Origin of the sequence: Chelativorans sp. AA-79 (genome assembly GCF_029457495.1) — a bacterium.
GTDB lineage: Bacteria > Pseudomonadota > Alphaproteobacteria > Rhizobiales > Rhizobiaceae > Chelativorans.
Genome location: NZ_CP120361.1, coordinates 1,952,249 through 2,009,356, shown reverse-complemented (window position 1 = coordinate 2,009,356; position 57,108 = coordinate 1,952,249). Strand labels below are relative to the sequence as shown.

The window sequence follows — 57,108 nt, the reverse complement described above, 5'->3', positions numbered from 1 at the left end:
GGAATAGGGCGCGGCACGCTGTTCGGCGAAATGGATGATCGCGTCGGGCCGGTGCTCGGCCAGCCAGCGCTTGAGGATCTCGTAGTCGCTGGCAAGGTCGATCAGATGGAAGCGGATGCGGCGCCCGGTCTCCTGGTGCCAGATGCGCGTGCGTTCCTGGATGGAGTCCATCGGAGTGAGCGACTGGACGCCGAGCTCGGTGTCGATCCAGCGGCGCGAGAGATTGTCGAGGATATGGATCTCGTGCCCCCGCGCGGAGAGATGGAGGGAGGTCGGCCAGCCGACGAAACCGTCACCGCCGAGAACAGCAATCTTCATCGAATCGAACCCTTGTCGCCAATCGTTAAGGACGCTTATCCGCCATTTGTGACAGGAATTCTATGCCCGTATGAAAGCGGATTGAAAAGCAGGCATGGCTGGCTGGTGCACACGGATTGGGACTAGCCGACAAATCTTTTGATGTCGCGGCGCCACATCCCGAGTTCATTTTTTACTTGACGGCGCCTCGGGCCGAATCAAACTTCATCCATCCGCCATAATCGTGCATCATTGTTGAAGGATGCCATTCCCCGTCAGAGGGAAAGCGGCGAAGGCGCTTTGGAAGCCGCCGAGACCCAGGCGGCAAGGCCGTTGCGCCAGACAGGGAAGGAGACGGAGATGCTTCCGTCAACGACATTTCAGTCCGGCGTCTATGACGCCAAGGACATGGCGGAAATCCACAGCGCGGTGGAAGCCGTCTGCGAGGAGCTCGGCATCGAGCGCGCGGATTTTGCGGGCCGCGAGCGCGTGGCGAGCCATGTGATGCGCTCCTGGGCCATGGGCCAGCGCACCCCTCTCGGCCTCGTCCACGCCGGGCTTGATGGCGCGGCATAGCAGCGGATTCCGCTCCGCAGGCCTGATGCGCCTGTCTCGACAGCGGGCGCATATGCCTCGTCTGCAATCGGACTACTCCTCTTCGATCGGAAAACGGAACGCCCTTTTCTCGCCAATTGCTGCGCGATCCTGTCGGGAAACGGCGCGGAAGGCACTGCTGCACGATTTCCTGCAACGCGGTTGTGCCTCGCCACCTCCGTACCGGGTTGAGCGTCGCACGGATCGGCGCTGGGATCGCTGGACTGACTGACCCTCCGGCGAGGGTGTGGACGCCGAGCGCTTTCCATGCGACATTTCGACGATCCTGAACGATCGACTATTCGAGGGCGCCGTACGGCGCTTTTCCGATGAGCGACACCGCCCTTACGCCGAAGACCAGGACCAGGACGAAGACCGAGCGGCCGAAGCTGCACAAGGTCATTCTCGTCAATGACGACTTCACGCCGCGCGAATTCGTGGTGACGGTGCTGAAGGCTGAGTTCCGCGTGAACCAGGACCAGGCCTACCGCATCATGATGACGGCGCATCGCCGCGGAACCTGCGTGGTCGCCGTCTTCCCCAAGGATGTCGCCGAGACGAAGGCCACGCGGGCGACCGACGCAGGCCGGAAACAGGGCTACCCGCTTCTTTTCACCACGGAACCCGAAGAATGAGGAAGGCGCGGCCACGCCCTGGCCGTCGCCGTTCCGCGCGATCGTTTCCGGTGACGACAGATATGGACGACCGGGCGGAAGCAGCAGACTGCACCTTGCTGTTTACAATCGCGGTCTACCCCCCAGAGTGACCAGATTTTTTGAAACGTAGCCTCATTTTTCTGATATAAACACGATGGGGAGCGCACTGCATCAGCGTCTCTCCACGTCTGCACCTGTCCGTTCCGCAAAACGCAGGCGCAGGCGTGCGCCGTGATGCCCCCGCAGGCCAACGGCGCTTGCCGCGTTCTCCGCAATCCGGGCCCCCTCGGATGCAGGGAGCGGGGCATCCGCAACCTCACGCCCAGTCTGGTTGCGGCGGCCGCGCCTTCCTCGATCGAGCCCCCTCGTGAGTGGAAAGCGCGGCCCCTTTCATCCCGATCCGCACCGGCTCCGAGACACGGCTTCGTGCTGCACAAGCCGACCTTGACGCTCAGGCAACCCCGCTATGAAATCGGCACGATCTGGCTGGGATCCATTTGCACCCAGGTTTCCGCACCGATCTGAAAGACGTCTGAGGGAGGTGCCACGACCCGCAGCCGGATACTGTTCTCGCCTGCGAACATATAGTCCCATGTCTCCCCCATGAATGCGCGCTCCACCACCTTTCCCTTGAGCTTCACGTGATCCGAAGCGTCAGGTTCTTTCCCGCAGAGCTTCAAGGATTGCGGCCGGATCGACACGGAAACCTCCTTGTCGGCGCCGGCCGGAACATCGAGCAAGGCGCTTGGAACCGAAAAGCCCTCGAAATCGACGGTGTTGTCTTTCTTGCGGCCGATGAGGAAATTCGTGCGTCCGATGAAGCTGGCCACGAAACGGGTCTTGGGTTTGGTGTAGAGCGCGTATGGCGCGTCCACCTGCTCGATGCGACCCTGATTCATCACGGCGATGCGGTCCGAGGTGACCATCGCCTCGCCCTGGTCGTGGGTGACATAGACGGATGTGATGCGGAACTCGTCATGGATGCGTTTGATCTCGAACCGCATCTCTTCACGAAGGTTCGCATCGAGGTTGGACAGCGGCTCGTCGAGCAGGAGAACGGCGGGGCGGACCACAACCGCCCTTGCAAGCGCCACGCGCTGCTGCTGCCCACCCGACAGTTCCGATGGATAGCGCCCGGACATGGTGTTCAACTGGACCACTTCGAGAATTTCCCCGACGCGCCTCTTGATCTCCTCGGCGGGAAGCTTCCGCAGCTTCAAGCCGAATGCCACGTTTTGCGCAACGGTCATGTTCGGCCAGATGGCATAGCTCTGGAAGATCATGGACATGCCGCGTTTCTCCGGCGGCAGGGACCCACCGGGCGCGGAAAGGACGCTTCCGTTGAGCGAGATGGAGCCGCTGGTTGGATCGATGAAGCCGGCGATCATTCTGAGCGTGGTGGTCTTGCCGCAGCCTGAAGGCCCAAGAAGGGAGACGAATTCGCCCGGCTTTAGTGCGAGATCGACATCGAGCACCGCGTCGACATCGCCGAATCTGCGGCCAAGACCGCTGAGCACGAGGCCTTCCATCACGATCTCCTCAACATGAAGTCGCGCCCGAGGAAGCGGACGCCTATGGCCATGACGGCAACGATGATCACAAGCAGCACGCTCCCAAGCGCCGACAGGCGCTCCAGCAGGCCCTCCTCGCTCATATCGAGGAGCACCACCGAAACGACGCGCGTGTTCGGCCCGACGAGGAAGACGGCGGTCGACAGTTCCTGCGCAGCGGGAACGAAGATGAGCAGCCAGCCGCTGGCGAGCGTGCGTTTCAGGAGAGGGCCGACCACCTTGCGGACAGCGACGAGCCTGCCGCCGCCGAGAATGCGCACGGCTTCCTCCATCTCGGGGTGGATTGCGCGCACGCCGGCCATGCTGGTCGTATAGGCGACCGGCAGGAAGCGCGTGGTGAACGCGAGGATCAGGATCAGATATGTGCCATAAAGCCCGACCGGCGGCAGCGCGTAGACCGCATAGAAGCCGATCGCCAGCACGATGCCGGGAATGACGAAGGGCGACATGCTGAGGAAGGCGAGCACTTCGCTCATGGGCAGCAAGCGCCGCTGCACGATATAGGCAATGGCGAGCGCAAGCAGGATGGCCGCGGTCGCCGCAGCCGCACCGGTGGCCAGGCTAGTCACCAGTGCCTTCTGGGAACTCGAATGCTCGAACAGAACGTAGTGGAAATTCTGCAGCGTCAGATTGTCGAGCGAGAGCCCCCCCACCCATGATTTGCTGAACGCGGCCATGACCAGGACCAGGAGAGGCATGATGACCGAGAGCATGACCACGAAGAGGCTATAGGCGAACGCCGCCCAGCGCCATTTCCCCAAATTCACGATGCGCCGCTCGCCCCCCTTCCCGCTCACCGCAGTATAGCCCTTGCGCGACAGGACCTTCTTCTGCAGTGTCAGCAACCCGGCCGTGATCAGAAGCAGCGGAATGGAATAGGCCGCCGCCACCTCGATGCGTAGCGGAAAGCTGAAGAACTCGGAGAGTTGGATGACCACGACGGGAAACCGGGCGGGAATGGAGATGAGCGCCGGCACGCCGTAAAGGGCAATGGATATGAGGAACGTCAGAAGGGCGCTGCCGAGTATCGATGGAAGCACCAGCGGCAGGGTGACCTTCATGGCCGTGGTGAACGGCCCCGCGCCCAGGATATTGGCGGCATCCTCCATCTCCGAATTGATCATCTCGAAGGCGGCGCTCACGAGAATGAAGATGGTGAAGTAGGTGTTGATCGCCATCACCAGCACCAGCCCGGGAAAGCTGAAAATGTTGACGATGGACTCGGTGCCGCCGGTGAGCCATTGCCAGGCCACGTTCAACCAGCCGGAGTTAGGGCCCGCGAGCAGGATCCAGCCGACGCCGCCGAGATAGGGGGGCATGACGAAGGCGCCGAAGATGCCGAAACGGATCAGATTGCGCCCCGGCATGTTGGTTCGCGTGCACGCCCATGCGAGCGGAACCGCGAAAAGCAACGACAAGACGACGACCGCTGCACCCATGTAGAGCGTGTTGACCAATGCCTGCACGTGCCGCGCCTTGCCATAGGCGTCGATATAGTTCTGGATGGTGAACCCACCCGAGTCGGGGTGGGTGAAGCTCTTCATCACCAGCATGCCGACGGGCGCGACGATCAGCACGGCAAGAATGGCCGCCAGAACGATCCACAACAGACCGCTTGGCTGGAGCCGGCGAAACCATGCGACATGTGCGCCGGCCCCGGCGAAGCTGGTGTCCCTCTGCGAGGACGAGCTTGAGACCAATGTCATGGTACTGGCCGTCTCCGTGGTTCAGCGGAAATGGGGGCCGGCCTGCGCCAGCCTCCCCAGAGAATGCGGATTCGGCTAGATACCGAAGGTGTCGCGGAATTTCTCCTGAACTTCCGCAAGCCCTTCGATCGCCTCCTGAGCCGGCACGATCAGGACCTTGTCGGGATCCAGCGGGTCGATGCCTTCGGCCGTGTCGACATCCGCGTGCAGCGGATAGCGCTGCAGGTCGCGGAGCCAAACCGAGTATTCCTCGGTAAGCATGAATTCCGCGAAGAGCTTGGCCGCGTTGGGATGGGGAGCGGCGGCAAGAATGGCGGTGCCGCTCGGCGGAAGCATAAGGCCCTCCGAAGGAGTGACCGTTGCCACCGGCTGCCCGTCCACGGCTCCCTGGCGCGACAGCGCAATGGCCGTGACCGCCACCTTGCGCTCTCCCGAGACGACCAGATTGTATCCGTCGGCGATGGAGCGGCCTATCTGCGGCTTGCCCACTTCGAGCTTCTCGAAATATTCCCAGCCGTAGAGGTCCCGCATGGCCAGCGTCCACAGACCGGCGCTGCCGGAGAAGCCTGGGTGGGCGATCGCCACCTGGTCCTTCCATTTCGGGTCGAGCAGATCGCTCCAGCTCTTCGGGGCTTCTTCTTCGGAGACCAGATTGGTGTTGTAGGTGATGCCATAGGGCGAGACGCTCGACACGAAAAAATAGCCGTCGCTATCGTTCATGCCCTTCAAAACCGGAGACATTGTCTCGATCCCGTTCGGCACGAACTGCTCGAGCGCATCGAGCTTCTTCAGTTCGATCAAATCCGTCTGGTCGTTCGTGCTGAGGATGTCGCCCTGCACCGCACCGGCCTGCACCTCCTGCATGATGCGCTGGAAAGTCACGCCGCCCGTGGCGCGAACAGGGCTGCACGTGATGCCCTCGTAACGCTTCATGAAGAGTTCGCAGGCCGCTTCAGACATTTCCGTCGTGAATTGGGAGGTATACCAGATCACCTCCCCCTCCTCCTTCGCAGCCTCGTAAAGCGCCTGCTCATGCTCGGAAAAGTTCTCCGACTGGGCGTGTGCGGCCAGTGGAGACAAAGCGGCCATTAAGACCAGGCTTAGGGTCTGCTTCAACATTTCTTCCTCCCAGGAATTCCTCTAACGCACCTATCTCTCGCACACAGCAGCATTGTATGCAATCTTTGACGAGTTGTATAAGAGAATGGCACCCCACTTTGTCAGGCAAGTTTGGCGGGCTGGCGCTCGTCCCAAGAAGTCAGCGAACTCATCGTCGACAAGAAATCGCTGAACATGTCGCCCTGAACGAGAATGTGGCTCTCTATAAGCTCTTCAGCCTTCGCGGAATCCCGTGCGCGCAATGCCGCGATCACGTTCTCATGCTCGGCCGCCGACCTCTCGAGACGGCCGGGGACGCGCAGTTGCAGGCGGCGATAGGGTTTCAGGCGCTTGTGCAGAGCGGTGGCCGTGCTCGCAAGAAAGCTGTTGCCGCTCGCCGCGTAGAGCAGCAGGTGAAACCGCTCGTTGGCGTAGTAGTAGTCGTCCGCCTCGCCCTTGCCGAGCGCTGCCAGGCAATCCGCTTGCGCAGCCACGAGTTCGTCCAGTTGCTGAGGGCTCATGCGGCGCGCCGCCAGACGGGCACACATTCCCTCCAGTTCGGCCATGACCTCGAACATGCCGATCATTTCAGGCAGCGTAATCTCATTTACGAAGGCGCCTCGATGGGGCTGGATCTTCACGACGCCCATCGCGCTCAATTGCGTCAGCGCTTCGCGAATGGGGGTGCGCGAAACCTGGTGCCGCGCAGCAAGAGTGGTTTCATCCAGGCGCTCTCCCGGTTTGTAGACGCCGGTGACGATATCTTCCTCGATCGCATCGCGCAGGAGCGCTGCTCGGCTTTGCTTCATCGACTTTCCGTTCGGCAAGTGGGAATCATCCTGGCCTCTACTCTGCCGCGCGCAACGCGGAAAGCCCGCCAAGATGCCGCAGCGCAGCCATTGCGGCGGTGGCGCCGTCTCCGGCAGCCTCCGCCAGAAGGGCCGCCGATCCATGCCGGATATCGCCAGCGGCGAAAACGCCGGGAACGGAGGTCTGCATGAAACGGTCCGTTACGACCCGCCCGTCATCGCCCAGTTTCAGCTTCCCCTCCAGGAAATCCGTGTTGGGCTCCAGGCCGACATAGACGAAAACCCCGTCCACCGGCTCCTCCCGCGAGGTGCCCGTCGTTTCATCGCGCAGGGAAACTGCCTTCACGACATCTTCGCCGAGGATTTTCTCGACCGTCGCGTTGGGCAGGATCGTGACGTTGTCGAGTTCGGATACCCCTTTCACCTGCGGCTTGGCGGCCCGGAACCTATCGTTTCTGTGAACGATGAGCACCTTTCCCGCGTGGGCGGCAAGCGTGCGCGCCTCGTCGAAGGCTGAATCTCCGCCCCCGATGACAACCACTGTCATGCCTTTGTAGAGGGGTCCGTCGCAGGAGGCGCAGTGGGAGACACCCCTGCCTTTCAATTGCTCCTCGCCGGGAACGCCCAGAGCGCGGCGGCTCGATCCAGCGGCGACGATGATCGCCCGTGCGGCGATCTCTCCTTCCGAGCAACGGATCACCGGGACCGGGCCGCCGAGAACGAACCCTTCCACGGTATCAAGCAGGAATTCGGCGCCGGCCTGCTCTGCCTGTTCCTGCATGACCGGACCCAGTTCGAAGCCGGCCACGGGCTCGGAAGAGCCAGGAAAATTCTCGATGCGCTCGACTGTCATGATCTGGCCGCCGGCACCGAGTTTTTCAACGACCGCTACCGACACCCCATGCCGTGCAGCGGTCGCTGCTGCCGTCAAACCGGCCACTCCAGCGCCGACGACGACGATATCGAACTCCCGCATGTCAGCCTCCTAACGCCACTCGTCGACCGAGACGGTCGTCTGGTGCCGGGCGCCCATGATCTGCCAATAGCCGTTGGTTTCGCCGCCCACCACGATGACGTTGATTTCCGGCAGACGGAAGACATGGACGAGTTCGTCTGGTCCCTTCTTCAGTTCGCCCGCCATCGGCTCCTCGCCGAACGTGGCGCGCGGATAGACGTAGTTCTGGATGAGTTGCAGGTCCCAGTAGCGATCTCCCGGCATCTTCGCCGTCTCGTGGATCCAGGAGATCAGGTCAGCCTTCTCGGTGAACCCTCCTCGCTCCACGAACTGGCGCGCAGTGATCGGATCGAGCAGGAGCACCGGAGCGGTCACCGCGTCGGTGCCCAGCAGCATGTCGCGCACGTGCTCGCGCCAGTGTTTTTCGCGTAGCCCCAAACAGAATGTGGTCGATCGGCAGCCGAAGAAGACGCTGACCGCGCTCGTATCGGCCGCGAAGCCCTTCTGCACATGCAGGGGCTCCCACGGGCTGCGTTCCTCGTTTTCGGCGAAGGTGATGCTGTTGTAGCTGTAATTGTTGCCGAGCGACCCCATGAAGCTTTCACCCGGCACGGACCCGCCCTGCAGATTTTGCGACAGCAGGCCGAAGGCGCGGCCGATGGTGGCGTTTGCGTGGTTGTAGGGACCCAACGCGCCGATGCCCATATTCATGCCGATCTCATGCCGGATGGGGCCGTTGACCACAGCCATGGCCGCGCCTGAGCTGGACGTGCTGCCGCGCGCGCTGACCTGACCGGCGGCAAGCGCCAATATGACCGGGAAATATTCGGGCCGCGCACCGGCCATCACCGCATTGACGGCCACCTTCTCGACCGTATAGCTCCAGGCGCCGCGATTGGCGGTCGGTTGCATCTTTCCGACGATCTCTTCGGGAGAACGGCTCGTGCCCTTCAGCATCTCGGCCACGCGTTTTTCCGTGGGGAGCACGATCGGCAGATTGTCTGTCCAGCGATTGTCAAGGAACAGCGCGTGCAGGTTTTCTTCCGTGTCGGCGGGCAGCAGGCGATCGGCCGGCGCCTTGGAGACGACGAGATCGGCCGAAGAGGTCTGCGCCAGCCCGATGGTCAGGCCCTCCACGATCTCGCGCATGACCGGCGCGCCGCGCACGGGATCCGTGCCAAGAACATAGTCGCGCAGCTCCGCCGCGCTCTTTCCCATCACCGGCTGGGGAACGAACACCAGAGGCAGTTGCGGCAGGCCGCCCATGCGGGCGACCGACTTCACCACCTTCTCGAACTTGTCCGTGTGAACGGCGACTGTGGGCACGCCATATTTGGTCTCGAGCGTTATGGCATGGGTGCATACGGCGGGCGCGCACGTGCTGCAATGGCCGACGCCGAGAATGGCCCCATGGCCGTTTGCCCGGATCTCTTCCCACAGCTTCGGATCGTCCTTGGCGTAGGTGCTCGCCATCTGGACGATCTTGGTCTTCACGCCGGGCATGAACTCCCGGAACCAGATCTCGATCTGCTTTAAGAGTTCGATGGAATCGTCGAAGCGGCTATCTACGAGATAGATCGTCTTGCCATCCAGGGTGCCTAGTCGCGGCGCCGGAGACTTGCCCGTAACGGCCGGGGGATATCCCCGCGGGTCCAGGACCGAGATCTTTGCTTCCGTTGTCGTCCGTTCCTTCTCAACGAGCATTTTCGGTCTCCCTAACGTTCGTTTCCCGCCGCGAGCGGCTCCCGGGTCTCGGCATGATTGCGGCGAAGCACTTCCTTCTGCACCTTGCCCATGGTGTTGCGGGGCAATTCCGACAGGAAGACGATCTCGCTCGGCCTCTTGTAGCGCGCGAGCCGCCCTGCAAGATGATCTTCGATATCGGCCGCCTGAAGGGTGCGGCTGCCGTCCGTGATGACCGCCGCTATCACGCGTTCGCCCATATCGGCGTCCTCGATGCCGAAGACGGCGCTTTCCGCCACGCCCGGAATGGCGTCGATCTCCGTCTCGATCTCCTTGGGATAAACGTTGTATCCGCCGGTGATCACGAGATCCTTCTGGCGCCCTATGATGTGAACATAGCCGTCGCCGTCGACCTTGCCCAAATCTCCAGTGATGAAATATCCGTCGGAGGTGAACTCAGCCGCCGTTTTCTCCGGCATCCGCCAATAGCCCCTGAAGACGTTCGGGCCTTTGACCTGGATCATGCCGACCTCATCCGCGCCCGCCGGTACGTTCGTCTGTGCATCCACGATCCGGAGACTCACGCCGGGAAGAGGGAAGCCCACCGTGCCGGGGCGCCGCTCGCCGTCATAAGGGTTCGACGTGTTCATGTTCGTTTCGGTCATGCCGTAGCGCTCGAGGATCGCGTGGCCCGTCCGCCGCTGCCATTCCTCATGCGTTTCGGCCCTGAGCGGAGCAGAGCCGGAAATGAATACGCGCATGTGGCGGCAGGCTGCCACCGAGAGCTCGGGACGTGCGAGAAGGCGCGTGTAGAAGGTTGGAACCCCCATCAGCACCGTTGCGGAGGGCAAGGCGTTCATGATGGCGTCCGGGTCGAATTTGGGCAGCAGGATCGCCGATGCCTTGGAGAAGAAGGTCAGGTTGAGCGCAACGAAGAGACCGTGCGTGTGGAAGATCGGCAGCGCATGGATCAAAACGTCTTCCGGTGTGTAGCGCCAGCATTCCCGCAGCGCCTGGACGTTGGACAGCAGATTGCCGTGGGTGAGCATCGCCCCCTTGGAGCGGCCCGTCGTTCCTGACGTGTACAGGATCGCCGCCAGATCGCGCTCTGAAACCGCAGCGGTTTCGAATTGGTCCGGCTGTGCGTCCACCAGCGCGCCGAGGTCCCCGCCCAGTGTCGCGACCTTCGTGTCCCCTGCCCGGCAGAGTTCCCGAGCGGTGTTCTCCATCGACGGATCACAGACGAAGACGGCTGGCGCCGCATCCGCCAGAAAATAGGACGTCTCGGCCGCCGTATACGCGGTGTTGAGCGGCAGATACACCGCTCCCATGCGGATAGCCCCGAGGTAGAGCAACACGACATCCAGGGACTTTTCGGCTTGTACGGCCACCCGGTCTCCCCTGCTCACTCCCAGCGCGCACAACGCATGTGCATAACGAGCCGACATGCGGTCGAGATCGCGATAGCTCACCACGCCACCGCCTGGAACGATCAACGCGGTGCGGTCGGGATCCGACCCTTGTGTGATCAGATGGGAGAAGAGACTGTCCGCCATCAGCTATGCTCTTTCGATTTCAATGCTGTCCCCCTGGAATAGCTTTCGCGTTTCCGGCGAAGCGACAACTTGTCGGCTTTCAGCAAAAAGCTCGTGGTTTTCCTCGATTGTCTTCGGGTCATAAAGGTAATTGACCATGATGCCGATGGACTGTCTGACGGCCCGTCCGGAGCGATCCGCAAGAAGATTGATGTGCTGCAGTCGGGCTCCATTGCCCAGGTGAAAGCGCGCCACGGGATCCAGTGGCTGGCCGTCCGCGCGCTTGGCATGGAGGAGGTAAGCGGCGGCGGCACTCAGCAGCGCCTTGCGGACATCGGCGACGTGCTCCCCGGGACTGAGGAGATCCGCCGCGCCGAGCACCGCTCTGTCCGCCTTGCTTATCAGGTGCGACGAAGGTTCAGCCAATTGCTGACGGAGCCATTCGGCAAAACCCGGAACCGGCGAGAGCGTCACGAATTTCCTGAGATTGGGCAGTTCCTGCTGGAGGTCCGCCACAACCTGCTTGATCAGCAGGCTACCGAACGAGACACCCTTCAGTCCGGCCTGACAGTTGGAGATCGAGTAGAACACGGCAGTGTTCGCGGCCTCGGCCGGAATGGGCGTCCGATCCGGATCGAGCAGCACGTCCATAGACGTGACGATCTCGCGGGCGAGGGCCACTTCCACGAAGATAAGCGGCTCGTCGGGCATCTGCGGGTGGAAAAATGCGAAGCAGCGCCGATCGCCCGGCTCGACGCGCCGGCGCAATTCATCCCAGTCGGTGATCTCGTGCACGGCCTCATACCGGATGATCTTCTCCAGGATATTGGCCGGAGTGCGCCAATCCATGGCCTGCAAGGTGAGAAATCCGCGGTTGAACCAGGAGGAAAAGAGATGGATGAAATCGGTGTCGACCGCGCTGAGTTCCGGTTCCGCATGCAGCCGCTGCAGCAGATGTTCCCGCATCCGCACCAGCGCCTGTGTTCCCCCCGGGGCCATGTTGAGCCGGCGGAAAAGCTCCTGGCGTTTCGGTTCGGCAGCATCGTGCAGCTTGCTTGCGCTGACAGGATCTCTTCTTGCGCCATAGGCTTCGATCGCCTTCTCGAGCGCTTCCTGATCCACATCGAAGCCGTTCAACAATATCCTGAGAAAGGCGAGTTGCGCATCGGCGTCGGCCTTGCCATAGGCGTCGAGAATAACGGACGCCAGCGCTACACCGGTGGCCTCACCCCGCCGCGACAGGAGAAGCTCGCACATGGCGCCAAGGTCGATCTGCTTCGTCTTTCCTGGGAGGATGAGTGCCGGCCATCGCCGATCCGTCAGGATCTGGATAAGATCCGAAACGAATGAAGTAATCTCCCGCCGCTTTCCGATTTGGGCTTGCGACCACACAGCCTCGTCCTCCGCCTCCTTAATTGCATACAATACCTCTCGACTAGCATGCAATAGGGGAAGACAGGCATGGCCGTGCACCATATTCCTTTCCGTGACCCTGGTGCAGCCATGCGCGACAGCGCATCCATTTTGATGAAGTCTTTCGGCTAACTATCGATAGCGGCTGCTCTGACTATGCTGTGTCGGATAGCGGCCGGCGCCTATCCCAATCCCCAGCCCCAGCCTGGCCGGCCGCTTTTTTTTGAGTGACACACAATGAAACTGACAGAGCAACAGGTGGAGAAGCTGGCGAAAGCGTTCTACGAATCGGAGCCTCGCCGGGTCTGGGACGATACGGACGAAGCAAGCAGGGAGGCGTCGCGCATCCTGGTCAAGCTGATGCATCGCAAAGTCACGGACCTTCAGCATCCTGCCGTCCGGGTCACACGGTTGCGGTGATCAGTCCAGCAGAGATGAAACGACGCTGTGTTCGGCTAGGCTGTCGCGCGTGCTTCTCGAAACGAAACGAGGCGTTTGGCGCTTTCGTCCCACAGGACGAGTTTGACGCATCTCAGGCTCTCAAGGAAGGTGATGCGGCCTATGTCGCGCAGCTCGGGATGGTCTCGCAGCACCTCGGGCAGACGATAGAACGGCACTTTGGCTGACAGGTGATGCACGTGGTGGATGCCGATATTCCCGGTGATCCAGCGCAGCGGAAGGGGAAGGTCGTAGTGCGAGCTGCCGTGCAATGCGGCATGCTGGAAATTCCAGTCGTCGCCCTCGGACCAATGTGTTTCTTCGAACTGATGCTGAACGTAGAAAAGCCAGACGCCTGCGGTGGCCGCCATCAGGGTGATCGGTACCTGCACCATGAGAAAGGGGCCGATCCCGATGAGCCACATCAGGCCGGCCACCGGAAGGGCAACGCCAAGATTGGTGGCGATCGTCGACGTCCAGGGTTGCACTCCGGCGCGCATAAGACCGAAGGGCAGCCGATATTGACAGATGAACAGCCAGGCGGGACCCAGGCCGAACATCACCAGCGGATGGCGATAGAGCCGGTAGTGCAGGCGGCCATACCAGGGCAACGCGCGATATTCGCCGACCGTCAGGGTTTTGACGTCGCCGATCCCCCGCTTGTCGAGATTGCCTGCGGTTGCATGATGGACGGCATGGGTGCGGCGCCAGTAATCGTAGGGCGTGAGCGTGAAGACGCCGATGACGCGGCCTATCCAGTCGTTGATCCCGCGCCGCGCGAACAAAGTGCCGTGACCGCAATCGTGCTGCAGAATGAAAAGACGAACCAGAAAACCGGCCGCGGGGATCGTCAGCAGGAGGCCCCACCAGTAGCCGTGCACAACGGCTAGCGCGGTCAATGCCCACAATGCGACAAAGGGCAGTGCCGTAACGGCTATTTCGACCGTGCTGCGGGCCGGACTGGGTTGTTTGTATCGTGCGAGAGCCGCGGTCCAGGAGCGCCCCTTCCTCTCGATGGTGGCGCTGGCGGCAACATTACCTTTCACAATATCTCCAAGCGTGGTCATGCGCCCAAGCGGGACGCGTGTTAACAGATATACATCCGGTGCTCAGGCTGCCCGGCGGAAGCGAAACTCTTCTTTACGGCGATACCTTGACGCACGGGCGCAGGCCGCCGCACCGCCATCTTCTCGCACCGGACGCGCCTGTGGCCGGGTGCCGGGGCTGCACCGTTCATCTAAGCTCTCCGGCGGTCGAATAACAGGAGCACCAAGAATAATCTTCTCGGCAGAAGAACATTCCAAGCGCTCCCACGGGCGTTCGATCGACAATTTCTCAGGAGAACCCGATGATCCAGGTTACGATTTACAATGAAAGGAGAGAGCTTCTCGGCCCGCGAAGACGGGCCGAAGCCCTGCGCGGCAGCGGATTGTCCACCCGCCCATTGTATTTTCAGCCCCATCTCCGTATTCATGCCCCAGCAGATGAAGGAGGCAGCATGGCGCGAGCGCCGAACTACAATCACGAACGCAAGGAACGCGAACGCATCAAGGCGGCGAAGAAAGCCGAGAAGCTGGCGGCCAAGGCGGCTGCAAAAGAGCGTGCGGTCTCTGCGGACCGGAGCGAAGCTGAAGGTAAAGATTGAGCCGGTAAGGCTATCCCCGAACAAATCGAACCCGGCGGGTTAAGAACAGCTTTCCATCCCGGGTAGGGTCTCCGCGTTGCGGATCGGCAAAGGCGGTTTCGAATGCATGGTTCCGGGATGCGCAGTTGCGCCCTGCGGACGCACTGCAGGCGCCGCACAAAGCTGCTATGAACAATCGCCTTTCCGATTCTTCCCGCAGGCCGCCCGTGACTGCCGATCCCCTGCAAATCCTGAAAACCGTCTACGGCTACGATGCCTTTCGCGGGCGTCAGGCGGAGATCGTCGATCACGTGGTGGCCGGCAACAATGCCTTCGTGCTGATGCCGACGGGCGGCGGCAAATCGCTGTGCTACCAGATTCCGGCGCTGGCCCGGCCCGGCATGGGCCTCGTCGTCTCGCCGCTGATCGCCCTGATGGCCGATCAGGTGACGGCTTTGCGCCAGGCGGGCGTCAAGGCCGCCGCGCTCAACTCGGATCTGCCGGGCGAGGAGCGCCGCGCGCTATGGCGGGACATCTTCAGCGGCACGCTGGACCTGCTTTACGTGGCGCCGGAGACGCTGCTCAAGCCCGGCGTCGTGGAGCGGCTCGGCCAGACGCCGCTGTCGCTGATCGCGATCGACGAGGCGCATTGCCTGTCGCAATGGGGACACGATTTCCGCCCCTCCTACCGCCAGCTCGACGCGCTTGTCGCACTGTTCCCCGACACGCCGCGCATGGCGCTGACGGCTACCGCCGACGCGCCGACGCGGGCCGAGATCCTCACGCATCTCAAGATCGCCGAAAGCGATGCCTTCATCGCCGGCTTCGACCGCCCCAACATCCGCTATGCCATCGAAGAGAAGGATAACCCGCGCAGGCAATTGGAGCGCTTCCTGGAAGGCCACGCGAACGAGAGCGGCATCGTCTATTGCCTATCGAAGCGCAAGACGGAGGAGACGGCGGCCTGGCTTTGCGCGAAAGGCTATAACGCGCTCCCCTATCACGGCGGCATGGACAAGGCGGCGCGCGAGGCGAACCAGACGCGCTTCCAGCGCGAGGAGGCGGTCGTCATGGTGGCCACCATCGCCTTCGGCATGGGCATCGACAAGCCGGACGTGCGCTTCGTCGCCCATACCGACCTGCCCGGCAGCATCGAGGCCTATTATCAGGAGACCGGCCGCGCCGGGCGCGACGGCCTGCCTTCCGACGCTCTGATGCTCTATGGCTATGAGGATATCGCGCTGCGCAGCCGCTTCATCGAGGAGTCGGACGCGCCCGAGCAGCGCAAGCGCATGGAGCGGCAAAAGCTCGATACACTTCTCGGGCTCGCCGAAACGGCGGGCTGCCGCCGCCAGGTGCTGCTTTCCTATTTCGGGGATCATTGCGAGCCGTGCGGCAATTGCGACACCTGTGCCGAGCCGCCGCAGCTTTTCGATGGGACGATTGGCGCACAAAAGGCCCTGTCATGCATCCACAGGACGGGCGAGCGCTTCGGCCAGGCCTATATCGTCGAGGTGCTTCTGGGGGCCGAGGACGAGCGCATCACCCGCTTCGGCCATGACCGCATCTCCACCTACGGCATCGGGAAGGAGCACGATAACCGCACATGGCGGGCGATCCTGCGCCAGTTGATCGCCCAGCGTCTGATCAATGTCGACCTGGCCGGCCATGGCGGCCTGTCGATCTCGGAGGCGGGCCGCCAATTCCTGCGCGAAAAGCCGGCCCTTATGCTGCGCGCCCCACGGGCGCCGCGCGCCGGGCGTGGAAAAGCCCCCCGCAAGCAGGCCGCAACCGCCCTGCCCGAGACCGACCGGGCGCTATTCGAGGCGTTGCGCGAAAAGCGCATGGAGATCGCCCGGACGCAGAACGTTCCGCCCTATGTGATCTTCCACGACAGGACGCTGATCGAACTGGCCGCCGCCCGTCCCGCCTCGCACGCAGCGATGGCCCGCGTTCCAGGTGTCGGCGAAGCCAAGCTGGAACGCTACGGCCCCGCCTTCCTGGCCGTCATCGCCGAGCATGCGGGATGACGGCCCTCACCCGGAATTCGGGTTGTGACCGTTGGAGGCAAGCCGGACTTGCGATCGACGATTGACCGAGAACGGCGGGGCGCGCCGAGATCCTCGCGGCTCGCACGCGACGGTTCAAGGACGATAGCCGAGTGCAAGCCCGATCGATCGGGCCGCTTCCATCACATCGGACGAGAATTGCTTGAGATGCTTGCGCTTGATGCGGGAATCGGGCCCCGACATTCCGATGGCGCCGACCACTTCGCCGGAGCGGCCGAGAATGGCGCATGCGACGGCGGCGATCCCCTCCCGCCATTCGCCGTGCGGGACCATCGCATAGCCCTGCTGGCGGGCCACCTCGATATCTTCCTTCAACTCGGCCAGGGAAGCGCGCGTCGTGTCGGTGAAGCGCTTGAAATGAGGCGTGAACCGATCGAGATAGCTGTCGGGCATGTGGGCGAGCATTGCCTTGCCGGTCGCCACCGCATAAGCGGGAGCGCGCGCGCCGATGCTGGTATGAGCGCGGATGTGCTGTTCGCTTTCGATCTTGTCGACATAGATGATTTCAAGATCCTCCAGCACCGAAAGATGGATCGTTTCTCCGGTGATCTCCGCAAGTTTCATCATCGCCGGACGTGCCACCTTGAGAAGGTCCATGCGGCGGATCACATTGCTGCCGAGCTCCCAGATCTTGGTGGTGAGCTCATAGGTGCTGTGGGGCGGGATCTGCCGCACGTAGCCCTGTTGCTGCAGCGTTGCCAGCAGTCGGTGGACATTGCTCTTCGTAAACTTCAGTTCGGTGGCAAGATCGGTGACACCGCGCGGCTGCTCGCTCGTCGCGAGCGTCTCCAGAAGCCGCAATCCCTTGACGAATGCTTTGTCCATGAGGTGGTGTTCTCGACCCAGTCACAAAGGCGCTCTAGCACAGAGAGCGAAATCGGCCAAACCGACTTACGGAGGACCTGCCGCGGACCTTCCAAGGACCCGCGGCAGGTCGCAGTGAATCATCCAGCGAGGAGCGCGTTCAGCTTTTCCTGGCCGTACTCTTCGTTGGTGGTGCGGCCATCCGGAGAAGGAGCACCCCAGTAGTCCGGACTCCATTCGATCGCCTTGGCGATATTGGCAGGATTGTTCGCCCAATAACGGCTGATCTCGGGGTCGGCGGCCTCATAGACCACCGGCGAGGGAAGTGCCACGGGATAGTTCGAGGTCAGCTCGGCAGCGCGCTCCGCATCGAGGCGCCATGAGAGCAGCTTGAGGGCGTTGTCGTAATTGGGCGCGCCCTTCGGGATGGAGAAGAAGTCGTAATAGACGAAGCCCTGATTCCAGGTGAGCTCGATCGGGGCACCCTCGAGGGCGAGCTTGCTCATGGTGCCGGTGTAGGCCATGCACATGTCGGCCTCGCCGTCGAGCAGCAATTGCGGCGCCTGGGCGGAGGTCGTCCACCACTTGGTGACGTGCGGTTTGATCTCCTCCACCTTCTTCAGGGCCCGATCAATGTCGAGCGGGTAAAGGTCCTCCTTCGCCACTCCATCGGCCATCAGGGCGGCCTCGAAGACGAAACGCGGCCATGCCGGCAGGCAGCGCGCACCGGGGAATTTTTCGACGTCCCAGAAATCGACCCAGTTCTGCGGCACGTTTTCGCCACTGTACTTGTCGGTGTTGTAGACAAGGCCAACGCCGATCACCTGCAGGGCGACTCCCTTGGAACGCTTCAGATTCTCGGGCATGGCCGCCAGCGTCTCCTTCGCACTGTCGGAAAGCTTGTCGTAGTCGATATCCGCCAGGCAGCAATCACCGAGAAGCTTCGTTTCCTGGTCGAAGATGAAAGTGAGGTCCCATTCGGTCTTCCCGGCCTCGACCTGCGCCTTGATACGCGGGCCGCTACGGGCCTCCTGCACCAGAACGACGTCGATGCCGGTTTCCTTCTCGAAGGGATCGTACATGATCTCTCGAAGCGCATCGCCATAGGCGCCGCCGGGATCCTGCATGACCACCTCGTTGCTCTGGGCGAATGCGCTGCCGGCGATGCTCAGGCAGAACGCAGTGCCCGCGACGCCCGCCGCGAGGCGGACCAGTCTCGACGTCCATTGCATTTCAGTCTCCTCTCCAGTTGATTTCTTCAAGCCACGCCGCGAGAGCGGGTCAGAACCGGCCGTGCCAGCGCGATGCCACCGATCACGAGCAGGACCTCGAGGGTCGAAACCACGGCAAGCACCGGGTTGAGCTGATAGTTGACGTCGGCCCAGAGCCTGAGCGGCAAGGTCTGCAGCCGGGGGCTCGACAGGAAAAGCGACAGCACCAGTTCGTCGAACGAATGTAGGAAGGCGAAGAATGCCGCCGCCGCGAGCCCAGGAGCGATCGCGGGGAGCGTGACCGTGCGGAAGACGGTGAGCGGCGAGGCGCCATGCACGGCAGCAGCCTGCTCGAGCTTGCGGTCCACGCCTTGCAGGGCGGCCGAAACGATCACCACCACGATGGGAATGCCCCCGATGGCATGGGCGGACGCGAGGCCGCCGATCGTGCCGGCGATCTCCCATCGCACGAACAGGCTGTAGAGCGACAGGCCGAGCACCACGGGCGGCACGATCACCGGACTGACCAGGAGCAACATGACGATGGTCTTGCCCTTCATCGAACTGCGCACGATGCCCATCGCGGCCGAAGCGCCGAGAGCGACGGCGATGGCCGCCGAGATAACGGCGATCATCACCGAGTTCGTGAAAGCCTCGATCCAGGCGCTGTCGGTGAAGAACTTCTCGTACCAGCGTAGCGAGAAGCTCGGCGGCGGGAACGTCAGATAGCTCGCGTGGCTGAACGATATGATCATCACGACGATGATCGGCACGATGAGCGTGGCGATGACGAACGCGCCCATCGAAACGACCGTGATCCCGCCGATCAATCCCGGCAGTCTCGACAGCATCCGCAGGATCGGCCAGCCGATCGTGTCGGCCAGCACCATGCCGAACGTGCGGCGCCCGACGCCGGATGCCCGGCCGCCGGCCGCCGCATCCGGTTTGTCATGTGTTTCGGCAAGCTTGCCGCCACCCCAGATGAACTCAAAGCCCAGGAAGCGCCCGGCCACCCCGACAACCACGAGGGTGATCACCAGGAGCACCACCCCAAGCGCCTGGAGGAACCCCTCGCTGGTGACGAAATCGGCCTGCTGGGTGATGTGCATGGCGAACATCTGGTCGCCGGCGCCACCAAGAACGGTGGGCGTGATGAAGAATCCGAGCCCCATGACGAAGACGAGCAGGAAGCCCGCGCCGATGCCCGGGAAAGTCAGAGGAAGCAGCACGCGCCAGAAAGTGGCGATCGGACCGGCGCCGCTCGCCTGCGCGGCGCGCATGAGGCTCCCGTCCAGGCGCGACACGCTCGAGTAGATGGACAGCACCATGATCGGCAGAAGCACCGCCGTCATACCGAGAAGAACGGCTCCGCGGTTGAAAAGAAGCTGCATCGGCTGGTCGTAGATGCCGAGCCACGTGGCCATCTTGTTGATTGGGCCGTTGCGACCCAGCAGCACCATCCATGCATAGGTGCGGATGAGGATCGCAATGAAATAGGGCAGCACGATGCAAGCCGCGACCAGGACCTGCACCCAGCCGCGGCTGCGATGGATAAGAAGGGCCGTCGGGTAGCCGAAGAACAGGCACAGCAAGGCGACCGTGACGGAGATCTCCATCGTGCGAACGAGCGATTCCCAGTACTGTGGGACCGCGAATACACGCTCGAAATGAACCCACCAGGTCGCGCCGCTCATGCTGATGCGGGTGAGATCGATGAGCGGGAGAAGATAGATGAAGGCGAGAAAACCAGCCGCCGGCAAGAGCAGCATTGCTGGGTCCTTCAGCCGCCGCCGCAACCTCGCGCCAAGCGCCCCGACCGGGCGCATGTCAATCGAGGCCGTCGTCATGCCAGCACCCAGCAGTCTTCAGCTCCCCAGCTTACATGCAGCCGTTCGCCGACCGCCGGCAGGCCGCGGCTGGCCGTGTCCGTACAGCGGATGAGCAGGGTCTCGCCCCCCTCCATCCGCGCCTCGATCCGCAAGATCTCGCCGAGAAAGAGGGCGGAGGTGACGGTCGCCGGCGTCGAGCCCGGCGTCGCCTCGTCGAAGACGGCGATGCGTTCCGGCCTGACCAGAACGGTCGCCCGCCCCACATCGATGGCGTTGCGGCTCTCCGCGTTGAAGACATATCCGGCGCGGCTCTTCAGAGTCATGGTCGAGCCGCGCTTCTGGACGATCTCAGCCTCGATCAGGTTGGATTCGCCGACGAAGGACGCAACGAAGCGATTTACCGGGTGACGGTAGATCTCCACGGGGGTCCCCACCTGCACGATGCGGCCGGCATCGAGCACGGCTATGCGGTCGGACATGGTCAGAGCTTCGCCCTGGTCATGGGTCACGAACAGGATGGTGCTGCCCAGCCTCTGGTGCAGGTCGCGGATCTCTATCTGGATGGATTCGCGCAGGCGCCGGTCAAGCGCGGACAGCGGCTCGTCCATCAGCACGACGCGCGGGCGCATGACGATGGCGCGGGCGATGGCGACACGCTGCTGCTGCCCGCCGCTCATCTGCGCGGGCATCTTCGACGCATGCTCGGAAAGTCGCATGATCTCCAGCGTTTCGGCGACGCGGCGTTCGGTGGTGGCGCGGTCGATACCGGCCATGCGCATCGGAAACGCGACGTTCTGGGTGACCGTCATGTTGGGGAACAGGGCGTAGCTCTGGAAGACCATGCCGAAGCCGCGCCGGTGGGTCGGCACGTTGTGGATCGGTTTCCCGTCGATCAGGATTCCGCCGCTGTCGAGCTTCTGGAAACCGGCAACGAGGTTCAGCAGGGTCGTCTTCCCGCTGCCCGAAGGACCAAGCAGCGTCACGAATTCGCCCGGCTCGATCTCGAGCCTGATCCGGTCGGCGGCCTTGAAGGTGCCATACGATTTTGACACATCGGCCACGGCAATACTGCTGCCGATGCCCTTCGCAGGGCGGGAGTCTGCGCCGTCGCAGCCGTTCACTGCAGTGTCCCGGCGCTCTGCGCGCCAAGCCAAACCGTCACTCATCTGCCTCCTCCCTGCGTTCTATATTATAGAACAGCATTCTGTATTTATCATTGGACCCGATTTGCTCGACTTGTCAAGCGACGTTTCACACGACATCGAATCGCCCATGGGCATATCGCCACCCTGAGCCGTTGACAGGTTGGGAAAACGCAACTAATTCTGAATAACAGAATTTTGTTCTACAATATAGAACACCGGCCCGACCGGGAGGAGGAGGATTTGGCATCGCAGCTGCAATCGATGGCACGGCGGGTCGAGACGGGCATGCGCGTCGCGCTGCCGGTCGACTACGCCGGAGTGTCGATGGCAATGACCATGCCGCTGATCGAAAACGGTGCCGGTCAACTCCACCTTGTGTGCGTCCCGACCGGAGGCCTCCAGGTCGACATGCTCATCGGCGCAGGTCTCGTACGCACGATCGAGACCAGCGCCGTCTCGCTCGGCGAGGCAGGCGGAGCACCCCGTTTCAACCGGGCGGTCCTCGACGGCACGGTGGAGATCATCGACGCCACCTGCCCCGCGATTCACGCCGGCCTGCTGGCCGCGCAGAAGGGGAATCCCTTCATGCCGATCCGTGGCTTGATCGGCACGGACGTTCTGGCCAACCGCGAGGACTGGCGCGTGATCGACAATCCTTTTGCCGAGAGCGGAGACCCGATCGTGTTGGTGCCGGCGATCCATCCCGACGTCGCCATCTTCCACGCTCCGAAGGCGGACCGTTTCGGCAATGTCTGGATCGGCCGGCGACGCGAACTCGCCGCGATGGCCTACGCTTCCCGCATCACGCTCGTCACCGTGGAGCGCATCGTGGAGGAAAGCCTCCTTGCCACCGAGGAAAGCGCGGCGGGCACCCTGCCCGCGCTCTATGTGAGCGACATCGCCGTCGCGCCGCGCGGCGCCCTCCCCTATGGATTGTGGGGCGAATATCCGACGGACACGGCCGAACTTGCCCGATACGCGCGCGCCGCCCGCAATGCCGAGGGTTTCGCCGATTACATGCGCGGCGCGGCACTCGAGGCAGCACAATGACGGCGGCCGCTTCGCCCCGCGAGATCCTGATCTGCACGGTCGCGCGACTGCTCGAAGGCGTGCGGCACGTGGCCGTGGGCGCCTCCTCCCCAATTCCGGCTGCCGGCGCAATGCTGCTGCGCGCGCTCGAGAAGGAGATGGGGGCGCCGGAGGTAAGGATTTCGATCCTGGGTTCCGTCGAGCACAACTTCTTCACCAACGGCTCGGCAGAACTGTTCGACTGCGCCGGCCAGGGCCGCATCGACGCCTTCTTTCTGGGCGGTGGCCAGATAGACGGCCAAGGCAACGTCAATCTCGTCGGAGCAGGTGGCTATCCGCGCTCGAAGGTGCGTTGGCCGGGCTCCTTCGGCTCGGCCTATCTTTATTTCGTGGTGCCGCGCGTGATCCTGTTCAGGGAAGAGCATTCGCCGCGCGTCTTCGTCGAGAAGGTCGATTTCGTCAGCGCTCCGGGCTTGAGTCCCGAAGGCATCCATCGGACGGGCGGACCGCGGGCGCTGCTCACCGGCATGGGCCTGTTCAGCTTCGACCCCGCGCGCCCGGGTTTCCGCCTCGAAAGCATGCACTCCGGCCACAGCCTGGAGGAAATACGTGCCGCGACCGGTTTCGAATTTCTGCACGATCCGAGCCCGTCCGTGACCCCCGCCCCGGACCGTGGCACGCTCGAGCTGCTGCGCGGGCGTGTGCTGGACGAACTCGAGGAAACCTATCCGGGTTTCGCGGCCAATCTGCGCCGCGACATCGCCGGTGTGGCACTCCCCTCCTGAATGACTGGATTGAAAGACATGCTGCCACACGGTTCTCTCTCCAACCTCAAGGTGATCGACGCCAGCCGCGTGCTGGGCGGGCCTTATGCCGGCCAGATCCTTGCGGATCATGGCGCCGACGTGATCAAGATCGAACCTCCGACGGGCGACGAGACGCGTGGCTGGGGACCGCCCTTCCTCAACGGGACCGCCAGCTACTTCCTCGGCCTCAACCGCAACAAACGCGGCATGGCGCTCGACATGGCGAAGCCCGCCGGACGTGAGCTGCTGCTGCGTTTGCTGGAGGATGCGGACGTCTTCATCGAGAACTTCAAGACGGGGACGCTCGAGAGATGGGGGCTGGGTCAGGAGGAGCTTGCGGAGCGGTTTCCGCGCCTTGTCCATTGCAGGGTGTCCGGCTTCGGCGCCGACGGTCCGCTTGGCGGGCTGCCGGGCTACGATGCCGCGATCCAGGCGTCCTGCGGCATCATGAGCGTCAATGGCCAAAGCGGCGGCGAACCCCTGAGGGTCGGCCTGCCGGTGGTCGATATGGTTACGGGGCTGAATGCCGTCATCGGCATTCTGATGGCACTCAACGAGCGTACGACCAGCGGCAAGGGCCAGTTCGTCGAGACCACCCTCTACGATTGCGGCGTATCGCTGCTTCACCCACACCTGCCCAACTACTATCTCTCCGGCCAGGTTGCGGAACCATCTGGCAACGCGCATCCCAATATCTGCCCGTACGACACATTCGCCACGGCAACGGAGCCGCTCTTCCTGGCGGTCGGCAACGATCGCCAGTTCGAAACGCTCTGCCGGATCATCGGCCGCCCGGACCTGCCGGACGATCGGTGCTTTGCCACCAATGGCGACCGCAACGTCAACCGCGACGCGCTGAAGGCCGAGCTGGAGGCAGCGCTCGCCACGCATGAATGCGAAGCCATCGCGGATACGCTGATCAAGGCGGGCGTCCCCTGCGGCGCGGTCCGCAACATCGAGCAGGTGGCGACCGCACCGCATACGCTGCACCGGGAGATGGTGGTCGACATTGGAGAATATCGCGGCACCGGAAGCCCGATCAAGATGTCGCGGACGCCGGCGGGCTACCGGATGGCGCCGCCGCGCTTTGCCCAGCATACGGGCGAGATCCTCGACGCGCTCGCCGTCGAGCCGGCACCATACCGGGAGGTGCTGCCCGGGCTTGACGATGACGACGACGCACCGGCCGTGTGCATTGCCTGAGGAAAAGGGACATGGTGAGAGAGACACTTTCGATCGGCATCATCGGCGACGGATTCATGCAGCCCGCCTTCTTCGAAAGGGCACTCGACCGCCGCCTTTCCAATCACCGGTTCTCGGTGAAGAGCGTGATGCTCGATTGGCCGCTGAGGATCCAATCGACAAAACACGACCCATCGCTGCCGGTCGCCGAGTTCGTCGGTCGGCCCGAGCACTATTTCGACTTCATCGGGGATTTGGATATCCTGATCACGCATCTCGCACCGATCACGGCGGAAAGCCTCACCCGTGCGCCGAACTTGGAGATCATCGCCGTCTCGCGTGGCGGGCCGGTCAACATCGAAATGGCGGCCGCGCGGGAACGCGGGGTGACGGTCATCAACACACCCGGCCGCAACGCCTCCGCAGTTGCCGAGTTCACCGTCGCTTCGTTGCTGGCCGAGACGCGCAACCTGATCCGCGGCCATCTCTCGGTCGCCAGTGGGGAGTTCCGCCGCGAGTTCTACCACTTCGATCATGCGGGACCGGAACTCTGCGAACTCACCGTCGGGATCGTCGGCTATGGCGACATCGGCACGCGCGTCGCTCGGCTGTTGCAACCCTTCGGCTGCAGGATCCTCGTCGCCGATCCCTTCAAGCAACTCACCGACGAGGATCGCGCCGCCGGCATCGAGAAGGTGGAACTGGAACAGCTCATTGCCGTCGCCGATGTCATCACGCTGCATCCACGGGTCACCCCGCAAACCAGGGGCATGATCGGCCGCCAGCAGATCGAATCGATGAAACGTGGCGCCTATATCGTCAACACGACGCGCGGCCAGGTTCTCGACTATTGCGCGCTGCACGACGCGCTGGTTTCCGGCCACCTCAAGGGCGCTGCGCTCGACACCTTTGATCCGGAGCCGCCGCCGGCCGATTGGCCGCTACTGAAACTGCCGAATGTCACCCTGTCGCCGCACATCGCCGGCGCCTCGCGCTATTCGATTGTCAAGGCGGCCGATATGATAGCGGAGGACATCGGGCGGCTTCTCGACGGACAACAGCCCCTTCACCCGATCAAATGAGCGACACCATGAGCGAAGAACTGACCCTTCGGACCGAACTGATCGAAGCCTGCCGCAGCATGAATGGACTCGGCATCAACAAGGGCACCGCCGGCAACATCAGCGTCCGCTTCGGCGACGGCTTCCTGATCTCGCCGACCGGCATTCCCTACGACAAGCTGACGCCCGATCACGTCGTAGCGATGAATTGGGACGCAACCTTCAAGGGCGATGTGCTGCCGTCGAGCGAATGGCGCTTCCATCGCGACATCCTGAAGGCCCGCCCCGACCTCAATGCGGTCGTCCACACCCATTCCACGCATGCGACGACGGTCTCCATCCTGGAGAAGGACATCCCGGCGATCCACTATTCCATCGCAGCCACCGGTGGGAACTCGATCCGCTGTGCACCCTACGAGATATTCGGCTCGCAGGCGCTCGCCGACCGGGTCGTCAAAGCGCTGGAGGGCCGCCGTGCCTGCCTGATGGCCCATCACGGCGTCATCGCCGCGCATGTCTCGATCGCGCGAGCATTGTCACTCGCCGTCACGGTGGAGGAACTGGCCCGCCAGTACCTCCTATGCCTGCCGCTGGGCGAGCCGCCCGTCCTTTCCGAACCGGAGATTGCCGAGGTCCTGGAGAAATTCAAGACCTACGGCCAGCAGAGCAGCAAGGCCCTTGAAGGCCTGCGCCGGGCATCCTGAACCTTGCTCGCGGCCCCGTCATGAGCGCCAGACTCCTCTGCCTCGATTCGGGCACGACGACCGTCAAGGCGGCAGCCTTCGATGCCGAGGGGCGCGTGGTGGCGACGGCGCAGCGCGACAATTCCGCACTGCAGCGCGACGGCGCGCGCGTCGAGCAGGACATGCAGGCGACGCTGGACGACGCCTTCGCGGTGCTGGCCGAGTGCGCCCGACGTTTGGAAGGGCCGATCGAAGGCCTGATCATAACCGGACAGGGCGACGGGCTATGGCCGATCGACACCGGCGGACGGGCGGTCGGCAACGCGATCACCTGGCTCGACGGGCGTACGCGCGCGCTCGCCACGGCATTGCAGCGTGCCGGCCGCCTCGAAGCGGTCGAGGCGGTCACATCGGCGCAGCCCACGGCCGCTTCCCAGAGCCTGCACCTGCTGTGGCTGCAGGACAACGACACGGCACGGCTGGAGCGTATCGCTCATGCCCTCCGTTGCAAGGAATGGCTGTTTCACGGATTGACCGGAAGAGTATTGGCGGAGCCGACCGCACTCCTTCCCACATGGGGCGATTGGCGTACGGGCGAGACATCCGCCGCCGTCGAAGAGGCGTTGGGCCTTCGCCGGGGCGTGGCGCTGCTTCCCGAACTCGCGCCGATCGGCGACTGCCGCGCCGGCCTGTCGAAAGCAGCGGCCGACAGGACCGGCATCGCGGAGGGGACTCCCGTCCTGCTCGGCCCCGGCGATGTGCAATCGGCGCTGACAGGCCTCGGCCTCGGCAGCCGGCCGGGCGTGACGAGAGCGTCCATTTTCGGCACCAGCGCGATCCATGCCTGCCACATGGACGATCCGGGCGCGATGCGGGAAAAGCCCCCCGGCGCCATCATCCAGCCATTCGCACTCACGGGCGGATATCTATGCTTTCACCCAAGCTTCAACGGCGCCGCGCTCTGCGCCCATGTGGCGAGGCTGACCGGGAGCGGGGCGGCCGGACCATCGCAGCCGGCCTATTCCGGCGTGCTGCTTCATCCCTTCCTGGAGCCCGGGGGAGAACGCGCGCCGGTGACCGCCCCCCATGCCTCCGGCGCGATCTTCGGGCTGACGGCGGCCTCAGGCCCGCGTGAAATAGCCTGGGCTGCGCTGGAGGCGCTTGCCTTCGTCGCGTGCAAGAGCCACGAGATGATGAATGCGCCCGAGGGAGACCTGTCGCTCGGCGGCGGCCTCTCGGGCGATGCCAATTTCACCCGCTTCCTGGCGACCGTGCTCGGCCGAAAGGTCCAGGCCACCACGGGCGGCCTTGCCGGCCTGCGCGGCCTGGCCGCCATCGCGGCCAAGCATCTGTACGGCGCATCTCCGGAGACGCTCGCACGGGACTGGATCGTCGCGCCCGATACGGTCGTTGCGCCCGAGCCCGGCGCAGTCGGGGACTATGCGGCCGCCAAGTACAGGCTCTTCTCACGCCTGCTCGACATGCTACAGCCGTCATGGCAGGACTTGTCCGCAATCGCAGATCTGGCAGTTGACCTGCCTCGGGAGCACATTGCATGAACGGCGCCGATATCCTCTGCGAGACCATGCTCGCCAACGACATCGACGTGTGCTTTGCCAATCCGGGCACGTCGGAGATGCACTTCGTCGCCGCGCTGGATCGCCAGCCACGCATGCGCTGCGTGTTGGGGCTGTTCGAAGGCGTGGTGACCGGTGCGGCCGACGGCTATGCCCGCATGGCCGACAAGCCCGCCTTGACGCTGTTGCATCTGGGGCCGGGATTGGCCAACGGGCTCGCCAATCTCCACAATGCCAAGCGCGCGCGCAGCCCGATGGTCAATGTCGTCGGAGACCACGCCACCTGGCATCTCGCCCATGATGCACCCCTGGCATCCGATATCGACTCTCTCGCCCAGCCGATGTCGCACTGGGTCGGCCGCGCGACCAGCGCGGATGCGGTGGGCACCGTGGCGCAGGAGGCGATCCGCGCCGCCAACACCGCCCCCGGCCAGATCGCCACCCTGATCCTTCACGCGGACGCAGCCTGGACCACCACGAACGGCCGCGCGCCGGAGCGCCTCGCCATGCCCGGCCCTGCGAAACCCGAGCCGCAACGCATCCGTGAGGCGGCACAGGCGCTGCTCTCCGGCCGACAGACCACGATCATCGCCACGGGAACCGCCCTGCGCGAAGCGCCGCTTGCGCTGCTCGACCGGATCGCCGCACGTACAGGCGCACGCTTGATGGCCCAGCAGTCCAACGGCCGCATGCAGCGCGGCGCGGGCCGCGCGAGGGTCGATCGCGTGCCCTATGTCATCGACAAGGCGCTGGAGGCCTTCGCCTCGACGGAACAGGTGATCCTCATCGGCGCAAAGGCGCCTGTCGGGTTCTTCGCCTATCCTGGCAAGCCGAGCAGCATGCTGCCGGCAGAGTGCGCGGTGCTCGACCTCGCCGAACCAGGAAGCGACTTGCCCGCGGCAATCGAGGCGCTGGCCGACGAGGTCGGCCTGGCCGCGTCCGACAAGCCACGGCTTGCCGCGCGCGAGCGGCCGGCCCTGCCCGCCGGCAGGCTCACGCCCGATGCCATCGCCGCCGCACTGGCTCTCCATATGCCGGAAAATGCCGTCGTCTGCGACGAGTCGATTTCCTCCGGCCGTGACTTCTTCCGCTGCACCTACGGCGCGCCGCCGCACGACTTCCTTCAACTGACCGGCGGCGCGATCGGGATCGGCCTGCCGCTCGCCACGGGCGCGGCGGTTGCCTGCCCCGACCGAAAGGTCATCACGCTCCAGGCGGACGGCAGCGGCATGTACACGGCACAGGCACTGTGGACGCAAGCGCGCGAGCGGCTTGACTGCCTCACCATTGTGTTCTCCAACAGGCGCTACGCCATCCTCTACGGCGAATTGAAGAATGTGGGCGCGGGTGTGCCCGGCCACAACGCAAGCCGCATGCTCGACCTCGACGACCCTGCAATCGACTGGGTGTCGCTGGCTGCAGGCATGGGTGTCGAAGCCGCACGAGCCGACACCGTAGAAGGCTTCGCCGATCTCCTGAATTCGGCCTGCGCGAGGAAGGGACCGTTTCTCATCGAGGCCGTGATCTAGCGACAAAGAAAGGGCCGGAGAACTGTCTCCGGAGAAGCGACATGGGCACGATCAGACGCGTTCCGCACTGCAGTCACTGGGGCGCCTATGCATTGCTTGTCGAGGATGGCCGGATCGTCGGCGCCGAACCGTTCGGCCCGGACCCGGCTCCCTCGCCCATCATCCATTCTGTCGGCGAATGGGCCAATCCGGAGCGGCGCGTGCTACGGCCCATGGTGCGGGAAGGTTGGCTGAAAAACCGGGAACGGAGCGACGGCGCCGGGCGCGGGCGCGAACGCTTCGTCCCGGTCACCTGGGACGAGGCGACGCAGTTGGTCGCGGGCGAGATCAGCCGCGTCTCGTCCGCCTTCGGCAACGCTTCGATCTTCGCTGGCTCCTACGGCTGGACGAGCTGCGGCCGCTTCCACCACGCCTCATCCCTGCTAAAGCGCATGCTCAACCTCGCCGGCGGTTATACAGGCCATGTGGATACCTATTCGATCGCAGCCGGCCCGGTGATCCTGCGTCACACGCTTGGCAGCGACGTCGCCAGCGGCGGACTTGCCAATACGCTCGATTCGATCGCCGAGCATAGCGAGACGGTGCTCGTGTTCGGCGCCATGTCGCCACGGACCGCACAGACGGAAGCCGGCGGCATCGGCACCCATACTCTGGAGACGCATTTGCGCCGCCTCGCTGAGCGCAAGGCGCGCATCATCCTGATCTCCCCGCTCCGCGACGACCTGCCCGAGTGGGTCGGCGCCGAATGGTGGCCCATCCGGCCGAACACCGACACCGCGCTGATGCTCGCGCTCGCCGGCGAGATCGTGAAGACCGGGCGGCATGATCGCGACTTCCTCGAGCGCTGCTGCAGCGGGTCGGAGACGTTCCTCGACTATCTTGCAGGCAGGACCGACGGTGTCGCCAAGGACGCGGCCTGGGCCGCCACCATCACCGGCCTCGACGCCTCCCGCATCGCAGCGCTCGCCCCCACGCTGGTCGAGCGGCGCAGCATGATCACGGTGAGCTGGAGCCTGCAACGGGCTCACCACGGCGAGCAGCCCTTCTGGGCCGCGCTGGGGCTCGCCTCGGTCATCGGGCAGATCGGCCTACCTGGCGGCGGCGTCGGCTACGGCTATGGATCGCTGGGCGGCGTCGGCGCCCCGTTCAACACCGGCAAGGCGCCGGCGATCTCCCAGCTGACGAAGCCGATCGACAGCTTCATCCCGGTTGCGCGCATCGCCGACCTTCTGCTCAATCCTGGCGCCAGCTTCACGTATCAGGGCGAGACGCGCACCTATCCCGACACACGGCTGGTCTACTGGGCCGGCGGCAATCCCTACCACCATCACCAGGACCTGAACCGGCTCGAACGCGCCTGGGCCCGCCCGGAGACGATCGTCGTTCAAGACCCGATGTGGACCGCGACGGCGCAGCGCGCCGACATCGTGCTTCCCGCCTCGACCTCTATCGAGCGCAACGACATCGCCGGTAACCGCCGGTCGGACTACGTGCTCGCCATGCACAAGGCGATCGAGCCGCTCGGCGAGGCGCGTTCGGATTTCGACATCTTCAATGCCGTCGCCTGCGAACTCGGGCTCGGACCCGCCTTCAACGAGGGCCGCGACGAGATGGGATGGCTGCGTCATCTCTACGAGGAAAGCCGCGCCGACGCGGCAGTGCGGCGCGACTTTCAGATGCCCGATTTCGACACCTTCTGGGAACGGGGCTATGCGGCGGTGCCGCTCCGGCGGCATTATACCTACCTGGCCGATTTCCGCCGGGATCCGACCGCCCACGCTCTGGCAACCGAAAGCGGCCGCATCGTTCTCGGCTCCCGGACGCTTGCCCGGCTCGGCTATGACGACTGCCTGCACCATCCCGCATGGCTGGAGCCGGCGGAATGGCTCGGGCACGCAAGCGCGCCCGATGAGTTCCATCTCATTTCGCACCAGCCGGAGGGACGGCTGCACAGCCAGCTCGAGACCGGTCGCGCAAGCCGCGCCCTCAAGCGCAACGGCCGAGAACAGGTTCGCATCAACCCGGACGACGCCGCGCGGCTCGATATCGCCGACGGCGCAACGGTGCGGTTGTGGAACGACCGGGGCGCCTGCCTCGCCACGGCGAACGTGACGGACACGGTCCGCGAGGGCGTCGCCGTGCTGCCGACCGGCGCTTGGCTGACCCCCGCCGGGAATAGCGGGCTGGACATCGCGGGAAACCCCAATGTGCTTACGCTCGACGTGCCGACCTCGCGCTTCGGCCAGGGCTGCTCGGCGCACACTTGCCTGGTCCGGATCGAACCCTATCACGGGCACCTGGCCGATGCGTTCGACAGCTATCTCACCCGACTGGCCGAGCTTGCGGCCACCTGAACATCCCTGGAGAACAAGATGAACGCCCAGCCCATCAGCCGGTTTCCCGTCCCCGACATCGCCGACCTGCCCAAGGACATCGCCGAGCGCATCCTCGCGGTGCAGGAGAAGTCCGGCTTCGTCCCCAACGTCTTTCTTGTCCTCGCCCACCGGCCCGACGAGTTCCGTGCCTTCTTCGCCTATCACGACGCGCTGATGGACAAGCCGGGCAATTTGACCAAGGCCGAGCGCGAGATGATCGTGGTCGCGACCAGCAACATCAATCAGTGCCAATACTGCGTGGTGGCGCACGGCGCGATCCTCAGGATTCGCGCCAAGGACCCGCTGATCGCGGATCAGGTGGCGATCAACTATCGCAAGGCCGACGTCACGCCGCGCCAGATGGCCATGTTGGACTTTGCCATGAAGGTCTCCCAGCGCGCCTACGAGGTGGACGAGGAGGATATGGACGTCCTGAAAGCGCACGACTTCACCGAGGAGGACGCCTGGGACATCGCAGCCATCGCCGCCTTCTTCGGCATGTCCAACCGGCTGGCGAACGTCACCAGCATGCGGCCGAACGACGAGTTCTATTCGCTGGGACGCTGAACATGGCCAAGGGATACAAGGAGATGCTGGCGGAGGCCGAGGCGGTCGTTCAATCCGTCGATACGGCCGAGATGGCATCGCAACCGGCCGACGTCGTGATGGTCGACGTCCGCGACCCGCGCGAACTCGAACGCGACGGCATGATACCCGATGCCATGCACGCGCCGCGCGGGATGCTGGAGTTCTGGATCGATCCCGAAAGCCCGTATCACAAACCGGCATTCGCGGAGGACCGGACCTTCGTCTTCTACTGCGCGTCGGGCTGGCGCTCGCTGCTTGCGGCCAAGGTGGCACAGGAGATGGGGCTGAACGCGAAAAGCATGCGCGGCGGCTTCAGCGAGTGGAAGCGGGCCGGCTTTCCCGTTGCCGAGAAGAAGAAGCGCGAAGCATAGGCGACCGGCCGCGGCTGCGGCGGTATCTGTGGGAGGTGAACGTAGTGAACAAATACCAAGATGGTCTGGAGCGCTGCGAGGCCAACCATCAGCCGATGACGCCCCTGATCTATCTGGAGCGAGCGGCGCGAACCTACCCTGACCGTCTGGCGGTGATCCATGGCGAGACCCGGCTCTCCTACGCGCAGTTCTGGAAGAATTGCCGCAAGCTCGCCTCCGCTCTCGTCAAGGAAGGAATCGGCAAGGGCGACACGGTCACGGTGATGCTGTCCAACACGCCTGCGATGCTGGAGACGCATTTCGGCGTGCCCATGGCCAATGGAGCGGTGCTTCATTCATTGAACACGCGCTCGGACGCGGCCACCGTCGCCTTCCAGCTCGACCATGCCGAGTCCCGGATCGTGATCGTCGACCGTGAGTTTTCCGGCGTCATGAAAAGCGCGCTCGGGCAGGCGGCGGTCACGCCGCTCGTCATCGACTTCGACGACCCCGACTATCCCGACGACGCGCCCGCCCCCAAAGGCGAGCGGATCGGCAGCCGCGACTATGCCGCGTTCGTGGCTGGAGGCGACGAAAGCTTCGAGGGCGTCATGCCCGTCGACGAATGGGATGCGATAGCGCTGAACTATACGTCGGGAACGACCGGGAATCCGAAGGGCGTTGTCTACCATCACCGCGGCGCCGCACTGGCCGCGCTCAGCAACACGATCCACTCGGAAATGGGCAAGCACCCGGTCTATCTGTGGACGCTGCCGATGTTCCATTGCAACGGCTGGTGCTTTCCCTGGGCAGTCGCGGTGCAGGCCGGGACGCACGTCTGCCTTCGCTGGGTGCGCGCCAGGGCGATGTACGATGCGATCGCCGACCATGGCGTCACCCATCTTTGCGGCGCGCCGATCGTGATGTCGACGCTGGTCAACGCGCGCGATGACGAGAAGCGCGCCTTTGCGCACAACGTGATCTTCAACACGGCAGCTGCGCCACCACCGGAAGCGGTGCTGCAGGCCATGTCGGAAGCCGGTTTTCGGGTAAACCACCTCTACGGCCTCACCGAGACCTACGGTCCGGCCGTCGTCAACGAGTGGCATTCGGACTGGGACGCCCTCCCGGCCTCGCAACAGGCGGTCAGGAAAGCCCGCCAGGGGGTCAACTACCTGTCCCTTTCAGCGGTCACCGTGCGCGATCCGCAAACCATGGAAGCGGTGCCCGCCGATGGCACGACACTGGGCGAGGTCATGTTCCGCGGCAACATCGTCATGAAGGGTTATCTGAAGAACAGGAAGGCCACCGAGGAAGCCTTCGCCGGCGGCTGGTTCCACTCCGGCGATCTCGGGGTCCTTCATCCGGACGGCTACATCCAGCTCAAGGACCGCTCGAAGGACATCATCATTTCGGGCGGTGAGAACATCTCTTCCATCGAGGTCGAGGACGCGCTGTACAAGCATCCCGCCGTCGCCGTCTGCGGCGTCGTCGCCAGACAGGACGAGAAATGGGGCGAAAGGCCGGTTGCCTTCGTGGAACTCAAGCCCGGTAGGCAAGCAAGCGAAGCCGATCTCCTGGCACACTGCAAGGCGAATCTGGCAGGCTACAAGTGCCCCGCCAAGATCGTCTTCGCCGAGATTCCCAAAACGTCGACCGGCAAGATCCAGAAGTTCGCGCTGCGCAATCTGGCCAGCGAACTCGAATAGGGTCCGGGAGGACGGCTTCCGCCCGGACCGGCTCCATCGAAGCGGGAATGATCCGGCCTCAGGCCCTGACGTCGATCACGACGCGTCCCCGGATCCTGCCGGCGACGATCTCGTTCGCGAGCCTCGGCAGTTCCGACAGCGGCTCGACGCGTGCGATCCTGTCGAGATGCGCCTTGTCCAGATGATCGGCGAGCGTCTTCCAGGCATGATCTCTCTTGCCCGCAGGCGCCATGACGCTGTCGATGCCGATGAGCGTTACGCCGCGCAGGATGTGCGGCGCCACGCTTGCGGGAAGTTCCATGCCGCCAGCCAGGCCGCAGGCGGCCACCGCCCCGCCATAGGCGGTCTGGGCCAGCACATTGGCCAAGGTCGTCGATCCGACCGAATCCACCGCGCCCGCCCAGCGCTCCTTCTGCAGCGGGCCGCCCTTCGCGGCCAGCGCCTCGCGCTCCACGAAGTTCGCTGCACCCAGGGCCGAAAGATAGTCGTGTGTTTCGGGACGGCCGGTGGAGGCGGTGACCGGATAGCCTTTCCCGGAAAGAAGACTAATCGCGGTCGAGCCGACGCCACCCGCCGCACCGGTGACCAGCACCTCCCTGCCTCCCGGCGCGATGCTGCCCCATTGCTCCAGCGCGTCCACGCACAACGCGGCGGTGTAGCCGGCGGTGCCGATGGCCATCGCCTGCTCCAGGGTGAAGATCTCCGGCAGGCGGGTCAGCCATTGCGGCTTCAGCTTCTGGTAGCGCGTGTAGCCGCCCCATTCGGTCTCGGAAAGCCCCCAGCCGTTGACGATCACATGATCGCCGGCCTTCCAGTCCGGCGACCGGCTCTCGATGACGGTTCCGGCAACGTCGATGCCCGCCACCAGGGGCAGCCGTCGCGCAATGCGACCCTTGCCGCTGACGGCAAGCCCATCCTTGTAGTTCAGCGTAGAATAGGCGACTTCGACCAGCACGTCGTGATCCGGCAGGTCGGCAACCGTCAATTCGCGGAACTCGGCCGTGGGGGCGCCGTCGCGATCGACGATCATCAGGGCACGGAATGTCTCGTCCATAGCGTTATTTCTCTCCTGTTGCCGTGTAGATCAGGCTTGCGTCCCGGTTCCGCCGCCGCGCCGTTCCAGCGCTTCCGCAAGCACGCCGCGCATGCCCTCCAGATGCTCGCGCATCAGCACAGCCGCACCTTCCCCGTCGCGTGCCTCGATGGCCCGCATGATCCGCTCGTGCGCATCGACCGCGCTGCGCCGGACGCGATGGCGGTAGATCAGCATGTTGGTGACCGGGATGAAGCTTTCGATGACCGTGTACATCATGAGCCGCAGCGGTCCGTTGGCGGTCGCGTCGACCAGCGCCCGATGGAAACGCACGTCCGAAGCACAGAAATCCTCGTCCGAAAGGTCTTCCCGGCGCTGCAGTGCGATCTCGGCGGCCATGGCCTCGAGATCCTTTTCGGCGCGGTTCACTGCTGCCATGCGGCAGCACGCCGCCTCGGTTTCCATGCGCGCCGCGATGATCTCGTCGACTTCGAAGGCGCCGAGGCCGACAAGCAGCGTCGCCGCGCCGGCAATCGCCTGGCCGACGCCCTCCGGGTCGGGTCGGGTCACGAAATTGCCGCCGGCAGGACCGCGTCGCGAGCGGATGAGGTTCTGCGCGGCCAACCGCTTCAGCGCCTCCCGAACCGTCGGCCGCGACACGCCGAAACGGCGGGCGAGTTCCTCTTCGTTCGGAAGCCTCTGATCGACCTTCAACCGGCCTTCGAGGATCGCCGAGCGGATGGTTTCGGCCACCTGCCTGGCGAGGCCGGTCCGGACGATCTCGTCGTAGTTCAGCGACAAGCGGCACCTGTGCAAGATTCGGTTACAGCGGAATCATACAATGAAATATAGGTTTGACAAATAAACAACCGTCGACAAGGCCGGAAATCTCGGCCGGGCCACGAAATCTGCCTGCTCATGACACTGCGTGAAGTCGCAGCTTGCGGTCGGTGTTTACCGGATGCATCATCGGCAAAGACGGGCAGAGCTGCGCGTTCGCTTGATTTGAGCGGAACCACCTTTGCAGCCTCGCATTCACTGAGGAGCCATGGACGAGCGCCCCGCCACTGCACCGCAGACACGCACCGGCCCGCATATGCTTCGCGAGCGTCTCCGCCTGCTCTATCACGGCCACACTCCCGGCGCCCTGCGCTTCCAATACGCCGTGATGGCAGTCGACTTGCTGATCGTCGCCTTCTTCGTTGCCAGCCCGGTGCTCCAGAAGCGGCCGTCATTCCTCTGGATAGACTATTCGATCGCGACGCTCCTCGTTCTCGACATCACAGCCCGTGCATTGGCATCCAAGGACATTCCGCGCTGGCTGCGGCAACCGACGAGCATCGTGGACATCTTCATCCTGCTCACACTGCTCCTTCCGCTATGGCTCGCCAACCTGGGCTTCCTGCGCGTGCTGCGCCTGTGGTCGCTGTCGCGCAGCGGAGTGTTCTGGCGGCCCCTGATCAGGCGAGGCTACGGCCAATGGCGCGAGGTCGTGCAGTCCGTGGTCAACCTGATCAGCTTCCTCTTCGTGGTGACAGGCTTCATCTACACGTTCTTCTTTCGGGAAGGCTCCGGTTTCACGGGTTATATCGACGCCCTCTATTTCACCGTCACCAGCATGACCACCACCGGCTACGGGGACATCCTGCTGCCGGGTCCCTGGGGCAAGCTCACGGCAGTCGTGATCATGCTGGCAGGCATCACCCTCTTCATCCGGTTGGGACAGGCGGTCTTTCGGCCGAACAAGGTCTGGCACCCCTGCCCGCAATGCGGGCTGCAGCGCCATGATCCGGATGCGGTCCACTGCAAAGCCTGCGGTTACATGCTCAAGATCCCGGATTCGGACGATTGAGCCCCGGTTGCGAAAGCGTCGGACATTTGCCCCGCATGGCCGCGCTGGAGCCTCGGCCTTCTGCTTTGCCGGCGTCCTCCGGCCTTCGGACTGCCGATGCAATCGGCCGCCGGTACGGCGGCGTCACGCCTTGGGCTCCTTGCTCACAATGCCGGGCAAGAGGCTCGCAAGCTCCATGGGGAACGGAAAGACGATGGTGGAGTTCTTCTCGCCCGCCACCACGTTCAGCGTTCCCAGATAGCGCAGTTGCATGGCCTCCGGCCGGCCGGCCAAAATCTCCGCCGCTTCCAACAGCTTCTGCGCGGCCTGGGCCTCGCCTTCGGCATTGATGATCTTCGCGCGCCGTTCGCGCTCCGCCTCGGCCTGGCGGGCGATGGCGCGGACCATGGATTCGTCGATGTCCACATGCTTGATCTCGACATTGGCGACCTTGATGCCCCAGGCGTCCGTCTGCTTGTCGAGGATCTCCTGGATATCGGCGTTGAGCTTGTCGCGCTCGGCCAGCATCTCGTCGAGGTCGTGCTTACCGAGCACCGAGCGCAGCGTCGTCTGGGCGAGCTGGCTGGTGGCCATCATGAAGTCCTCCACCTGGATGGTCGCGTTCTCGGGGTCGATGACACGGAAATAGATGACCGCATTGACCCGTACCGAGACATTGTCGCGTGAGATCACGTCCTGGCCCGGCACGTCCAGCACCAGCGTGCGCAGGTCCACACGCACCATCTGCTGCACGAAGGGGACCAGCAGGATCAGCCCCGGCCCCTTCGCCCCGGTGAAACGGCCGAGCGTGAAGACCACCCCGCGCTCGTACTCCCGCAAGATCTTGATCACCGACGCGAGGATCGCGACCAGAAGAACGACAAGGACTGCAAAGAAGGTGAAATTGCCGAACAGATTCATGAGTTTCCTCCTCTCGCGGCGATTTCCCCCTCCTCAGCCGCTACCACCTCGAGTGTGAGCCCGTCGCGGCCGATAATGCGCACGGGCTGACCTTCCTCCAGCGGCTCCGACGATACCGCCCGCCAGCGCTCTCCATGAACGAACACATAGCCTCCCGTTCCGTTCCAGCGATGCACGGCGCCGGTCGCGCCGATGAGCTGCTGCGCGCCGGTGACGATCTTGTGCCGGTGAGAGCTCCACGCCAGCCGGACGATGACGAGCGTGAGGGCCAGGCTCGCCACCGCCACGGCGCCGATGACCGGCCAGGAGAGCTGCAGGCCCGGCACATCCGTATCGAACAGGATGGTGGCGCCCACCACCACCGCCAGCGCGCCGCCGATGCCGAGAATGCCGAAGGAGGGCGCGAAGGCCTCCGCCACGATGAGCGCAATGCCCAGAAGCATCAGTCCCGCCCCCGCATAGGTGACCGGCAGCACTGCCAGCGCGTAAAGGCCGAGGAGCAGGCTGATACCGCCCACCGTGCCCGGCACCATGGCACCCGGATTGAGGAGTTCGAAGATCAGCCCGTAGATGCCGATCATCATGAGGATCAGCGCTACGTTGGGGTTTGTAATGATGGCAAGAAGCCGGGTCCGCCAGTCTGGCTCCATCTCGTCGACGCTCAAGCCAGCGGTATCGAGCGTCAGGGTTCCCTGGCTCGTGCGTACCCTCCTTCCGTCGGCCTGCGCCAGGACATCCTCGACGCTGCCGGCGAGGAAGTCGATCACGCCTTCGCGCTCGGCCACGGTGGAGGAAAGGCTTGCCGCCTGGCGCACCGCGCGCTCGGCCCAGTCCGCATTCCGTCCACGCAGTTCGGCTAGGCCGCGGATATAGGCGACGGCGTCGTTGATTGCCTTCGCCTCGGATGCACTGCGCGGCGCCTGGCCATCGCCGCCTTCCGTTTCCTCTGCGGCTTCTCCATCCTCTGCCCCGCTCGGCTCCTCGTCGGCGCCAAAAGGAAAACCACCGCCGATGGCCACCGGTGTCGCCGCGCCGAGATTGGTGCCGGGTGCCATGGCGGCCACATGGCTCGCATAGAGGATGTAGGTGCCGGCACTGGCCGCGCGCGCGCCGGACGGCGCGACATAGCTCGCGACCGGCACCGGCGAGGCCAGGATGGCAAGGATGATCTCACGCATGGAGGTATCGAGCCCGCCGGGCGTGTTCATCTGCAGCACGACCAGCTTTGCCTCACGCCCCGCCGCCCGCTCCAGCCCTCGCGAGATGTAGTCGGCCGTCGCCGGGCTCACGGCACCGTCCAGCCTGAGCAGGACGGCTGTACCCCCTTGCTGAGACGCGAGCGGAACTGCCAGGCCGAGAAGCCCGGTTGCAAGCAACACCGCAAAGATGATCCCGCGCATGAAACGGCGGCACGCGGGGGGATTCAGGGAACTCCACTGCCAAGCTTTCATATAACGCCATATAGGCGCTATTTCGAAGCCGAAAGGGGCCGCGCAGTCTTCAAATGCGGCACGGTCCCTTCCCAGGTCCCTGACGGCAACAACGCGAGGCCAACTCGCGCATCTACCCGTTCGAAATGGGACTACGGGTTGCCAATAGGAATATTTTCTTCTCGAAAGCGGCGAATGATCTCGTGATTGATCATTTGACAGTGCTCAAGATAAGCCCAGTAATTCGGCGGGCTGTACCAGTAGGTAACGGTGATGTTGAGCGAGCCGGAGGTCAGTTCGTTAAAGAAGACGCGTGGCGGCCGCTCCGGACTGTTGATGGCTTCGTTCGGATGTCTTTCTTCCACCTCTTGCCCGCTCTGGGATCTTTGTCGTGACGGTTGAGCGCCCGCTTCACCGCCACCGGCATCGACGGGCACAGAAAGGACCTCTCGCAAGATGGCCACGGCGCGTTGGATTTTCTCCAGAGACGTATCATACGCCATCGAAAGGTTGAACGTGCGCCGTATAGAGGGTCGCTCGTCGACATTCTCGATATCCATTTCGGCTACGTTTTCGTTCGGAATGCTGACGAGATGGCCCGTGAGCAGACGCAGCCGGGTTGAGCGCATACCGATGTCTTCGACAGTACCTTCGTAGCCTCGAATCTTGATCCGTTGACCCACTTCGAAAGGCTTGTCCAAAAGCAACATGAGACTACCGAAGACGTTGCGCAAGGTGTTCTGCGCAGCCAGTGCGACAGCAAGACCCGTTACACCCGCGCTGGCAAGAATGGTGGCGAGCGAGAATCCCATGAGACGCATGCCTTGGAGCAAGACAGCTATGATGGCAATGATGCTGACCACGCGGATGCCGAGGGCCACCAGGTGGATGTCTGACGGGCGCCGTTTGGCATATTCGGTTGCGGCTGCCAGATCGATCATCACGGTTCCCAGTGAGAAGATAAAGATAATCGCCGCTATCAGGGCCATGCCATAAATGACATAGACGGCGGTCTGGAAAACCATACCTGTGATGAATATCTTGTCGCCGATCAGGTCGTAGAGCGCATAGCTGACGAGGGCCGCAAAAAGCGGCACAAGAAGCAGCGTCGCACTCCGGGCAAGGGGTGTAACGCTACGTGTCAGTCGCCTGAGAATAGACGACAGGAGCCAAATCGACAGGATCGCCAGGGCAAAGAGGGAGACCATCGCGATCCACTGCCAAATCGTCTGCCCCAGGATGTCGTTGTGCATCCAGGCGGGGAACCCGTCCGTCCACGACTGGAGCGTGGGGTTGGGGGTCAGGAAGGACGCCTGATAGAACCCTTCCGCCGACGTGGTCCGGTAAGGAAACGATCTGACTTGCCAGAAGAGGTCTTCGACCGTCTCGAGCGTTTCTTCGCTGAACAGATACTTCCCCTGGTTCGGACCCTCGTCGATCCGCACGATTTCCAGCGGGCTGCTACCGATCTTCCATGTTGACGGATATCCGTCTTGAACCGCGGCGAGCATCTGTTCCCGGTCAGGAATCTGCTCAAGCGGCGGCAGCCCGATTCGGTCGATGATCTCACGGAGATAGACGGCGGAATTCACTGCCACGTCCTGGCGCAGCGACGGTGCGACGTTCCTCAGATCGAAGAACCACTGCATCTCGTCATATAGATGCTGCAGCTCCGCTGCATCTTCCGGCGTGTACGCATCCTGCCGAAGCAAGACGTAGTAGCGCTGGGTCAATTTGAGAAAGCTAATGATCGTATCGCGGGGACTGTTGGTGTTCGCCGGATGCAGCAGTTCCTGCAGGGTCTGAACGCTCTCTTCAGCGGGCGCGACGAGTTGATCGAGGATGTCTTCAACGTCCTGTGGGTTCTCGGATACGAAGAAGTCGCCGTTGGATTCCCCGCCGGGATCAGGACCAAGATCCTGCGCAAAAGCAATCGTACCAAGCATCACCAGAATCAGTACGGCCCTGCAAATCGTCCTTTCGATCGCTCTCATGAACATCTCTCGCCAGGTCAGGTTTGGATGGGCAGGTGAATGCAGCACTCGAGCCGATACGATGTTACCTGCGAGGGCATAGCCGCAAGCTCGGCGGCCGCCTTTTTCGGCACCGTGACGTTGACCTCCACGCCGATACTGCCCTGGGCCAAGATCGGCACGGAACATGCCGACAGGACAGCAGCCGCGACTGTCATCCGATCGAGCCGCATTTTCATGTCTCCTGTTCCATTTCGGCGGTGCATCTCCTTGGCAATGTTGATGGTGTTCCTGCTCAGCGGGCGATGCGAGCACGCCGCAGGGCGGTCGGGGTCGTGAATCTATGCCGCCGCATCGACGCGGTCAGGTGGCTGTGATTGGCAAATCCGGCGATGCTGGCGATCCTCGCCAGGGATATGTCGGTCGTGACCACAAGGTGCTCGGCCAGTTCGAGACGCGCCGCAAGGACATATTGATGAGGCGATCGGCCGACCGTCTGCTTGAAGGCGCGCAGAAAATGGCTGGGCGAAAGACCGGCAAGCGACGCCAGTCGCTCGATCGACAGCCGCTCGCCAATATTGGCCCTGATGTAATCCTGAACATCACGCCATGCCTTCAACGTCAGCCCTCCACGGTGCCGTGTTGCCGGACGATCCCGAACGGTCGAATAATTGCGCAGGAGATAGGTGGAGAAGACCGTAAGTAAGGAATCCAGATATGGATAGTTCGATGGCTTGCCCGCTCGAAACTCGTCCCGGATCAAATTGGCCAGCAAAAGCGCTTTCTCGTCGACATCCCCCGCCGCAAGAATCCGAAACTCGAGATTCTCCGCATCGAATTCCAAACCCGCCAGCCTGGAGAGTTGTTCGGGTGCCAAGGCCAGCGCCAGGTTTTCCTTCGACGTCTTCCAGCGCGCAAACAGTTCGGCGTTGCAGGGAACGATCTCGACTGTGCCGGCTGGAGCTGAAAACACCGTTTTACGGCCCGGGTTGGGTGCAACCTCTCCACCCGGTTGTGGCGTCAGCAGAACCAGCGCCATGTGGGAGGGCGCGTTGAACTTGATCGAGTTCGGCTCCGTGAGTGTGCGCGTGCCCCCTCCACCGGAGCCCTCGAACTTGGCTCTCCACTCGTCAGGAATGCTGCTCAAAAGGCTGGCAACGGGCTCGACCAATGTCTCCTCCCCAATGCCCTTTAGGACTGCTCGAACGTAAGGGCGTCATTCGATGCCGACCGCCCTCTCCGAGAAGTTTTTTAACAAACGTCCTCACATATTCAAGCAGTTTATCCTATTTCTGACATCATCAGACTGCAAACTGCACATGCGTTGGTGATGTTCTCAAATATCGTTACAGGTTTTAATGAAATTCAGAAAAATCTTATTTATTTCAGCCGCACAAACTGTCAAGAAACTATCAATTTTCAAAAAATGACCATCATTTCCGCCATTTCCGGTGAAATTTCATCGTTTCTGTGCTTTCCAAAATGCGGATTCCTCGGCTAAGTTCCTTTAGGGAAACAAAGGTCTGGAGGATATCCGATTGGCCGCGCCGGGGGGCGGAGCACGAAACAGAAAGGTGAGGGAATGATCAAACGAAATGCAATTGGCTTCACCGCCGCGGCATTGCTGCTGGCAGGTTGCCAGGCCAGCCCGGACCCGCAAGTGCAGGCTCGCAACCACGAGTTCGGATGCATCGCCGGCACCATTGGCGGCGCAGTCATTGGCGGCTTGATCGGCAGCACGATCGGAGCCGGCAGAGGAGCGACGCTTGCGATGGCCGCCGGACTCGGCGGTGGCGGTTATCTCGGTAATCGGTTGGCGTGCCGCTAGGAGAGGGAGGATATCCGATGCACAAGACAATTCTTGCCGCCGCAATCACCCTCCTGGCCGGAACCGGATTTACAGCGGCACAACAGGCCCCAGCCATGCACGAAGGCCATCTCGATCAGCTCGACACCGACAATGACGGGGGCGTCAGCCAAGGGGAATATCAGGCCTTCATGTCTGCCAGCTTCGCCAGGATCGACAGCAACGGTGACGGCGTTCTCGTGCAGAGTGAAGTCGCAGAGGTGCTTACGCCGGAACAATTCGCTGCCATTGACGCCAACGGTGACGGCCGCGTGCGCCGCGATGAATTCATGGACCGGGTCATGAGAGATTTTGCGGCAGCCGACCGTAGCGGCGACGGAAACCTGAACTGAACCTTGGCAAGCGCTGAGCCCCGCAGGGTCGACAGGTGAAATTCTGAACGGAGGGACAATCGATGAAGTCCGCAATGCTGACTGCTGCCATGGTCCTGGCAACACCGGCTTTCGCATTCGCTCAGGACAAGTGCTACGATGACGCCGAGGATCAGGCAACCCTGAACGAGTGCGCCGATGCTGCGTTCAAAAAATCCGACAAGAAGCTCAATGAGCTCTACAAGCAGATTGAGGCCCGCCTGTCGGACGATGCGGATACCAAGGAGCTTCTCGTTCAAGCACAGCGCGATTGGGTCAAATTCCGCGATGCGGAGTGCAGTTTCCAGACTGCGGGCGCAGCCGGAGGAAGCGCAATCCCAATGCTCGTCGCGATGTGCATGGACGGCCTGACGCAATCCCGCGTCAAAGATTTCCAGGGTTACCTGGATTGCGAGGAAGGCGATCTGACCTGCCCCGTTCCGTCCGCGAATTGACAACTCCCGCGACCCGCTTTGATCGAAATGAAGCCGGCGGTGAGCAGAATCTCATCGCCGGTCATTCACACCCGGGCTCCACGGGCTCGATCAGATAGCCCACCCTGGTGCGGGCTCTGGCCCATCAGGTGTCATCCCGGACCGCCCGCTCTCCCCCGGATCACCTGGGAGCAGCCAATCGATCAGTCTGAAAAACTCTCCCGCACAACCCTGCAAGCCGCAGAAGCCGGTGTCTCGGGGTTGACGGGCACGGCATGCTGCCCAAAGATCGAAACTTGCGAATGACGGCGCGTGCTGGCGCGTCGAAACGGGAGGTGTCGTTCGCGGGAGGAAAAGATGAGGGAGTTCATCAGGCTCTTCCGGGGCCCCTTTGGGCACGTCACGCTTCTGAATGTCGGCGGCAATCTCGTCACCCATGCCCATCCGGAGATTCACATCGTCATCTGGCTTGCCGGATGCGCCGGCACCATGACGGTCGACGGCCGGACCATCACCCCGCAGCCGGGAGTAGCCATCGGCATCAACTCCTTCGAGCCGCACAGCCATAGCTTTGCCAAATCCGAGATCCCCGGCCAGTTCCTGGCCTTCTATATCGACCGTGAATGGCTCAACAGCCGGCTCGGATTGGCTCCCGCCTCCCTGGCCTTCGAGGAACCGGTCATTTCGCTCCCGCCCTGGCTTGCCGACCTGGCATCTCTGCTTCCCGACCGGCTGGCGAGCGGTGAGGACGATCTCGTCTCCTACGAGGTCGTACGCTTCATCGACCACATCATAGCGGCGGGCGGCGCAATGCGGCCGAAAAAAACGGTCGCCAGGACCGGGCAACGTGGCCGGGACTTCCGGATACGCAAGGCGGTCGCGCTGATGGAAGCCAATATCGGCGAACGCATCTGCTTCGACGAGGTCGCCCGCAGCGTCGGCCTTTCCCGGCCGCACTTCTTCGCGCTCTTCCGGGAGCAGATGGGGGTCACGCCGAACGTCTACTGGAACACGCTCAGGCTCGCCGAAGCCACGCGAAGCCTGCAGTCCTCCGACGAGCCGGTGATTTCCCTCGCCTGCAATCTCGGCTTTTCATCGCAGGGGAATTTCTCCCGCTTCTTCCGCGAACACACCGGCGTAGCGCCGACCGTCTACCGCTCGGCCGCCTGTGAAAGCCGGCCGGTTCCGCCGGCGCCGGCGGGCATGGAACTCTGTCGTTAGAACGACCGGCAGGACGATTTTCAGACTATTCGATAAGTGTTCCAGACCGATCGATAAGCATCGCCGCCGGTGTTCCCTACGATCACCCAACCGGATCACGATAGGGAAGCCGCATGCCGACAATCACCGTCTCCTCCGTCATCGACGCGCCGGTCGAGAAGGTCTGGGCGCGCATCCGCGATTTCAACGGCCTGCCCTCCTGGCATCCGCGCATGGTCAAAAGCGAGATCGAGGAAGGACGCCCCGCCGACGAGATCGGCTGCGTGCGCAAGTTCCAGATCGCCTCTGGCGCGACGATACGCGAGAAGCTGATCGCCTTTTCCGACGCCGAGCACTCCGTCAGCTACAGTATCCTGGAAACGCCCCAGCCCATCAGCAACCACCGGGCCACGCTCTCCTTGCGGCGCGTCACCGACGGCAACCGGACCTATGCCGAATGGACGGCGATCTTCGATGCGCCGCCTGAGGAAGCCGACAAGGTCGCGGAAGGCATGGGCGCCAATGTGTTCCAGGGCGGCTTCGACGCGCTGAAAGCCCATTTCGCAGAGAAGGCTTGAGGAGGCGGTCATGGCCCTGACGCTCCAGACCTTCCCGACCGCGGATGCCGCCAGTGCCGCGCTCGCGGCCGACGGCGCTTCGCGGTACCTGGGCGGCGGCACCCTTGTCGTGCGCCAGGCCAATGAGGGCGACCTGTCCTTCTCGACCTATGTGCGCGCGACGGATCCCGCGCTCTCGGCAATCACGGTTGACGACGGCCAGGCGACGCTAGGCGCTTCCGTGACGATAGGACGGATCATCGCCGACGGGCGCCTCGCGCACATTGCCGAGGCCGCAAAGAGCGTCGGCGGCCCAGCGGTGCGCAATATGGCGACCGTGGGCGGCAATCTTTACGCACCCGCCCCCTATGGCGACCTTGCCGTCGCGCTGCTGGCGCTGGATGCAATGGTCGAGATCAACGGCGGGCCGGTCCCTCTTTCGGCCTTTCTCGCGGACCGCTATGGAACCTACGCGCATTCCGTGCTGAAGAGCGTCAGCTTCGCCCTGCCGGCCGCTGGCGGCCTGCGCTTCCTAAAGGTCTCGCGCGTCAAGCCGAAGGGCGTCTCCGTGGTGACGATCGCCGCTCTTCTGGAGGAGACGGACGGAACGATCTCCAGCGCCCGCGTCGCCTATGGCTGCATGGCCGACCGGCCGATCCGGGCGCAGGCGGTGGAGGCCGAGCTCGCCGGCAAGCCGCGGACGGCGGACGGCATTCGTGACGCCCTGACTATGGCGACCGACGGCACCTCGCCCATCACCGATGCGATCGCGAGCGCATGGTACCGCAGTCAGGTCCTGCCGGTGCACCTGGGCAGGCTGCTGCTCGCGTAGCAGGGATATGGGAGGAGGCGATGGCCAAGGTTCCGGTACAGTTCACGCTGAACGGCGAGGAAAAGGCGGAGTTCGTCGAAAGCGGCTCCACGCTCTTGAAGGCGCTGCGCGAGAAGATCGGCGACATGTCGGTGAAGGGCGGTTGTCACCAGGGCACCTGCGGAAGCTGCTCCGTCATCATCGACGGCGAACTCAGGCTTTCGTGCATCGCTCTGGCGGAGACCTGCAGCGGTGCGGCCATCGAAACCACCGCGGGGCTTGCCCGCGGTGGCGTGCTCCACCCGCTGCAGCGCGCCTTCCATGAAGGATTTGCCGCGCAATGCGGCTTCTGCACGCCGGGCATGCTGATGGCCGCCAAGGCGCTGCTCGACCGCAACCCGTCACCGAGCCGCGAGGATGTGGTCGACGCCATCGGCGGCAACATCTGCCGGTGCACCGGCCACGAACCGATCATCCAGGCGATCCTTTCGGCCGCGCGCGCCAATTCCGTCAACGCGGCGTAGGGCCTAGGGAGAATATCATGGAGGTCCGCAAATCCTATTTCGCCGACGAGCGCACCGACGATCTCAAAGAGATCGGCCAGCCGCGCCTGCGCGTCGACACGCTCGGCCATGTTACCGGCACGACCGCCTATTTTGCCGACCGCAACTTTCCGGGACTTCTGCATCTGAAAATGGTGCGCAGCCCCCACCACCATGCCCGTATCCGCGGCATCGATCTATCCGAGGCCGAAAAGCACCCCGGCGTCGCGCGCATCCTGACGGCCGCCGACGTACCGCATAATGTCTACACGATCCTGACCCTCATCCAGGTGGGTCCGGAGGATGAGACCGTGCTCGCCACCGACAAGGTGCGCTGGAAGGGCGAGGCGGTCGTCGCCGTCCTCGCCAACAGCGAGCGCGCCGCACAGGAGGCGGCCGCGAAGGTGAAGGTCGACTACGAGGTGCTGCCAGCGGTCCTCAGCATCGAGGATGCGCTGAAGCCGGACGCGCCGATCGTCAACGAGTATCACGGCCAGAACTACTACCGCTACGACAGTGGCGAATGCCGCAAGGTGCGCTTCGGCGATGTGGAGGCCGGCTTCGCCGAGGCCGACCACGTGCTGGAGGAGACCTACTCCTCGGGCCCGATCGAGCACGCGCCGACGGAGACGACGGGCTGCGTCGTGGCGCCCGAAGGCGACGGCCGTTTCACCTGCTACACCAACACCCAGGCGATGTTCTTCACGCTCGACAACACCTCGATCATTCTTCAGATGGACGGCGCCAAGCTGCACATGGTCGGCGGTACCGTCGGCGGCGGCTTCGGCGGAAAAGTCGATGTCATCGTCGAGCCGATCGCCATCCTCGGCGCGAAGCTCACGGGAAGGCCGGTCTCCTTCATCTACAGCCGCGAAGAGGAGATGCAGATCTCCTCGCCGCGCGCCGCCGAGAAACTCGTCATCAAGGACGGCGTCACACAGGACGGGCGCATCGTCGCGCGCTACGTCAAGGCCTATATCGACGCCGGCGCCTATTCCCGCCATTCGCCCTACGGCGCGCAGAAGTCCGCCGCGCATTTTCCCGGCCCCTACACCGTGCCGAATGTCTGGGTGGACAGTTATTGCGTGTACACCAACCGCACGCCGTCGAGCGCCATGCGCGGCTTCGGCGTGACCATCGGCGACTTCGCGCTGGAAGTGCAGATGGACAAGCTCGCCCATCTGATCGGCATGGACCCGCTCGAGTTCCGCTTCATCAACGCCTATCGCGACGGGGACATGAAGGCGCACCGGCAGGTCACCGAGGGTGCCGCGCTCATCGAATGCATGCAGGAAGCATCCCGCATCGCAAATTGGCCGGTCGCCGAGAGATACATGCGGATGTCGTCCGCCACGAGGGAGGGCTGAACCATGGCTTTGAAGAGGGGCCGCGGGGTGGCGGCGGTGAATTACCCGACAGGCATGAACCTCGGCGGCGACCCGACTCAGGCGCTGGTGCATTCCACGCCCACCGGCAACTTCATGGTCTCGCTGTCCTCGGTCGATCTCGGCCAGGGCATGAAGCAGATCATGACGCAGATCTGCGCCGAGACGATCGGCGTGCCGACGGACCGCGTGGTGATCGATACCGCCGATACGGACACCGGCCCGCACTGCATGGGCACCTTCGCCTCGCGCGGGACGCACCGCGCCGGCAATGCGGTCATCCAGGCGGCGAAGGAAGCCCGTCAGGTGATGCTGGAGGTGGCGGCCGAGGAACTGGAGACGGATGCCGCCGACCTCGAAACGGACGGCCAGGGCAACATCCATGTGAAAGGTGCACCCCAGCGCTCGATCTCGATCTTCGACACCGCCCTCGCCGCCCATTTCAAGCATGGGCGCTCGATCTCCGGGCGCGGCATGTTCCTCGTGCCCCGCTCCTATCCGGACACCGAAACGGGCGCGATGAAGCCCTCCACCTGCTATGCCCATGCCTGCACGGTGGCCGAGGTGGAGGTGGACGACGAGACCGGCGAGGTGAGCGTGCTTACCGTCAAGAACGTCTTCGAGATCGGCCGGGCGCTCAATCCCAAGATGGTGGAACAGCAGCTCGTCGGCGGCTCCTGGATGGGCATGAGCCACGCGCTATACGAGACCACGGAGCCCTATTATCCAAGTCGCGAGCACGGCGGGCGCGACTTCAACCAGTATCTGATGCCCGGTCCCGGCGATCTCGCCGAAACCGAGATCGTCGTTTTGGAGCGGCCCGCCGCGGACGGCCCCTATGGCGCCAAGGGACCCGGCGAGATGTGCGCCAACCCACAGATCCCCGCCATTGCCAACGCCATTTTCGATGCCGTGGGGGTGCGCATTGACACGCTGCCGATCACGCCCGAGCGGGTTTTGCGGGCGCTGCGGCAGAACGCCGGCGCGGCCCATTGAGTGGTATGATGGGCGGAGAGGCGGCAAGTGACGTCCTGAGCTCGCCCGAAGCGGTCGCCGAGCGCTTCGGGCACTGCCGCTACATCGCCGACGAGCCGCTCGCGACGGCAGTCTTCCTTGCCATCCGGCTCGGCAAGCCGCTTCTATTGGAAGGCGTGCCGGGCGCGGGCAAGACGGAAGCGGCGAAAGCCGTGGCCGAAATCCTTGGCCGCGACCTTATCCGCCTGCAATGCTACGAAGGCATCGACGCCCAGCACGCCCTTTATGAGTGGAACTATCAGCGCCAGCTCCTGGCGATCCGCCAGGCGAAGAAGGCCGAGACCGACATCTATGAGGACCGCTTCCTGATCGAGCGTCCGCTGCTGCGCTCGCTCCGCAACCCAGCGCAAACCGTGCTGCTGGTCGATGAAATCGACCGCTCTGACCACGAATTCGAAGCCCTGCTCCTCGAATATCTCTCCGATTTCCAGATATCGATTCCCGAACGCGGTACGGTGCGGGCAGGCGAACCGCCGATCGTGATCCTCACCTCCAACCGCACGCGTGAACTGGCGGAGGCGCTCCGCCGGCGCTGCGTCTACCATTGGATCGCCTATCCGGACCTCGCCCGCGAAACGGCCATCATCCTGGCCCGCGCCGCCGACGTGGCCGAGAAAACGGCAGCCGCCGTCGCGCGCGCCGTCAGCACCATCCGCTCGCGCCCGCTCGCCAAGCCGCCCGGCATTTCGGAAGCCGTCGAATGGGCGAATGCCGCGACGGTGCTGGAGAAGACGGGCAGCCCGTGGCCGGAAGCCTTCCGCCGGGCGATCGGCGTCCTTCTCAAGGACGAGGAGGATCTCGCCTATATGCAAGAGGAGCTGCCGCGCATCCTGGAGGAGTCGCTGACGTGGGGCAGGCCGTGACGGCGGATCACCAGAGCCAGCCAGGTTCCCGGTTGCCGCGGGAATGCGCCCCCTTCCTCGACTTCGTCCAGACGTTGCGGCGGCACGGCTTTTCCGTCGCGCCGGACCAGACGGTGAGCTTTCTGGCGGCCGTCGCCCTGCTCGGCCCGAAAAGTATGGAGCATATCCGGCGCGCCGCCATCGCCACGCTCGCCCCGCCGATCGACAGGCAGGCTGCCTTCGACGCCCTCTTCCGCGCCGTCTTCTTCGGAAAGGGCCGCGTGGCGGCCATGCGAAACGAGGATGAGGAAGAAACGGTCGTGAAGGATGGAGGCGGCGCCGAGGCCGCTGCGGAACCTCTCCTGGAGCAGGAAAAGAGCGGCGCCCACGCGTCCGCGACCGAGCGGCTCTCCACGCGCGCGTTCGATGATACGGAGAACGCTTCGGGAGCTCTCCAGCGTCACCTGCCGGACGCCCTGCCCCGCCGCCGGACCTTCCGGCACCTTCGGACCCGCTCTAAGGGCATGGTGGACCTGCGCCGCTCGTTCCGCGATATCGTGCAGGCGGATGGCGATCTCGCCGCCCCCCGCTTGCGCCGCCGCAAGGAGATTGCGCGCCGGCTGCTGCTGATGATCGACATCTCCGGTTCGATGCGGGAGCAGACGGACGGACTTCTGGCGCTCGCGCATGCGGCCGTGCAGGCGGCACCGGGCACCGAAATCTTCACCATCGGCACCAGGCTGAGCCGCATTACGACGGCGCTCAGAACCCGCGACCGGACCCTGGCCCTCGAACGCGCGGCGGCATCGGTCGACGACTGGGACGGCGGAACGCGCATAGGCCCGGCGCTCAAGGCGTTTCTGGCCGTGCCACGCTTCGTGGCGCTCGCCCGCGGCAGCCTGGTCGTACTCGCTTCGGACGGTCTGGAGCGCGGCGACCACGCCGACTTCGAGAGCGCAATGCGCCGGCTCGCCGCCCTCGCCCACCGCCTGTCACTGGCGACACCGCTTGCCGGCGATCCGCGGTTCCGGCCGGAAACGGCAGCGCTCGCGTCAATCCTGCCCTGGCTTGACGATCTCGTCGACGGCTCGTCCGATGACGCGCTGGCACGCTTCATCCTGTCGCTCGGCCAGCCCGCGCCCAAGGCGGCAATCCTATGGAAGGAGAAAGCCCATGCAGCCGGTCATTGACTCGCATTTCCATATCTGGCGGCGTGCCGACCTGCCCTGGCTCAGCGGCCCGATGGTGCCGCGCATCTTCGGTCCCTATGAGCCGATCCGGCGCGACTATGCAATCAGCGAATATCTCTCGGACCTTCAAGGGCTGGGTGTGGCCAAGGCTGTCTACGTGCAGACCAACTGGGCCAAGGAGGATTTCGAGAAGGAGGTCGCCTGGGTGAGCGAGACGGCTGAGGAAACCGGCTGGCCGCAGGCGATCGTCGGCTATGCGGACATGACGGTGGAGGATGTTCGCCCCCAGCTGGACAGGCTCAAGGCGTACCCGCTGGTACGCGGCGTACGCATGCAGCTGCACTGGCACGAAGTGCCGGAATACCGCTTCGCCCCCGGGCCCGACCAGGTCATCGATCCCGCCGTGCGCCGGAGCGTGGCACGGCTCAAGGATTACGGCTTCTGCTTCGACCTGCAACTCTTCCCGGCGCAGATGAAAGCGGGCGCGGAATTCGTCGCCGAAAACCCGGAGACGGATTTCATCCTCACCCATTGCGGCATGCTGGTCGACGACCGGCCGGAAACCGTCGACGCGTGGAAGGACGGCCTCGCCCACTTCGCGCCCCTGCCGAATCTACACGCCAAGCTCTCGGGCCTCGGCACCTTCATGCACCGGAACGATCCGGACCTCATCGCCCTCGTCGTCGATACCGCCATCGATATTCTGGGTAGCGAGCGGCTGATGTTCGGCTCCAACTTCCCGATCGAAAAGCTCTGGACGGACTACGCTTCCGTGCTCTCCGCCCACCGCGCGGCGGCCGAGCGGCATGGCGAGAAGGCCGTGGCGGACATCATGCACGACACGGCCGCACGCATCTACCGGCCGGCATAGGCGGGGTCAGCCCCGTCTACCCGTGCCTGATCTCGGTGCCCAGGACCTTCAGGCATTCGCGCATGAAGGCGGCCAGTGCCGTCCAGCCCTTCGCCGAGACCATCTTCCCGTCGACAAGCGCCTCGGTGGGCGACAGGTCGACATAGGTTCCGCCGGCAAGCCTCACCTCCGGCTCGCACGCGCCGAGCGCCCCAACCTTTTTGCCTTCCACCACACCGTCGACGGCGACGAGGATCTGGACGCCGTGGCAGATCGTGAAGATCGGCTTGTCGGCCTCGTGGAAATGCCGCACGATTGCCTGGATACGCTTGTCGGTGCGGATGTATTCGGGGCCGCGACCGCCCGCGCAATAGACGGCGTCGTACTCTTCCGGCCGGACCTCCGAGAAGGTCTTGTTGATGACGAAGTCATGCCCCGGCTTTTCCGTATAGGTCTGGTGCCCCTCGAAATCGTGCAGCGAGGTCTTGATCACCTCACCCGCATTCTTGTCCGGGCAGATCACATGGACCGTATGACCGACAGCCTCCATCCCTTGCTGGAAAACAAATATCTCATATTCTTCGGTGAACTCACCCGTCAGCATCAATATCTTCTTGCCCGGCATCGCTCATTCCTCCCTTGATCTATCCCAGGTCACTGTCCCGTACCCACCGGTACGCTTCTCATGCGCTCCGCGAGAATCACGCGCTCAGATATCCGCGGATGTGGCGATAGCCTTCCCGATACACGATGTCCGGGCTTTCAGCGAAATCGCGCCAGACCTTGGTCGCCGCCGCCAGATCGGGGAGCCCGCGCCCGAAGGCCTCGATCGTCAGCCAACCATCGTAGTCGCTGTCCCGGATGGCGGCGAAGGTCTCCGCCCACGGGATATTGCCCCGCCCCGGCACGCCGCGGCTGTTCTCGGAAATGTGGACATGAACGATGGTCTCCACATTCCGGCTGAAGGCGCCGATCGGATCCTCCTCCTCGATATTGGCGTGGAAGGTGTCGTACATGGCGCGGATTCTGGGATGGGCGATCTCGTCCAGGTGCGCGGCAAGCGCGTCCATGGTGTTGACGAGATAGCATTCGAAGCGGTTGAGCGCCTCGAGCCCGATCGTAACACCTCGCGTCTCCGCATAGTCACCGATGATCCTCTGGGATTCGACCGAACGGCGGAACTCGTCCTTCGTCGGCCCCTCGCCGGAAAAATGCCCGAGCGTGGAGTGAAGCGGTCCGCTGAGGACGCTGGCGCCGAGCGCAGACGTACAGTCGATGGCCCATTGCATATGGGCGATGCCCGCCGCGCGTTCTCCGGCATCGGCGGAAATGAGGTTCTTGGCGGGATCGCCGATTGCCGAAACCGCCGTGCGCTCGAGGCCGATCCGGTCGAGCAGCGCGCCGAGGCGGGCAAAATCCTCAGGATCACCCTCGAAAACGGGAATCTCCACCCCGTCGAAGCCGGTCGCCTTGATGTCGCGCAGGACATCCTCGTGCTCCCGGGTGACGTTCGTCGTCCAGAGGAACATGCACATGCCGATCTTCATCGCACTGCCTCCCAATCTGGTAATACCAAACGGAACAATCGGGTCAAGCGATGAAAAAGCTAAGACCATCTTCGCGCATTCGCTTTTCTATGCAATTCATTGATTCTTTTGTATTTATATCTACGACTTCCAAGCTCCAGCCAAATCCTTGTGGACTGGATGAGAATGCGATAGAGATGAAAACGGGAGATATTGGTCACACCAGATTTCGGGTGCGGCTTTGCGGAAGGGCGGATGTTCCGGCTTTCCCGGATGTTCGGAGATTCGAGGGAGGAGGTCGACGGTGCATCTTTCGACACACAATTGGATGCGGGCGGAACCGCTGGAGACGACGCTGCGCCGCATCAAGCGGTTCGGCTATGAATCGATCGAGATCTCGGGCGAGCCGAAGCAATACGAGGCCACGGAGACGCGTGCCCTGCTCAAGGAACACGGCATCCGCTGCTGGGGTGCCGTGACGCTGACGCTCGGCGAGCGCAATCTTGCGGCCAAGGACGAAGGCCAGCGCGCGCGCACCGTCGACTACGTGAAGAGCGTGATCACCATGGTTTCCGAGCTCGATGGCCAGATCGTCACGCTCGTGCCGGCGACGGTCGGCAAGGTCGTTCCGGATGCCACCGAGGAGGAAGAGTGGCGGTGGGTCGTCGACGCCACCCGGGAATGTTTCGACCATGCGCAGAAGCAAGGCGTGCGGATCGCCGTCGAGCCGCTGAACCGCTTTGAGACCTACCTCTTCAACCGCTGTGCGCAGGCGCTGGCTCTGGCCGACGCCGTCAGCCCCGAATGCGGCGTCTGCCTCGACGCGTTCCACCTGAATATCGAGGAGGACGACATCTACGACGCGATCCGGCTCGCAGGCCCGCGCCTGTTCGATTTCCACATTGCCGACAACAACCGCTTTGCCGCCGGTCTCGGCCATCTCGACTGGCCGAAAATCATCGGCACGCTCAAGGAGATCGGCTATGACGGCGCGCTGACGAACGAGTTCGTTGCGCCGGTGGACCGCACGCCCGCCGCGAAATACCCGGACATGGTGGAGCGCGATCCCGTCGACATCCCGCCCGAGCAGCTGAAATTCATCCAGGATCACGGCTCCAGCCTGCTCACGGAGACGTTCTATTCCGACCAGATGCGCATCACGGCCGAGACGATCCTGCCGCTGATCCGATGAGCGCATGAAATGCGGATCAAATCGGCACAGGCGTGGTGGGTCAGGATACCGATCGAGCCAGATCGCCAGCATCGCAGCGACTTCGGCCAGTTGCAGACTTTCGACGCTGCGATCCTGCGCATCGAGACCGATGACGGGCTGACAGGCTGGGGCGAAGGCAAGAACGCCGCCGGCAGCGCCGGCAGCTATGCCGCGCTGGTTCATCTGCTCAACCACGAGATCGCGCCCCGGCTGATCGGGCGCGATCCCGCCGACATCGTCCAGATATGGGAGATGCTCTATAACGGCGTGCGGTACGAAGCCGCCGCCGCCCAGGGTCATGCAATGCCCGAACTCTCGCGCCGGGGCCTGTCCGTCGCGGCGATCAGCGCTGTCGATATCGCGCTTTGGGACATCCTCGGCAAGTCGCTCGGACAGCCGGTATGGCGCCTGCTCGGAGGACGCAAGGCGGACCGGCTGCCCGCCTATGCTTCAGGCGGCTGGGCGCCCGCCGACAGGATCGGCGAGCAGTTGCAATCCTACCTCGCCGCCGGCGGGTTCCGGGCGGTGAAGATGCGCGTGGGGGTCATGGACGGCGCGCCGCACATTTCCGCGGCAAGGGTGAAGGCCGCCCGCGCCGCGCTCGGCCCCGACATTGAGCTGATGGTCGATGCGCACGGGACCTACACAGTGGCCGAGGCAAAACGCTTTATCCAACTCGTGTCCGATTGCGACCTCGCCTGGTTCGAGGAGCCGGTGAGCGCGGATGATAAAGCGGGCATGGCCGAGGTCCGATCGAGCGGCCCGGTGCCGATCGCCGCGGGTGAATCCGATGCGACGCGTTTCGCGTTCCGCGATCTCGCGGTCCTGAAGTCGGCCGACATCTTCCAGCCCGATCCGGCCTTCTGCGGCGGCATAACCGAGGCGATGCGCATCGGCGCGATCGCCAGCGCATTCAACTTGAGGCTTGCGCCGCATCTGTGGGCTGGCGCGCCTTGTTTCTTTGCCGGCCTGCATGTATGCGCAGCTTCGCCGTCGAGCTTCACCATCGAGTATTCGCTCGGCGCAAACCCGATGATACACGACCTCGTGGAGGATGACGTGTCGGTGGAGGACGGCATGATCGAAATCCCCGACCGTCCAGGCCTTGGCTTCACCATCGCGGAAACGGTTCTTGAAGCTTACGCGCAGAGAAGCTGAAACATGAAAGAAAACAACCTCCTCCCGGATCTGGCCGCCTATCTCTACGCACACTCCAAAACGGACAGCGGGCGCCTTCCGTCCGAACGGGAGCTTGCCGAGCATTTCTCGGTGAGCCGCGGGCAGATCCGGGAAGCGCTGGCCATCCTGGAGGCCATGCGCATCGTCGAGCGTCGCGCCAAGTCCGGCATCTATCTGACGACGAACGAGGCGAGCGTGGAGGCGATGGCACTGTTTGCCCGTGCCGGCGTTCCGCTCGATCCGGTCCAGATTTATGAGACGGTGGAGCTCAGGAAGATCCATGAGATCAAGGCAGCCGAGCTTGCCTGCGAAAGGGCGACGGAAGAGAACTTCGAGCGGCTGCGGGAGATCCTGAAGTCCTCGGAGGAGAGAATAGCCGCGGGCAAGGGTCTTGCGCGCGAGGACCGTGATTTCCACCTCGAGATCGTGCGTGCGACGAAGAACAGCGTCTTCCACAAGGTCTGCAGCGTCTATTACATCATGGGCGAACAGCGCCTGCCGATTTATTTCGGCGATCCTGACCGCGGCCGTCGTTCCCATGCCGAGCACATCCAGATCTTCGAGGCTCTCCTGCGAAGGGACGGCAATCTGGCGCAAGCGCTCATGAGCGCGC

At 63.6% G+C, this 57,108-nt stretch carries 55 protein-coding genes (2 of these 55 only partly in view); 32 read left to right on the top strand and 23 right to left on the bottom strand.

The features are described from left to right. On the bottom strand, window positions 1-318 hold the 5' portion of the coding sequence (locus tag PVE73_RS09705) for an NAD-dependent epimerase/dehydratase family protein (protein ID WP_277366738.1). The gene continues 903 nt to the left of window position 1, outside the view; only the first 318 of its 1,221 coding nucleotides appear in the window; it begins with the start codon at window positions 316-318; its stop codon lies beyond the left edge, outside the window. A gap of 339 nt (window positions 319-657) precedes the next feature. Here PVE73_RS09705 and PVE73_RS09700 point away from each other — a divergent pair, with 339 nt between their 5' ends. Together PVE73_RS09700 and clpS are read left to right on the top strand one after the other, a co-directional pair. Further along, window positions 658-873 carry a hypothetical protein gene (locus tag PVE73_RS09700; RefSeq protein WP_277366737.1) on the top strand — a complete coding sequence of 72 codons (216 nt, stop codon included), beginning with the start codon at window positions 658-660 and terminating at the stop codon, window positions 871-873. Window positions 874-1,220: 347 nt separating this feature from the next. Further along, window positions 1,221-1,526: an ATP-dependent Clp protease adapter ClpS gene (gene clpS / locus PVE73_RS09695; protein ID WP_277366736.1), complete on the top strand. Its 306-nt coding sequence runs from the start codon at window positions 1,221-1,223 to the stop codon at window positions 1,524-1,526. Window positions 1,527-2,011: 485 nt separating this feature from the next. On the opposite strand, the gene PVE73_RS09690 is transcribed toward clpS, so the two are convergent. The 8 genes from PVE73_RS09690 to PVE73_RS09655 form a co-directional block, all read right to left on the bottom strand. Continuing rightward, window positions 2,012-3,076: an ABC transporter ATP-binding protein gene (locus PVE73_RS09690; RefSeq protein WP_277366735.1), complete on the bottom strand. Its 1,065-nt coding sequence runs from the start codon at window positions 3,074-3,076 to the stop codon at window positions 2,012-2,014. Then, window positions 3,076-4,824: an iron ABC transporter permease gene (locus PVE73_RS09685; protein WP_277366734.1), complete on the bottom strand. Its 1,749-nt coding sequence runs from the start codon at window positions 4,822-4,824 to the stop codon at window positions 3,076-3,078. Before PVE73_RS09685 ends, PVE73_RS09690 begins: the two co-directional genes overlap by 1 nt. 75 nt (window positions 4,825-4,899) lie before the next feature. Continuing rightward, the gene (locus PVE73_RS09680; RefSeq protein WP_277366733.1) at window positions 4,900-5,943 is read right to left on the bottom strand and encodes an extracellular solute-binding protein; all 1,044 of its coding nucleotides are present in this window, start codon (window positions 5,941-5,943) and stop codon (window positions 4,900-4,902) included. A 101-nt stretch (window positions 5,944-6,044) separates the two neighbouring features. Continuing rightward, complete coding sequence (locus PVE73_RS09675; protein ID WP_277366732.1) at window positions 6,045-6,749, bottom strand: GntR family transcriptional regulator; 705 nt, start codon at window positions 6,747-6,749, stop codon at window positions 6,045-6,047. A 19-nt stretch (window positions 6,750-6,768) separates the two neighbouring features. Further along, the gene (locus PVE73_RS09670) at window positions 6,769-7,707 is read right to left on the bottom strand and encodes an FAD-dependent oxidoreductase (protein WP_277366731.1); all 939 of its coding nucleotides are present in this window, start codon (window positions 7,705-7,707) and stop codon (window positions 6,769-6,771) included. A 9-nt stretch (window positions 7,708-7,716) separates the two neighbouring features. Beyond that, complete coding sequence (locus tag PVE73_RS09665; protein WP_277366730.1) at window positions 7,717-9,390, bottom strand: UGSC family (seleno)protein; 1,674 nt, start codon at window positions 9,388-9,390, stop codon at window positions 7,717-7,719. Between the two features lie 11 nt (window positions 9,391-9,401). Beyond that, the gene (locus PVE73_RS09660) at window positions 9,402-10,925 is read right to left on the bottom strand and encodes a malonyl-CoA synthase (RefSeq protein WP_277366729.1); all 1,524 of its coding nucleotides are present in this window, start codon (window positions 10,923-10,925) and stop codon (window positions 9,402-9,404) included. A gap of 3 nt (window positions 10,926-10,928) precedes the next feature. After that, window positions 10,929-12,161: a malonyl-CoA decarboxylase gene (locus tag PVE73_RS09655; RefSeq protein WP_277367401.1), complete on the bottom strand. Its 1,233-nt coding sequence runs from the start codon at window positions 12,159-12,161 to the stop codon at window positions 10,929-10,931. 393 nt (window positions 12,162-12,554) lie between these two features. Here PVE73_RS09655 and PVE73_RS09650 point away from each other — a divergent pair, with 393 nt between their 5' ends. Next, window positions 12,555-12,737, top strand: a complete 183-nt coding sequence (locus PVE73_RS09650; RefSeq protein ID WP_277366728.1) for a hypothetical protein — start codon at window positions 12,555-12,557, stop codon at window positions 12,735-12,737. A gap of 35 nt (window positions 12,738-12,772) precedes the next feature. Here the strand turns inward: PVE73_RS09650 and PVE73_RS09645 are convergent, their stop codons facing one another. Beyond that, window positions 12,773-13,801 carry a fatty acid desaturase gene (locus PVE73_RS09645; protein WP_277366727.1) on the bottom strand — a complete coding sequence of 343 codons (1,029 nt, stop codon included), beginning with the start codon at window positions 13,799-13,801 and terminating at the stop codon, window positions 12,773-12,775. Between the two features lie 302 nt (window positions 13,802-14,103). Here PVE73_RS09645 and PVE73_RS09640 point away from each other — a divergent pair, with 302 nt between their 5' ends. After that, window positions 14,104-14,400 (top strand): hypothetical protein, encoded by a 297-nt coding sequence (locus PVE73_RS09640; RefSeq protein WP_277367599.1) that lies wholly within the window; start codon window positions 14,104-14,106, stop codon window positions 14,398-14,400. 206 nt (window positions 14,401-14,606) lie between these two features. Further along, window positions 14,607-16,409 (top strand): DNA helicase RecQ, encoded by a 1,803-nt coding sequence (gene recQ / locus PVE73_RS09635; RefSeq protein WP_277366726.1) that lies wholly within the window; start codon window positions 14,607-14,609, stop codon window positions 16,407-16,409. Window positions 16,410-16,523: 114 nt separating this feature from the next. On the opposite strand, the gene PVE73_RS09630 is transcribed toward recQ, so the two are convergent. From PVE73_RS09630 to PVE73_RS09615, 4 genes are all read right to left on the bottom strand, one after another. After that, the gene (locus PVE73_RS09630; protein ID WP_277366725.1) at window positions 16,524-17,273 is read right to left on the bottom strand and encodes an IclR family transcriptional regulator; all 750 of its coding nucleotides are present in this window, start codon (window positions 17,271-17,273) and stop codon (window positions 16,524-16,526) included. Window positions 17,274-17,392: 119 nt separating this feature from the next. Continuing rightward, a complete protein-coding gene (locus PVE73_RS09625; protein WP_277366724.1) occupies window positions 17,393-18,484 on the bottom strand; it encodes an extracellular solute-binding protein in 1,092 nt (363 codons plus the stop codon). Window positions 18,485-18,510: 26 nt separating this feature from the next. Beyond that, entirely contained in the window at window positions 18,511-20,232 is a 1,722-nt protein-coding gene (locus tag PVE73_RS09620) for an ABC transporter permease subunit (RefSeq protein ID WP_346772410.1), read from the bottom strand. 74 nt (window positions 20,233-20,306) lie between these two features. Then, window positions 20,307-21,458 carry an ABC transporter ATP-binding protein gene (locus PVE73_RS09615; RefSeq protein WP_277366722.1) on the bottom strand — a complete coding sequence of 384 codons (1,152 nt, stop codon included), beginning with the start codon at window positions 21,456-21,458 and terminating at the stop codon, window positions 20,307-20,309. A 240-nt stretch (window positions 21,459-21,698) separates the two neighbouring features. Here PVE73_RS09615 and PVE73_RS09610 point away from each other — a divergent pair, with 240 nt between their 5' ends. The 11 genes from PVE73_RS09610 to PVE73_RS09560 all read left to right on the top strand — a co-directional run bounded on the left by PVE73_RS09610 (window position 21,699) and on the right by PVE73_RS09560 (window position 34,326). Continuing rightward, entirely contained in the window at window positions 21,699-22,487 is a 789-nt protein-coding gene (locus PVE73_RS09610) for a CoA transferase (RefSeq protein ID WP_277367400.1), read from the top strand. Next, complete coding sequence (locus PVE73_RS09605) at window positions 22,484-23,251, top strand: CoA transferase (protein WP_277366721.1); 768 nt, start codon at window positions 22,484-22,486, stop codon at window positions 23,249-23,251. The genes PVE73_RS09610 and PVE73_RS09605 overlap by 4 nt, the downstream gene beginning before the upstream one ends. A gap of 18 nt (window positions 23,252-23,269) precedes the next feature. Continuing rightward, on the top strand, window positions 23,270-24,475 hold the full coding sequence (locus tag PVE73_RS09600; RefSeq protein WP_277366720.1) for a CoA transferase: 1,206 nt from the start codon (window positions 23,270-23,272) through the stop codon (window positions 24,473-24,475). Window positions 24,476-24,486: 11 nt separating this feature from the next. Further along, window positions 24,487-25,536: a 2-hydroxyacid dehydrogenase gene (locus PVE73_RS09595; RefSeq protein WP_277366719.1), complete on the top strand. Its 1,050-nt coding sequence runs from the start codon at window positions 24,487-24,489 to the stop codon at window positions 25,534-25,536. Next, window positions 25,533-26,219 (top strand): L-fuculose-phosphate aldolase, encoded by a 687-nt coding sequence (locus PVE73_RS09590; protein WP_277366718.1) that lies wholly within the window; start codon window positions 25,533-25,535, stop codon window positions 26,217-26,219. Before PVE73_RS09595 ends, PVE73_RS09590 begins: the two co-directional genes overlap by 4 nt. A gap of 20 nt (window positions 26,220-26,239) precedes the next feature. Continuing rightward, complete coding sequence (locus PVE73_RS09585) at window positions 26,240-27,757, top strand: FGGY family carbohydrate kinase (protein ID WP_277366717.1); 1,518 nt, start codon at window positions 26,240-26,242, stop codon at window positions 27,755-27,757. Then, a complete protein-coding gene (locus PVE73_RS09580; protein WP_277366716.1) occupies window positions 27,754-29,304 on the top strand; it encodes an acetolactate synthase large subunit in 1,551 nt (516 codons plus the stop codon). The genes PVE73_RS09585 and PVE73_RS09580 overlap by 4 nt, the downstream gene beginning before the upstream one ends. Window positions 29,305-29,345: 41 nt before the next feature. Continuing rightward, window positions 29,346-31,658: a molybdopterin-dependent oxidoreductase gene (locus PVE73_RS09575; RefSeq protein ID WP_277366715.1), complete on the top strand. Its 2,313-nt coding sequence runs from the start codon at window positions 29,346-29,348 to the stop codon at window positions 31,656-31,658. A gap of 18 nt (window positions 31,659-31,676) precedes the next feature. Further along, window positions 31,677-32,246, top strand: a complete 570-nt coding sequence (locus PVE73_RS09570) for a peroxidase-related enzyme (protein ID WP_277366714.1) — start codon at window positions 31,677-31,679, stop codon at window positions 32,244-32,246. 2 nt (window positions 32,247-32,248) lie between these two features. Beyond that, window positions 32,249-32,638 (top strand): rhodanese-like domain-containing protein, encoded by a 390-nt coding sequence (locus PVE73_RS09565; protein WP_277366713.1) that lies wholly within the window; start codon window positions 32,249-32,251, stop codon window positions 32,636-32,638. A 95-nt stretch (window positions 32,639-32,733) separates the two neighbouring features. Beyond that, window positions 32,734-34,326: an acyl-CoA synthetase gene (locus PVE73_RS09560; protein ID WP_277367399.1), complete on the top strand. Its 1,593-nt coding sequence runs from the start codon at window positions 32,734-32,736 to the stop codon at window positions 34,324-34,326. A 58-nt stretch (window positions 34,327-34,384) separates the two neighbouring features. Here PVE73_RS09560 and PVE73_RS09555 read toward each other — a convergent pair whose 3' ends face one another. Together PVE73_RS09555 and PVE73_RS09550 are read right to left on the bottom strand one after the other, a co-directional pair. Continuing rightward, window positions 34,385-35,380, bottom strand: a complete 996-nt coding sequence (locus PVE73_RS09555; RefSeq protein ID WP_277366712.1) for an MDR family oxidoreductase — start codon at window positions 35,378-35,380, stop codon at window positions 34,385-34,387. A 30-nt stretch (window positions 35,381-35,410) separates the two neighbouring features. Then, window positions 35,411-36,160, bottom strand: a complete 750-nt coding sequence (locus PVE73_RS09550) for a FadR/GntR family transcriptional regulator (RefSeq protein WP_277366711.1) — start codon at window positions 36,158-36,160, stop codon at window positions 35,411-35,413. Window positions 36,161-36,407: 247 nt separating this feature from the next. Between PVE73_RS09550 and PVE73_RS09545 the strand changes: the two genes are divergently transcribed. Next, entirely contained in the window at window positions 36,408-37,211 is an 804-nt protein-coding gene (locus PVE73_RS09545; RefSeq protein ID WP_277366710.1) for a potassium channel family protein, read from the top strand. A gap of 123 nt (window positions 37,212-37,334) precedes the next feature. On the opposite strand, the gene PVE73_RS09540 is transcribed toward PVE73_RS09545, so the two are convergent. From PVE73_RS09540 to PVE73_RS09520, 5 genes are all read right to left on the bottom strand, one after another. Then, window positions 37,335-38,111, bottom strand: coding sequence for a slipin family protein (locus tag PVE73_RS09540; RefSeq protein WP_277366709.1), 777 nt, complete (start codon window positions 38,109-38,111; stop codon window positions 37,335-37,337). Beyond that, entirely contained in the window at window positions 38,108-39,511 is a 1,404-nt protein-coding gene (locus PVE73_RS09535) for a nodulation protein NfeD (RefSeq protein ID WP_277366708.1), read from the bottom strand. The genes PVE73_RS09540 and PVE73_RS09535 overlap by 4 nt, the downstream gene beginning before the upstream one ends. A gap of 182 nt (window positions 39,512-39,693) precedes the next feature. Next, a complete protein-coding gene (locus PVE73_RS09530; RefSeq protein WP_277366707.1) occupies window positions 39,694-41,535 on the bottom strand; it encodes a mechanosensitive ion channel domain-containing protein in 1,842 nt (613 codons plus the stop codon). 17 nt (window positions 41,536-41,552) lie between these two features. Next, entirely contained in the window at window positions 41,553-41,747 is a 195-nt protein-coding gene (locus PVE73_RS09525) for a hypothetical protein (RefSeq protein ID WP_277366706.1), read from the bottom strand. 62 nt (window positions 41,748-41,809) lie between these two features. After that, entirely contained in the window at window positions 41,810-42,685 is an 876-nt protein-coding gene (locus PVE73_RS09520; protein ID WP_277366705.1) for an AraC family transcriptional regulator, read from the bottom strand. Between the two features lie 411 nt (window positions 42,686-43,096). On the opposite strand from PVE73_RS09520, the gene PVE73_RS09515 reads away from it, so the two are divergent. From PVE73_RS09515 to PVE73_RS09460, 12 genes are all read left to right on the top strand, one after another. Further along, window positions 43,097-43,342 carry a hypothetical protein gene (locus PVE73_RS09515; RefSeq protein ID WP_277366704.1) on the top strand — a complete coding sequence of 82 codons (246 nt, stop codon included), beginning with the start codon at window positions 43,097-43,099 and terminating at the stop codon, window positions 43,340-43,342. A gap of 17 nt (window positions 43,343-43,359) precedes the next feature. Continuing rightward, window positions 43,360-43,713, top strand: a complete 354-nt coding sequence (locus tag PVE73_RS09510; protein WP_277366703.1) for an EF-hand domain-containing protein — start codon at window positions 43,360-43,362, stop codon at window positions 43,711-43,713. Window positions 43,714-43,775: 62 nt separating this feature from the next. Continuing rightward, the gene (locus tag PVE73_RS09505; protein WP_277366702.1) at window positions 43,776-44,186 is read left to right on the top strand and encodes a lysozyme inhibitor LprI family protein; all 411 of its coding nucleotides are present in this window, start codon (window positions 43,776-43,778) and stop codon (window positions 44,184-44,186) included. Window positions 44,187-44,522: 336 nt separating this feature from the next. Continuing rightward, window positions 44,523-45,386 carry an AraC family transcriptional regulator gene (locus PVE73_RS09500; RefSeq protein WP_277366701.1) on the top strand — a complete coding sequence of 288 codons (864 nt, stop codon included), beginning with the start codon at window positions 44,523-44,525 and terminating at the stop codon, window positions 45,384-45,386. A gap of 113 nt (window positions 45,387-45,499) precedes the next feature. After that, the gene (locus PVE73_RS09495) at window positions 45,500-45,943 is read left to right on the top strand and encodes an SRPBCC family protein (RefSeq protein WP_277366700.1); all 444 of its coding nucleotides are present in this window, start codon (window positions 45,500-45,502) and stop codon (window positions 45,941-45,943) included. A gap of 10 nt (window positions 45,944-45,953) precedes the next feature. Beyond that, window positions 45,954-46,754, top strand: a complete 801-nt coding sequence (locus tag PVE73_RS09490; protein ID WP_277366699.1) for an FAD binding domain-containing protein — start codon at window positions 45,954-45,956, stop codon at window positions 46,752-46,754. A gap of 20 nt (window positions 46,755-46,774) precedes the next feature. Then, window positions 46,775-47,257, top strand: a complete 483-nt coding sequence (locus PVE73_RS09485; protein ID WP_277366698.1) for a (2Fe-2S)-binding protein — start codon at window positions 46,775-46,777, stop codon at window positions 47,255-47,257. A gap of 17 nt (window positions 47,258-47,274) precedes the next feature. After that, the gene (locus tag PVE73_RS28240) at window positions 47,275-48,642 is read left to right on the top strand and encodes a xanthine dehydrogenase family protein molybdopterin-binding subunit (RefSeq protein ID WP_346772409.1); all 1,368 of its coding nucleotides are present in this window, start codon (window positions 47,275-47,277) and stop codon (window positions 48,640-48,642) included. 3 nt (window positions 48,643-48,645) lie between these two features. Further along, on the top strand, window positions 48,646-49,656 hold the full coding sequence (locus PVE73_RS28235; RefSeq protein ID WP_346772408.1) for a molybdopterin cofactor-binding domain-containing protein: 1,011 nt from the start codon (window positions 48,646-48,648) through the stop codon (window positions 49,654-49,656). Window positions 49,657-49,664: 8 nt separating this feature from the next. Then, a complete protein-coding gene (locus PVE73_RS09470; protein ID WP_277367398.1) occupies window positions 49,665-50,558 on the top strand; it encodes a MoxR family ATPase in 894 nt (297 codons plus the stop codon). Further along, complete coding sequence (locus PVE73_RS09465) at window positions 50,543-51,727, top strand: VWA domain-containing protein (RefSeq protein ID WP_277366697.1); 1,185 nt, start codon at window positions 50,543-50,545, stop codon at window positions 51,725-51,727. Before PVE73_RS09470 ends, PVE73_RS09465 begins: the two co-directional genes overlap by 16 nt. Continuing rightward, window positions 51,711-52,598 carry an amidohydrolase gene (locus tag PVE73_RS09460; RefSeq protein WP_277366696.1) on the top strand — a complete coding sequence of 296 codons (888 nt, stop codon included), beginning with the start codon at window positions 51,711-51,713 and terminating at the stop codon, window positions 52,596-52,598. Before PVE73_RS09465 ends, PVE73_RS09460 begins: the two co-directional genes overlap by 17 nt. A gap of 16 nt (window positions 52,599-52,614) precedes the next feature. On the opposite strand, the gene PVE73_RS09455 is transcribed toward PVE73_RS09460, so the two are convergent. Both PVE73_RS09455 and PVE73_RS09450 read right to left on the bottom strand, forming a co-directional pair. After that, window positions 52,615-53,202, bottom strand: a complete 588-nt coding sequence (locus PVE73_RS09455; RefSeq protein ID WP_277366695.1) for a DJ-1/PfpI family protein — start codon at window positions 53,200-53,202, stop codon at window positions 52,615-52,617. 76 nt (window positions 53,203-53,278) lie between these two features. Next, on the bottom strand, window positions 53,279-54,124 hold the full coding sequence (locus tag PVE73_RS09450) for a sugar phosphate isomerase/epimerase (protein ID WP_277366694.1): 846 nt from the start codon (window positions 54,122-54,124) through the stop codon (window positions 53,279-53,281). 283 nt (window positions 54,125-54,407) lie between these two features. Between PVE73_RS09450 and PVE73_RS09445 the strand changes: the two genes are divergently transcribed. The 3 genes in view from PVE73_RS09445 to PVE73_RS09435 are tightly spaced (at most 9 nt apart) and all read left to right on the top strand, a layout consistent with a single transcriptional unit that may run on beyond the window. After that, window positions 54,408-55,295 (top strand): sugar phosphate isomerase/epimerase family protein, encoded by an 888-nt coding sequence (locus tag PVE73_RS09445; protein ID WP_277366693.1) that lies wholly within the window; start codon window positions 54,408-54,410, stop codon window positions 55,293-55,295. Between the two features lie 9 nt (window positions 55,296-55,304). Further along, complete coding sequence (locus tag PVE73_RS09440; RefSeq protein ID WP_277366692.1) at window positions 55,305-56,474, top strand: mandelate racemase/muconate lactonizing enzyme family protein; 1,170 nt, start codon at window positions 55,305-55,307, stop codon at window positions 56,472-56,474. A gap of 3 nt (window positions 56,475-56,477) precedes the next feature. Further along, window positions 56,478-57,108: the 5' portion of a FadR/GntR family transcriptional regulator gene (locus PVE73_RS09435; RefSeq protein WP_277366691.1), read on the top strand. It continues 101 nt past the right edge of the window; only the first 631 of its 732 coding nucleotides appear in the window; it begins with the start codon at window positions 56,478-56,480; its stop codon lies off the right edge, out of view.

Coding starts and splice junctions, on each gene's coding strand:
- PVE73_RS09570 (WP_277366714.1), top strand. CDS start 31,677: ATGAACGCCCAGCCCATCAGCCGGTTTCCCGTCCCCGACATCGCCGAC.
- PVE73_RS09660 (WP_277366729.1), bottom strand. CDS start 10,925: ATGGCGGACAGTCTCTTCTCCCATCTGATCACACAAGGGTCGGATCCC.
- PVE73_RS09530 (WP_277366707.1), bottom strand. CDS start 41,535: ATGAGAGCGATCGAAAGGACGATTTGCAGGGCCGTACTGATTCTGGTG.
- PVE73_RS09495 (WP_277366700.1), top strand. CDS start 45,500: ATGCCGACAATCACCGTCTCCTCCGTCATCGACGCGCCGGTCGAGAAG.
- PVE73_RS09560 (WP_277367399.1), top strand. CDS start 32,734: ATGACGCCCCTGATCTATCTGGAGCGAGCGGCGCGAACCTACCCTGAC.
- PVE73_RS09630 (WP_277366725.1), bottom strand. CDS start 17,273: ATGGACAAAGCATTCGTCAAGGGATTGCGGCTTCTGGAGACGCTCGCG.
- PVE73_RS09670 (WP_277366731.1), bottom strand. CDS start 7,707: ATGCGGGAGTTCGATATCGTCGTCGTCGGCGCTGGAGTGGCCGGTTTG.
- PVE73_RS09515 (WP_277366704.1), top strand. CDS start 43,097: ATGATCAAACGAAATGCAATTGGCTTCACCGCCGCGGCATTGCTGCTG.
- PVE73_RS09685 (WP_277366734.1), bottom strand. CDS start 4,824: ATGACATTGGTCTCAAGCTCGTCCTCGCAGAGGGACACCAGCTTCGCC.
- PVE73_RS09655 (WP_277367401.1), bottom strand. CDS start 12,161: ATGTGCGAGCTTCTCCTGTCGCGGCGGGGTGAGGCCACCGGTGTAGCG.
- PVE73_RS09585 (WP_277366717.1), top strand. CDS start 26,240: ATGAGCGCCAGACTCCTCTGCCTCGATTCGGGCACGACGACCGTCAAG.
- PVE73_RS09580 (WP_277366716.1), top strand. CDS start 27,754: ATGAACGGCGCCGATATCCTCTGCGAGACCATGCTCGCCAACGACATC.
- PVE73_RS09460 (WP_277366696.1), top strand. CDS start 51,711: ATGCAGCCGGTCATTGACTCGCATTTCCATATCTGGCGGCGTGCCGAC.
- PVE73_RS09680 (WP_277366733.1), bottom strand. CDS start 5,943: ATGTTGAAGCAGACCCTAAGCCTGGTCTTAATGGCCGCTTTGTCTCCA.
- PVE73_RS09650 (WP_277366728.1), top strand. CDS start 12,555: ATGAAACTGACAGAGCAACAGGTGGAGAAGCTGGCGAAAGCGTTCTAC.
- PVE73_RS09615 (WP_277366722.1), bottom strand. CDS start 21,458: ATGAGTGACGGTTTGGCTTGGCGCGCAGAGCGCCGGGACACTGCAGTG.
- PVE73_RS09610 (WP_277367400.1), top strand. CDS start 21,699: ATGGCACGGCGGGTCGAGACGGGCATGCGCGTCGCGCTGCCGGTCGAC.
- PVE73_RS09505 (WP_277366702.1), top strand. CDS start 43,776: ATGAAGTCCGCAATGCTGACTGCTGCCATGGTCCTGGCAACACCGGCT.
- PVE73_RS09600 (WP_277366720.1), top strand. CDS start 23,270: ATGCTGCCACACGGTTCTCTCTCCAACCTCAAGGTGATCGACGCCAGC.
- PVE73_RS09665 (WP_277366730.1), bottom strand. CDS start 9,390: ATGCTCGTTGAGAAGGAACGGACGACAACGGAAGCAAAGATCTCGGTC.
- PVE73_RS09575 (WP_277366715.1), top strand. CDS start 29,346: ATGGGCACGATCAGACGCGTTCCGCACTGCAGTCACTGGGGCGCCTAT.
- PVE73_RS09590 (WP_277366718.1), top strand. CDS start 25,533: ATGAGCGACACCATGAGCGAAGAACTGACCCTTCGGACCGAACTGATC.
- PVE73_RS09625 (WP_277366724.1), bottom strand. CDS start 18,484: ATGCAATGGACGTCGAGACTGGTCCGCCTCGCGGCGGGCGTCGCGGGC.
- PVE73_RS09555 (WP_277366712.1), bottom strand. CDS start 35,380: ATGGACGAGACATTCCGTGCCCTGATGATCGTCGATCGCGACGGCGCC.
- PVE73_RS09450 (WP_277366694.1), bottom strand. CDS start 54,124: ATGAAGATCGGCATGTGCATGTTCCTCTGGACGACGAACGTCACCCGG.
- PVE73_RS09500 (WP_277366701.1), top strand. CDS start 44,523: ATGAGGGAGTTCATCAGGCTCTTCCGGGGCCCCTTTGGGCACGTCACG.
- PVE73_RS09690 (WP_277366735.1), bottom strand. CDS start 3,076: ATGGAAGGCCTCGTGCTCAGCGGTCTTGGCCGCAGATTCGGCGATGTC.
- PVE73_RS09620 (WP_346772410.1), bottom strand. CDS start 20,232: ATGCTGCTCTTGCCGGCGGCTGGTTTTCTCGCCTTCATCTATCTTCTC.
- PVE73_RS09595 (WP_277366719.1), top strand. CDS start 24,487: ATGGTGAGAGAGACACTTTCGATCGGCATCATCGGCGACGGATTCATG.
- PVE73_RS09565 (WP_277366713.1), top strand. CDS start 32,249: ATGGCCAAGGGATACAAGGAGATGCTGGCGGAGGCCGAGGCGGTCGTT.
- PVE73_RS28240 (WP_346772409.1), top strand. CDS start 47,275: ATGGAGGTCCGCAAATCCTATTTCGCCGACGAGCGCACCGACGATCTC.
- PVE73_RS09640 (WP_277367599.1), top strand. CDS start 14,104: ATGATCCAGGTTACGATTTACAATGAAAGGAGAGAGCTTCTCGGCCCG.
- PVE73_RS09545 (WP_277366710.1), top strand. CDS start 36,408: ATGGACGAGCGCCCCGCCACTGCACCGCAGACACGCACCGGCCCGCAT.
- PVE73_RS09525 (WP_277366706.1), bottom strand. CDS start 41,747: ATGCGGCTCGATCGGATGACAGTCGCGGCTGCTGTCCTGTCGGCATGT.
- PVE73_RS09535 (WP_277366708.1), bottom strand. CDS start 39,511: ATGCGCGGGATCATCTTTGCGGTGTTGCTTGCAACCGGGCTTCTCGGC.
- PVE73_RS09470 (WP_277367398.1), top strand. CDS start 49,665: ATGGGCGGAGAGGCGGCAAGTGACGTCCTGAGCTCGCCCGAAGCGGTC.
- PVE73_RS09440 (WP_277366692.1), top strand. CDS start 55,305: ATGCGGATCAAATCGGCACAGGCGTGGTGGGTCAGGATACCGATCGAG.
- PVE73_RS09490 (WP_277366699.1), top strand. CDS start 45,954: ATGGCCCTGACGCTCCAGACCTTCCCGACCGCGGATGCCGCCAGTGCC.
- PVE73_RS09455 (WP_277366695.1), bottom strand. CDS start 53,202: ATGCCGGGCAAGAAGATATTGATGCTGACGGGTGAGTTCACCGAAGAA.
- clpS (WP_277366736.1), top strand. CDS start 1,221: ATGAGCGACACCGCCCTTACGCCGAAGACCAGGACCAGGACGAAGACC.
- PVE73_RS09700 (WP_277366737.1), top strand. CDS start 658: ATGCTTCCGTCAACGACATTTCAGTCCGGCGTCTATGACGCCAAGGAC.
- PVE73_RS09540 (WP_277366709.1), bottom strand. CDS start 38,111: ATGAATCTGTTCGGCAATTTCACCTTCTTTGCAGTCCTTGTCGTTCTT.
- PVE73_RS09485 (WP_277366698.1), top strand. CDS start 46,775: ATGGCCAAGGTTCCGGTACAGTTCACGCTGAACGGCGAGGAAAAGGCG.
- PVE73_RS28235 (WP_346772408.1), top strand. CDS start 48,646: ATGGCTTTGAAGAGGGGCCGCGGGGTGGCGGCGGTGAATTACCCGACA.
- PVE73_RS09605 (WP_277366721.1), top strand. CDS start 22,484: ATGACGGCGGCCGCTTCGCCCCGCGAGATCCTGATCTGCACGGTCGCG.
- PVE73_RS09510 (WP_277366703.1), top strand. CDS start 43,360: ATGCACAAGACAATTCTTGCCGCCGCAATCACCCTCCTGGCCGGAACC.